The organism is Microbacterium sp. H1-D42, from assembly GCF_022637555.1.
Classification (GTDB): domain Bacteria; phylum Actinomycetota; class Actinomycetes; order Actinomycetales; family Microbacteriaceae; genus Microbacterium.
Genome location: NZ_CP093342.1, coordinates 3,010,088 through 3,067,758 on the forward strand (window position 1 = coordinate 3,010,088; position 57,671 = coordinate 3,067,758).

Here is a 57,671-nt window from a genome sequence, read left to right on the forward strand (position 1 = left end):
GACTCGAGCTTCTTGCTGCCCAGATCCGACTCGAAGGTCACCGAGACCGGGACGTCCCCGTCGTTGCGCAGCTGTGCCGCCACGGTGGCCTTGTCACGGACGCACTTCACCGTCGCCGTGAAGGTCACATCGATGGCCGGAGCCGGTGGCGTCACATCGTCTGCCGTCACGATCAGCCAGCTCAGCTGGACGTCGGTGCCTCGGGTGGGGCTGAGTGCGAAGTCGATGCGACCGTCTTCGCCGACCGCGACGTCCGCGTAGGTCGCGGTCTGGTTCTTCGCGTCGTAGTCGTGATCCGCCTCGACGACAGAGCCGTTCACCGTGACCTTCGCCCCGCGGTCGTCCCACTGCGCCCACGGGTCGTAGTAGCCGGCGTAGACCGTGTAGTCACCGGGCTCGAGTCCGTCGAAGCGGTAGGCGAGGTCAGCTCCCTCCTTGGCGTAGCGCAACGTGTGGAACATCGTGTTGCCCTCCGTCGCGACAGCATTCTTGTCTCCGAGGTAGCCCCAGGTCGCCTGCGTGTCAGCATCGGCACCGTACTTCTGATCGGGAATGCTGTTCAGCAGGGACGCCTGGTCCGATGCCACGTCGACGAGGGCCAGCCAGTCGGCGGTCTTCTGCCCGCCGGCGTTCACGGCGTAACGCACGTTCTCGGGAACGACGCTGATCGTGCGACTGAAGGTGCGCCCACCGAATTCCGGCATCGTCCCCGTCGCGACGACGGCACCAGGCACATCGAACGAGCCGCTGAACGTCCAGCTGACGGGTTGCGACATGCTCGTGCCGTTCTGCCGGACCGTGACGTTCGGCACGTCGAACTTCTCGCCGACCTTCACGCTGGCAGGTACGCCGGAGACGTCCCACGCCGACCACTTGTCGAGATCTCCGACAGTCCACTCGTCGTAGATCTCGATCGAGAGGCGGTCACCGCCCTCGCCGAGGTTGATCGGCAGCCAGACCAGCGGCGCATTGCGCAGCGCGTCATCCGATCCGCCGTTCCAGCGGTCACCCATGTAGATGTACTTGCCGGCTTCACGGTCGACGGGGATCACCGAACTGGGCTGCGTGTTCCACGAATTCGACTGCGCCCACCACGGGAACGGGTCGCCGTGCTCTGTCCAGTCGCCCAGAATGTCGGTGGCACTGGCGTACTTTGACGGGTTCGGCGACCAGCCCGTGGTCCCCGACGTGATGAGGAAGTACCGCTCGTCGTGCTTGAAGATCGCCGGCGACTCCCGCGACCAGCCCACGAAGATGCGGTTGTAGTCGACGCCCTCGACGGCCTCATCGGCCGGCGTGGCGAGGTCGGTGTACTCAGCATCCAACTTTGAGATGTACATCGTGGCGTTGTCTTCACTCGAGTAGATGATGTACCCGGTGCCGTCATCGTCGACGAAGAGGTTCATATCGCGAGCCATGCCAGGTACGCCCCATCCCTCGTCGGAATGATGCAGGTTGTAACTGTCGATGTAGCGGAACGGGCCGACCGGCGAGTCCGAGATCGCGACGCCGGCCTTCGCCTTGGCGTACTGGGCGCTCGAGCTCTCACTGGGTCCATCCATGTGGGCCCACATGACCCATTTGCCGGTCGCCTCGTTGTGGATCACCTTCGGCCGCTCGATGATGGGCGGAGTCACACCCGAGACGGGCACCGTTCCCAGATCGCGATACACGGCGTCCTTCTGCTGCTGCGTGTAGTCGCCGTACAGCGCATCGAAGTACGGTTCATCGAACTGCGCCTTCGAAGCGAGCGAGCGCAGTGCCAGCCCCTCGTCGGTCCAGTTGTACAGGTCGTACGAGCTGTACACGTGCACCCCCGGAGCGGAGTGGTAGCCGTTGGTGCGGTCCTCGCCGTAGAGGTAGTAGATCGTCTTGCCCTCATCGTCTGTTGAGGGCAAGACCTGCCCGCCGTGCGCCTGGATCACCTTGCCGTTGTCATCCAGCCAGGCGTCGCCCGGGTTGAAGCTCGTGTACGTCGGCCCGACCCTGGCGTCGGACGCCACGATCCGGAACTGCTGGTTCGCTCCGGCGTTCGAGGTCCACACGCCCACCTTCGCGCCGACCGACGTCGACTGGTCACTGACGTCGAGCACTCGGTCCCTGGCGGCGCTCAGCAGGCTGAACGTGCTCCCGTTCGTGGAGTTCATCATCCACTGCACGGACTCGTCATCGGCTGCCTCCTCCGGACTCACGGCGCGCAGAGTCGTCTTGTCGCCGTCCACGGCGAGCGCGCGGCCGTCTGCCAGCCGCAGCACGAACCGGTCGCGCGCGGTGCCGTCTCCCTCGGTGACTCTGGTGGCCGTCCACAGCTGCGTGGCATCGGCATCGGATGCCGCGGCATCTCCCAGCGCTGCGCCCGCGCTCGTTCCGGCGAGGGGCTTCGTACTCTGCGAACCGATGAGTCGGAACGTCTCTCCGTCACGGATGGCCGGTGCGTCCGCGGCTGCGCCACTGACGCCGGTGACGACGAACGTCGTGACCGAGCGCGCCGGGACGGTCAGCACGGCCGACTTGGTCACGGGGTCGACCTTCACGGAGGTGCCTGCGACCAGCGCGTCGGACGACGGGTCAGCAGCGGGGGACTCGGTCGTGACGACCGGCGTCACTGTGGCATCCGCTGCGATGTCTGCGAAGCGTGACAGGTCGACGCGCACAGTCCTGCCACTGTCGCCGTGGTTCGCGTGCACGAGCACCGCGCCGGTGCCGTCGGCCTTCACCGCGCTCGTCGTGCGGGAGTCGTTCGTCGGCACGATCCGATCGCCGGGCTCGATGTAGTGCGTGAAGTTGCGGATCGTGTCGAACTTCGTGTTGGTGAGCACCTTGCACGAGGGATCCGCGTCACCGTCGGCGATGCGGCGCTCCGAATCACCGTCGGCATTGCAGTCGAAGTCCACGAAGATCGATCCCCAGTTCTGGTTCTCCGTCTTCTGCATGTTGTAGAGGTCCTCGAGCGGCTGCCAGAGCACCCACGCCGACGGGTCGAGCTCGCGCAGGTCATCCGTGATGCGCTCGGCGACGCCGAGCCCGTTCGAGATCGATGCGGGGTTCCAGCCCCCACCCCAGTTGCCCTCGACCTCACTCATCCACAGCGGCTTGTCGGCGGACTTCGCCACGTCGCGTGCACGCAGACGGTCTCCGGTGCCGTAGGTGTGCACGTTCAGCTGGGCCACGGCCTGCTTGGCCTCAGCCGTCCAGCCCTCCCAGTCGGTGATGAACCGGCCGGGGTTGGTCTCGTCCGGCCCCGAGAGGGCCGCCTTCGTCGTCGTGCCGTCCTCGGCTAGCTCTGCGGCGAGTGCAGTCAGCACCTCGGCCTGACGCTGCGGTCCGACGTGCGCACCCTCTTGGCGACCGCCGGTCGGCTTGCCTGCACCGTCGAGCTCGGTGCCCCAGTAGTTCGTGTTGGGTTCGTTGAGCGGGTCGATCGTGTCGAACGAGATTCCGTGGTTGTCTTCCACACGCTCCACGACGGTCTTGAGGTAGGTGGCGAACTTGTCGATCGCCTCGGGCTTGATCTGCTCGGCGTTCGAGTCGAAGCCGCCCGAGGTGTAGCCGCTCTCGGTCATGAAGTAGGGCGGGGAGTTGCTGAACGCCTCCCACGTCGTGACCTGATCCTTGATCGCATCGACCCAGGCGAGCTGCGCGGCGTCGGCGGTGAAATCGTAGTCGGATGCTGTTTCGCCGGTCCATGATGCGAGGTAGCGATCGCGGTCGTCGTAGTTCGAGCTGATCGCGCCGGCATCATCGCTCAGCGGCGCCTCGGCATTCCACCAGCCGGGCACGGCGCCGCCGGGACGCAGGTAGTCGGCGACGCCGCTCGCGTTGCCGCCGCCGATGTTGTAGCGGGCGATGTTGAGGTTCAGGCCTTCATCGCCGAAGACCTTGTCGATCAGCGCGTTGCGCAGTTCATCGGGGTAGCCCCCGGTGGCATTCGCCATCCAGACCAGACTGGTGCCCCAGCCTTCGAAGGCCGGACCGGTGACGGCCGGATTGGGAGTGAGCACAGCGTCTGGCTCGGCGGCTGTGGCTGCCGTCGGTGCGACTTGCAGTGCGCCGGCGGCGATTATCGCGGCGGTGGCGCCCGTGATCCATCGGTTGGCACGCCATCGTGAAGAGATCATGATCTTTCCAATCGGGAGATGCGGATTCGGTTTGGGATGGGATGGTGAGGTCGACGTCACAGCGCCTCGATGCGCCACAGCTGGCTGGTGCTGGCGTCGTCGATGGTCTTCTGCACGAGCTTGGCGCCGTCGACGCTCGACCCGGCTTCGACGTCGAGGCAGAGACCGCTCGCGACGTTCACCAGACGGTGCGCTCCGTCGCCGCTGGGCTCCGCACGCCACCACTGGTTGGGGCTGAAGCCGTCGCTCCACTGATCGAGCCGCTTTCCGTCCACCATCGAGGTGGCGGGATTGTCGAGCACCTTCCCGCTGCCGACATTCGCCAGGCGGAAGGAGCCGTCATAGCCTGGCAGCAGGCGCCACTTCTGGTTTCCCGCGCCGGACCACGGCCACTGGATCACGGCGGCGCCGTCCCACCATGCGGCACCGTCGACGTCCATCACATCGCCGCTGTTGACGTTCACGAGGCGAGCGAGGGTGGGAAGCATCTCATAGGTGACGGTCACTCTGGTTCCGGCGCTCATGCTCAGCACGCTCGCGTGATCACCCAGTGGCGAGTCACTGACGGGTGCGCCGTCCACCGTCATGGTCACGATCCCGCGGCGGCAGATCACCGTGAGATCCTGCTCGATGTCAGATGCGAAGACCGCCGTGGCGCTGCGTGCGCGCAGATCCCACGAGAGCTTCTCGACGAGCACGCGGTTGCGTCCGCGCACCTTCTCGATGGATCCGTGCGTGAACTCGGTGGGCAGCGCCGGCAGCAGTTCGAGCAGTCCAGGGCGCGAGTAGACGAGCGCCTCAGCCAGGATGCCGGGGATCGCGTTGGCGGCATCGGCGTTGTAGAGGTGTCGGCCGGGGTTGTGCGACGTCATCATCGAGCGCCACACCATGTCGTTGCAGAGCACCTTGCGCAGATTCGCGCTGACTCCCACACCGTCTTTCAGACGGGCCGCGGCGAGCGCGCGATGCAGCGAACCGTGCGCCGACGTGTTCTCATCGCCGCGCTTGAGCAGCGCGTGACGCGAGGCGTGCACCAGGTCGGCGCGGTCCTCGGGGTTCACCTCGTGCAGCGGCCACGCACCGTACAGGTGCTGGACGTGTCGATGGTTGTACCGATCGTTCAGCCCTGGCCAGGACCACTCGGCGAGGTCGTGGCTGGAGTTCACGCGGTACTCGGGAAGCTCATCGAGCAGCGCAGACCAGCGTGCCACGCCCTCCCCGGCGCCCTGCTCCACTCCGAGGGTGTCTGCCGCTTCGATCGCCGACTGGAGAGCGTGCCTGCCTGCCATGATGTCGCCGGTGGCGTTGATCGAGAGCATCTGTCCGGTGTTCGATGGCGAGTTCTCCATCGAGAAGGACGGGACGAACACGCGCTTGCCGTCACTGTCGGTGCGCGTGAGGAAGTCCTCGTAGAACAGTGCGAGCTCCATCAGCACGGGGGCAAGACGCTCGCGGTAGAACGTCTGGTCGCCGGAGACCTGGACGTACTCGATCAGCGGATACAGCAGCCAGTCGGCGCCACCGGTCCAGCACTGGCCAGGGAAGCTGCCGCTGTTGAAATGCAGCATGTAACCGGACTCGCCGTCCGTCCGCGATGGCGCGAGGAAGCCGCGTGCACCGTAGATGTTGCGGGCGTTCACGCGCCAGTGCTCGAGCTGTCCGAAGATCAGGTTGAAGTAGCCCTCGATGGAGTCGCCATGATCGAGGATGTTGGCCCCCGCGATCTGAAGATTCACGTTCGCGTCGGTGGTGAAGTCGTCTGCCCACGCCGCATCCCAGCTGCCCGCCCACAGCGCCGTCAGACGCGGTGGGAGCACGCCGCTCGAGCTGGCGAAGAAGTACCGGCCGGAATCGAACATGCGCTCCAGCAGCGCCAGGTCGAGCGCACCTCGGTGGTCGTTCTGGCGGGCGATGAGCTGTCCCGCCGTCAGGGCGCGATCGGCCTCCGGCACCCCGAGTCGCACCCTCGACTGTCCGAAACGGGCCGCATGCTGCGGAGTGTGCTTGCGCAGCAGCGCGTCATAGTCGGGAAGAACCTCGCCGAGCGCCGAGTGCACAGGATTCGCATCCCAGCCGTTCGCGTCCTCATGGCGCGCGAGGCGCGTGAGAAGCGTGACCTTCGTCGCTTTCCGGATGACGAGCGCGTTGCCCTGAGCGCTGATCGAGGCGCCGGATCCGGCGATCACAGCGCGCGTGACGCCCTCGAAGCCGAACGCCCCCTTTCCTGCCTGGTACGTTCCCCGCAGACCGAGGTAGCCGTTGCGTCCGCTGGTCTTGGCTTCACGGACGTATCCGATGGTGTCCGGAGCGGCCTCCAGATCGGTGTCGATGTCGATCGTCGTGTCGATGCGCGCGCCGGCCGGAGCGCTCAGTTCGTGCACGATCACCTGGCTGGCTCGCGACACGAAAGCCCGGCGACGCCACACGCCTTCAGGCGTGCTCCACGTGTGCACCACCTCGCCGGTCTCGTAGTCCGTCGAACGGGCGTAGTCGCCCGCGCCGACCATCGCCGGAGTGTCGATCCGCAACTCGTACGCAGGGTGGAAACTCTGCGTCCAGTGCAATTCCCACCCGTCGGCGAAGGTCGAGGCAGCCCCCCAGTAGTCTCCGGACAGGGCACGGTCCTGCGCCGCACTGAGACGGTGGGATATGACAGGTGGTTGGAGCTCACGGGTGCCGTTGGGGCGCACGAAACGGTGGTGGTTCAGCACGACCCTCTCGAGTTCGGGCTTGCCGTGGAACACTGCACCCATTTCACCGTTCCCGGATACGAACCCGTCGGTCCAGTCGACAGCCGGAGTCGTGTCGACGACGCCGACTGCGGGCGCGCTGAGCCCCGAGACGGAAGCGCGCGCGGAGAATGCGGAGGCTGAGCCCGACGGCAGCATGACAGCACCGACTCCGACTGCTGTGGCGCCGAAGAATCCACGCCGACTCATCCTGAGGTTCTCGAAGAGGTTCACACTCACTCCATGTCTGTCCGTGGGACTCGCGGGATGATCACGTGCGCTTCGAGTCCCCATCGACCAGCGCATGCACGTCATGTGTTGACGTCAACTTCTGTGAACGTCAACATAACCCGCTCCGAGAGAGCGAGTCAAGGCCTGATCTGGGATATTTCTGAGCGCAGGGCACTCTCGGCCGGGCACGCCGAATCCACCGAGGCGACATGGTGCACCCCGGTGGATTCGGCTTTCAGGTGGCTCTGTTCAGCCTGGGATTCCGATCCGCCGCTCCCCCGAGCGCAGCTGCTGGATGACGACCGCCGCGACGAGCAGCACACCCTGTGCGACGTTCTGCCAGAACGAGTTCACGCCCAACAGGGTCATGCCGTTGGTCAGCACGCCGAGCAGGATGACCGCGAGGATGGCACCGGCGATCGTGCCCTTGCCGCCCTTGAGTGCGGCACCACCGAGCGCGGCAGCGGTGATGGCCTGCAGCTCAAGACCCTCAGAGCCCGAGATGGGCTGCCCTGACCCCGTGCGCGCGGTGATCAGGATGCCGGCGATCGCCGCCACGGCCCCCGTCACCATGTACACGCCGAGGATATAGCGGTTGATGTTGATGCCGGCCAGGCGCGAGGCGATGTTATTGCCGCCGACGGCGTAGATGTTGCGACCGATCGAGGTGTACCGCAACACGATGTGCGCCAGCAGCGCCACCACGATGAGCACCATGATCAGGGTCGGGATACCCCCGATGCCGCCGCGTGCGAGGAACACGAAGAATGGGTCGGCGCCGGTGTAACCCTGCGCACGCCCATCGGAGATCAGTTGGGCGATGCCCTTGAACGCGGCGAGGGTCGCGAGGGTGGCGATCACCGGGTTCACTCGGCCGAAGACGACGATCATGCCGTTGACGAGGCCGCACAGCACGCCGATCGCGATCGCCCCGATCACGCCGATCGCGGCGGAGCTGGTGGAGGTGAAGATCATCGCCGAGGTCACCGAGGTGAGCCCCGCGACGGAGCCGACCGAGATGTCCAGCGCACCCAGGATGATGACGAGGGTCTGCACCACGGCCAGCAGACCCATGATCGATATCGCCGTGCCGATGACCCGCAGGTTCGCCACCGTGAAGAACAGCGGGTTCTGCAACCCGATGATCAGCACCACCGCGATGATCGCGACGATGAGCGAGATGTTCTGTGCTCCGATGGCGGAGATGACTCGGCGCAGCGCCGACGGCCGCTTCTCGGCAGCCTGCGTCGGTTCGATCGACGGCGCCGCCTGTACGGTGCTGGTCACGTTGGTTTCCTTTCGCTGGATGATGCTCACGCGACGACCTCTTCGTCCATGGCGAGCGCCAGAATGTTCTCTTCGGTGGCTTCGGCGCGGGGCAGCTCGCCCGTGATCGTGCCGTGTGCCATCACATAGATGCGATCCGAGACGCCGAGCACTTCGGGCAGCTCGCTCGAGACCACGATGACCGCGACACCCTCGTGGGCGAGCTGGTCGATGATGCCGTAGATCTCGGACTTCGCACCGACGTCGATGCCTCGGGTCGGCTCGTCCAGCAGCAGCAGCTTCGGCTTCGCAGCCAGCCACCGGGCGAGCACGACCTTCTGCTGGTTGCCGCCCGAGAGGTTGCCGACCAGCTGCTCGCTGGACGGCGTGCGGATGCGCAGTCGATCGATGTACTCGTCGGCGAGCGCGCGTTCGGCACGGTCCCGGACGAAGATCCAGCGCGACAGCGACTTGAGCACCACCAGGGCGGTGTTGTCGCGGACGGAGCGCTGCAGCAGCAGCGCTTCGGCCTTGCGTTCCTCGGGTGCGAAGCCGACGCCGGCGCGGATGCTGTCACCTGGCTGCCTGATGCGGCGGACCTCGCCTGCGATGCGGATCTCACCTGCGGTGATGGCGTAGTCGCCGGCGATGGTCTTCATCAGCTCACTGCGCCCTGCACCGACCAGACCCGCGATGCCGACGACCTCTCCGGCGCGCACCTTCAGGTCGATGCCGTCGACGAACTGGTTCTTCACGCCACTCAGTTCGAGCACGACGTCTCCCAGCGGTGCCGGCACCCGGTGGAAGAACTGGCTCAGGTCGCGACCGACCATCATGCGCACCAGCTCGTCGTGATCGGTCTCGTCGACGCGCTTGGTGCCGACGTAACCGCCGTCACGCAGCACGGTGATGCGATCGGCGAGCTGGAAGATCTCGCCCATGCGGTGCGAGACGTACGCGATCGCGACGCCGTCGGCCTTCAGGCGCCGGATCATCGCGAACAGCAGATGCACTTCCTCGTCACCCAGCGACGAGGTCGGCTCGTCGAAGCAGATGATCTTCGGTCGCGCGATCACTGCGCGCATGATCTCGACGATCTGACGCTGTGCGGGTGAGAGGTCGTTGCCGATCGTCTCGGGACGGATGACGCGGTCGAAGCCCCAGCGGCGAAGCTCCTCCTCGGCGCGGGCGAGCAGTTCGCGTCTCTTGTAGGGCAGCGCCCCCAGAGCGCCGACGTAGATGTTCTCCGCGACCGACACCCAGGGCACGATCTCGGGTTCCTGTGCGATCACGCGCAGGCCGGCGCTGTGCGAATCGGCGGGGTCGGAGAAATGGACGGGTTCGCCGTCGATGGCGAGCTCGCCCTCGTCGGGGCGGTAGTCGCCGTTGAGGATCTTCAGGAGCGTGGACTTGCCCGCCCCGTTCTCGCCCATCAGGGCGGTGACCTCTCCAGCATGCAGTGTGAGCTCGACGCCACGCAGTGCGCGCACCGGGCCGAAGTTCTTGGTGATGCCGCTCGCGCTCAGCGCGACGGTTTCGTCGGACATGTCCGCTCTCCTCATCATCGGGAAGGATGGGAACGCTCGGGTGGGCACGCTGCGCATGCCCACCCGAGCGACGGGATCAGGTGCAGACGACGCCTGCGGTCTCCCAATTGGTGGAGTTGACGATCTCGGTGTTCGCGATCGACTTGGCGGGAAGGTCGACGCCGTTGCGGATCTTGTCGACCATCGAGTTCACGGCGGTCTTGCCGACCTCGACGCCCGAGATGAACAGGGCCGCCTTGTTGCCCGTCTCCTGTCCTGCTGCCCAGTCCTTGCAGGTCAGGTACGCGCCGAGGCCGACGCCGGCGATGTCTGCCGGGGCGACGCCGCTGTTCTGCAGGGCGGTGACGATGCCGGTCTCGTTCTCGTCGTTGCAGCCCCAGACGATCCAGTGCTTCACGCCGGCGTTCGCGGTGATGATCGCACCGGCCTTGTCCTGAGCGTCGGTCGCGGAGTTGTCGGTGCCCACGGTGATGACCTCGGGACCATCCGGCACCGCCTTCGAGAACGAGTCGACTGCGCCGTCGACGCGCTGCGTGCAGACCGAGAGGTCCTCCTTCAGACCGGAGAGGATGCGGGTGTCAGCGGCAGCCCAGCCCGCCTCCTTGTAGAGTCGCGCGGCCTCTTCACCCACCTTGTTGCCCATCGACGTCCCGTCGAAGCCCGCGAACGGCGCCTCGACGCCAGCACTGTCCTTGATCGTGTCATCGGCCGCCATGATCGGGATGCCGGCGTCCTTCGCCAGCTGCAGCACCTGCGGGCCGATCTGCTGGTCGGGCACCACGATGATGATGCCGTCAACGCCCTGGGCGATCGCAGATTCCACCTCGGAGATGGCCTTGTTCGAGTCGGTGCCGAGGTCGACCACATTGACGGTGACGTCACCGGCCTCGTCAGCGGCCTGCTTGCCTCCATCGGCCTCATCGATGAAGTACTGCTGGTCACCCTGCTTCTGCAGGAACGCGATCGTGATGGGGCCGTCCTTCGGACCGGCAGCAGGGCCGTCGTCCCCGGCCGGTTCCTCCATGCCGGACGAACAGGCGCTGAGTGCGACCAGTGCGATCGCGGCGACACCGGCAGTGGCGATGTGACGCCAGCGTCCTCGGGCTGTGTGCTGATGCTTCATTGCATTCCTTCTCTTCATCGAGGCCCTCCACGAGTGAGGGCATGCCGTGCGCAAAGCGCTGAACATATAATATGCATAATCAACTTCTATGCAAACCTCGGAAATGCCCATGTGTCAACGTCGACATATCCGATGTGTCTACGTTGACATACGTTGCGGAATAAGGAAAGAGGAACATCTCCATGAGTGCGCGGAATATCGGATCCACCGGCCGCCGGTCCAGCGAATGGCTGGGTGACGGCGGCAAGGCCGGCTTCATCGCGCGCCATCATCTGCGGCAGGAAGGGCTGGCTTCCCGCCAGCTCGACGGTCGGCCGGTGATCGGCATCGCCAACACCTGGTCAGAGCTGACCCCCTGCAACGCGCACCTGCGCACGCTGGCCGACTCGGTGCGACGGGGCATCCAGACCGCCGGCGGGCTCGCGCTCGAGTTCCCCGTGCTCTCGATCGGAGAGCCGTTCATGCGCCCGTCGTCGATGCTCTACCGCAACATGATGGCGATGGAGCTCGAAGAGCTCTGCCGCGCCAACCCGCTGGATGCCGTCGTCGTCCTCACCGGCTGCGACAAGACCACACCGGCCGCGCTGATGGCGCTCGCCAGCGTCGACATCCCCTCGATCATCCTCACCGGCGGCCCGATGCTGAACGGCCGATTCCGCGGCCGGGTGGTCGGCAGCGGCACTGACATCTGGCGCATGACAGAGGCGCTGCGCGCCGGCGAGATCGACGCGGCCGAGTTCACCGAATTCGAGAGCTGCCTGAACCGCTCGGCCGGTCACTGCATGACGATGGGCACGGCATCCACCATGGCGAGCCTGACCGAGGCACTCGGGATGCAGCTGCCTGGCGCCGCCGCGCTGCCCGCCGTCGACTCGCGCCGAGCAGTGCTCGCCGAGGACACCGGAGTGCGGGCCGTCGAGCTCGCCGAGGAGGGCCTGCGTCCGTCGGCGATCATGACGCGCGAGGCGGTCGAGAACGCCCTCGTGGTGTCGGCTGCGTGCGGCGGCTCGACCAACGCCGTGCTGCACATGCTGGCGATCGCCGGCAGACTCGGCGTTCCGCTCACCCTCGACGACATCGATGAGGTCAGCCGGCGCGTGCCGCTGCTGGTCGACCTGATGCCGAGCGGCCGCTTTCTGATGGAGGAGTTCGCATACGCCGGCGGCGTGCCCGCCCTGATGCGCGAGTTGGGCGACCTGCTGCACACCGAGGCGATCACCGTCACCGGCCGCCCTCTGGCAGAGAGCATCGCTGCGGCGCGCAACGATGGTCCCGAGGTCATCCGCCCCCTGCGCAACCCGGTGCAGCCAGCGGGCTCCGGCACCGCAGTACTGCGCGGCAACTTGGCCCCCGACGGCGCCGTCATCAAGGTGAGCGCCGCCGACCCCGCCCTGCTCTCGCACACCGGTCCGGCGCTGGTGTTCGACTCGGTCGCCGAGTATCACGCGGTGGCGGACGACCCCGACCTCGACGTCACCGCCGACACCGTGCTGATCGTGCGCAACTGCGGGCCGAAGGGGTACCCCGGCATGCCTGAGGTCGGCAACCTTCCGCTGCCGCGCAAGCTGCTCGAGCAGGGCGTGCGTGATCTGGTGCGGATCTCGGATGCCAGGATGAGCGGCACGGCGTACGGCGCCTGCGTTCTGCACGTCGCGCCCGAATCCGCCGCCGGCGGGCCGCTCGGCCTGGTGCGCACCGGCGACCTGGTGCGCCTGGACGTACCGGGGCGGCGCCTTGACATGCTCGTCCCCGACGATGAGCTCGCCACCCGCGAGGCCGAGACGACGCCGACCCTGCCGCCAGCCGAGCGCGGGTGGACGAGGCTGCACATCGAGCACGTGCTGCAGGCCGACCGTGGTGTCGACCTCGACTTCCTGGTCGGCTCCAGCGGCGATGCGCCCGCCGGAACCCCTTTCTGACAGCATCCGATCCGCCCTCCCCTCGAAGGAGAATCATGACCACTCCCGCTCCTCACAGCGCCATCCGCGTGCACAGCGCCGTCCGAGTGCGCGGCGTCTGCCCTGTCGTCGAGACGCCGTTCACCGCCGACGACGAGGTCGACTTCGATGCGTTCCGCTCCCTGGCCCGCCACTTGGCGGCCACCGGCGTGCGCAGCGTGATGTTCCCCGGTTTCGCGAGTGAGTTCTACAAGCTCACCGATGCCGAGCGCGATCAGCTGACGGTGATCCTCATCGACGAGATGCATGCCGCCGGAGACGTCATCGTCGTGGCATCCGTCCCCGACCACTCCACCCGCGTGGCCGTCGATCGCGCACGCCGCGCCGTGGAGCTCGGCGCGGACATGATCAACATCCTGCCGCCGCACGCGCACGGTCCGAGCGTCGCCGCAGTGCGTGCGCATGTCAGCGCGGTGCTCGAGGCCATCGCGCCGGTACCCGCGATCCTGCAGTACGCGCCGGCGCAGACCGGCACGGCGCTCGACGCCGACATCATCGCGCGCATGGCGGCCGAGAATTCGAACCTCGTGCAGGTGAAGGTCGAGTCCGCTCCCCCCGGCCGGCTGATCAGCGCGCTGCGCGAGGCCGCGCCGCAGCTGTCGTGCGTGGTCGGTCACGCCGGTGTGCAGTTCATCGACGCGCTGCGCCGCGGCGCGGTCGGCGTGCAGCCGGGCTGCTCCTTTCCCGAGCTGTACCTGCGCGTGTGGTCACTGTGGCAGGAGGGTGAGTCGGATGCTGCCGCGCGCCTGCACACGCGGATGATCCCGTACCTGTCGTACTGGATGCAATCGGTCGAGCTGATCATCGCGGCTGAGAAGGAGATCTCACGCCGGCGCGGTCTGATCCCGACAGCCGCCTGCCGCGCGCCGGCCAGGGCGCTGGATGCCGAAGAGCTGAGCATGATCGATCGCTTCTCCGAGGAGTTCGCGGCGGAGTTGAGCGGCGCTGCGCCGCCGACGACGCCGCTGTGAAATCATCGAGACTGTGCTGAACTCTCCCGCAGGCGCTGCCCGCCGTCGCTCCACACCGCGGGGCCTGCACGGCGAGGTTCTCACCGTGCTCGGGCGGCGGATCGTCAGGGGCGAGCTCGCAGAGGGCGCAGCCATCGACGTCGAGCAGGTCATGGCCGAGTTCGGCGTCAGCCGCACGGTCGTGCGGGAGGCGCTGCGCGTACTGGCTGCCAAGGGGCTGGTCGGCGCGCGTCCCCGGGTCGGCACCTACGTCGCCGAACGCAGCGGGTGGCTGCTGCTCGACACCGACATCATGCAGTGGCGCACCGACGGCGAACCCGATCCCCGCCTCGTTCGCGAGCTGGACCAGGTACGAGGAATGATCGAACCGGCGGCGGCCGCGGCAGCTGCTTCGCACTGTTCACCTGAGGATGCCGACAAGCTGCGTCAGGCGTTCGAGCGCCTCTTGGCAACCGATGCCGCCGATCATGAGGCGCACGTCACCGCCGACCTCGACTTCCACCTCGCCATCCTCGCGATCAGCGGCAACGAGCTGCTCACGCACTTCGAGGTCGTGCTCGAACCGGCGATGCGCGCCAGGCACACGCTGGCTTTCGAGTCCGGCGTCTCACCGCACTTCGTCGGACTGCATCGCGCCGTGTTCGACGCGATCATCGCCCGCGATCCTGAGGGCGCCCGCACCGCGATGGTCAGGCTGATCGCGCAGGCCACCGAGCAGATCGCCGAGATCCTCGACGGCGACGCCTGATGCGGCTGCGCGCATGACCGTCATCCTTCGGGCATCCGACGGCGCGTTGCAGGTCGTGATCGAGCCGGAGCAGGGCGGTCGGATCACGTCGATTCGCGGCACCGGCCGCGAATGGCTGGCTCCAGCATCTCCCCGCGATCCGGCGACCGGATTCAGCGACGCCGGCAGCGGCGGCTGGGACGAGGTCGCGCCGACCGTCGCCGCGTGCCGGCTGCCATCCGGGCGCGAACTGCCGGATCACGGGGACATCTGGCGGTTGCCGTGGTCGGTGCTCGACTCCGGCATCGAGCACTGCACGATGTCCGTCGCGCTCACGAGCCTGCCGCTCACGCTGACCCGGACGATCGTCGTCGCGCCCGACCGGGTGCGACTGAAGTACTCCACCGAATCCAGCGGCGCCGAGGCCAGCGGCGCCGAGTCCAGCGACAGTGGCGTGCCTCTGCTGTGGTCAGCGCACCCGCTGTTCGCAGCTCACCCTGGCACGCGCATCGAGACCGATGCCACCATGATCACCGAGGACTTCCCGCGCGCCGGGCTGTCTGTCGAGTGGGCGGGGGCACTCGCGATCGACGACGTGAGCGGCGCGCAGAAGTGGTTCGCGTCGGATGCCAGTGTCGCTCGCATCCGCCATGCCGACGGCAGCCTGTTGGAGATGACCTGGTCGTCGGCGACGCTCCCCCGGCTCGGGCTGTTCTGGGACACCGGCGTGTTCGAGCCGCATCCGGTCGTGGCCCTCGAGCCCACGACCGGCCGCCGCGACGATGCCTCGGCGATCATCGACGAGCTCCCCCGGGTGGGTCCGAGGCAAGCACTGCAGTGGTGGGTCGAGCTCAGAGTTCGACGGGCGGAGCAGGCTCCGCCTCTGCCACCTCGGGGTGACGGGCGAGGTTGATGATCGCGGCGATGAGGCCTCCCCAGACGGTGACCATCGCGATGATCATCATGATGACGGCGGCAGTGGTCATGCGCGTGCTCCGTTCTGCGTGGAGTCCGGCAGCCGCACGGCACCGGTCTCAGTGTCGGGTTGGTAGTTCTCCTCGACCAGGAACTCGTCGTATTCGGGGTCGTTCTTGGCGTGCGAGCGCCGGCTCCACGGCAACAGCGAGAGCAGCATCCCGACGATGATCAATCCGATCGCCATGCCCCACCCGAAGATCCCGAGGAACCAGACCGGGTAGTCGCCGCCGCCGTACGGCGTGTTGATCTTCGTGATGATCTCGCTGATCAGCAGGTACCCGAGCACGAGCGGCGCGAGGGCGCCGACGAGCAGCATCCAGATCCAGCCGATCTTGAAGCTGGAGCGGCGGTTGAGGTGCTCGCGCAGCACCGGCAGCTTGTGCAGGATCCACGCGACGACGATGACGGCGACGAACGCGACGGCCATGATCCCGAAGGCGTTGACGAAGGCATCCGTCGTATCGAGCACCGCCAGCGCCGTCGTCGTCGAGAACAGCGCGATGGAAATGGCCGCGATCGGGATGGCCACCATGAGCGTGGTGCGGACCCGACCCCAGCCGAGCTTGTCCTGCAGCGCGGCGACGATCACCTCGAGCACCGAGATCAGCGAGGTGATGCCGGCGAACACCAGCGCACCGAAGAAGAGCACGCCGATGATCGAGCCGCCGGTGGCCTGCGAGACGATGGTCGGGAAGGCGATGAACGCGAGGCCGATACCCGAAGTCGCCACACCGGACACATCGGTTCCCGCCGCCTGCGCCATGAAGCCGAGGGCTGCGAACACGCCGAGCCCTGCGAGGATCTCGAAGCCCGAGTTGGCGAACGCGACGACCAGCCCGGATCCGGTGAGGTCGGTCTTGCGCTTGAGGTACGACGAGTACGTCACCATGATGCCGAACGCCACCGACAGCGAGAAGAAGATGTGCCCGTACGCCGATGCCCATACGCCCGGATCGGCGAGCGCCGCCCAGTTCGGCGTGAAGAAGGCGTTCAGCCCGTCCATCGCACCGGGCAGGAACAGCGCCTGCACGACGAGGGCCGCGAACATCACCGTGAGCAGAGGCATGAGCACGACGTTCGCGCGGCCGATGCCGCGCTTGACGCCCAGGCCCATGATCACGATGACGACCACCCAGACCAGCACCAGAGGGATGCCCACCTGAGGCACGAACTGCGTCGAGACGCCGACCTCGGCGACGTTCCCCATCTGCAGGAACTCCTCGAAGAAGAAGGACTGCTCGTTGCCGGCGCCCCAACTCAGCTGCGCCGAGAACCAGGTGTACATGGCCGCCCACGCGATGATCACCGCGTAGTACGTGGCGATCACGACGCAGATCAGCACCTGCCACCAACCCAGCGGCTCGGCCGCGCGGTGCAGGCGGCGGAAGGCGAGCGGGGCCGATCCGCGGAAGCGGTGCCCGATCGCGTAGTCGAAGAACAGCAGCGGGATGCCGGCGGTCAGCAGCGCGCACAGGTACGGGATCAGGAACGCTCCACCACCGCCCTCGTACGCGACGTACGGAAAGCGCCAGATGTTGCCGAGGCCCACGGCAGAACCGATGGCCGAGAGGATGAAGACGTTGCGAGAGCCGAAAGCCTCGCGCCGTGGTGCTTGCGTCGTTGCGTTCGCCATGCGGCCGAGACTACCTGAGCCTTCCCGCGGATGTCAGTGCACCGCCGCGGCGTGCAGGAGCGTGGATGCCAGTCGCGAGCGCGCGCTCAGCGACTGGCTTCAGTGACCGACTTCAGTGGCCGGCGCAGCGCTGGTCGGCGGGAACGCCGGCGAGCGCCTGTTCGATGTGCTCGCCGCAGCCTTGCCACGTCGTCTTGCCGCAGGTCTCGCAGGTCACCGGTGCGCACATGGTTCAAAGGTCCTCTCGGATGGTTTCGTCCATCGTACTATACCCCCAGGGGTATCAAGCTGTGCGGTCACGCCTCCGGCGTGAACAGCTCGGGCATCCGCTCTCTGACCCGATCGATGTCCGAGAAGACCGCCCGCACATGCCGCCGCAGAGCGTCGAGCGCGTGCTCCCGGTCGCCCGACAGCACAGCATCCAGGATCTCGGCGTGCTCGGCGATGTACATCACCGGGGTGACCTCGGCAAGGCCGAGCCGGCGGGCGCGATCGAGGTGGGCGCGCTCCGAGGCGATCGCATCCCAGGCGCTCTCGCGGCCGCTGAGCGCCAGCAGTCCACGATGGAACTCCTCATCCAGCGCGACGAATGCCGCGACATCATCCTCGGTGCCCTGCTGGCTGGCGACATTGGCCTTCAACCGCTCGGCGACCTGCGCGTCGAGCGGGTAGTCCACCTGCTGCAGACTCGTGGTCTCGACGGCCTCGCGGATGAACTGGGCGTCGGCCACGCGGCGCGGATCCACCCGCGCCACGAAAGTGCCGACCTGCGGAAGGACCTCGACGAAGCCCTCCTGGCGCAGCATGATCAGGCACTCCCGGATCGGCGTGCGACTCACCCCGTGATCGGCAGTGAGCTCACTCTCGCGGAGCACGGCCCCAGGCGCGAGGTCGAGGTCGATGATGCGCTGCCGCAGCGCCGCATGCAGCGCGGCTCGACTCGCCGGACGGGATGGGTGGGGAAGCACGATATCCAATCTATGCCACCGCTCAACAAACCCCTGGACTTTCCGATCCAGTGCTTATATATTAGTACATCAATGACGAAAGGCGTAGAGATGTCATCGACGACAGCCCCCGCACAGCCGCACGACCCGTACATCCTGAACGTGGCCGACATCAAGGAGCCACCCCGCGGCTGGAAGGCGAGCCTGAAGTACTTCGGGCCGGGATTCCTCACCAGCGCCGCTGTCGTCGGCTCCGGCGAGCTGATCACCGCCACGGCGCTCGGCGCAACCGCCGGCTTCGTGCTGCTGTGGATCGTGCTGGTCTCCACGCTCGTGAAGGTCGCCATCCAGGTCGAGATCGCGCGCTGGTCGATCTCCACCGGACGCCCCTCGATGGAGGGGTACAACGACGTCCCGCCGAAGCTGTTCGGCCGTGGATGGATCTCGTACATCGGCCTGCTGATGTTCCTGCAGATCATCATCGGACAGGGTGGTGTCATCGGCGGTGCGGCTCTCGCGATGAGCATGCTCATCCCCGTGGGCGGCGACCCGTTCTCGCTGCTGTCGATCGGCATCTGGCTCGCCATCCTGATCGCCATCGCGATCGCCATCCAGATCACGAACAAGTACTCCCTGATCGAGGGTCTCGCCACCGTGATGGTGTCGATCGTCACCCTGCTGGTGATCATCATGGTGTTCGGCGTGCAGTTCACGCCGTTCGCCTGGACCGCGTCCGACCTGGGTTCGGGCCTGCTCTTCCAGATCCCGATCGGCACCATGGGCGTCGCCCTGGCGATGTTCGGCATGACCGGTGTCGGCGCCGGCGAGATCACTGCCTACTCGTACTGGTGCGTCGAGAAGGGCTACGCCCGCTTCACCGGCCCCAACGATGGCTCGGACGCGTGGGTCGCCCGCGCTCGCGGATGGATGTCGGTCATGAAGAAGGACGCGATGCTGTCGTGGTTCATCTACACGATCTCCACCATCGCGTTCTACATCCTCGGCGCCTCGGTGCTGCACCCGCAGGGCCTGATCCCGTCGGGCACCGACATGTTCGACGTGCTGGCGCGCATGTTCACCGACACGCTCGGCGAGTGGACAGGGTGGATCTTCCTGCTCGGCGTCGCGCTCACCCTGTTCAAGACCGCGATGGCCAACATCCCGGGCTTCGCCCGCCAGGTCGCCAACACCCTCGCGATCTTCGGAGCCTTCGACTGGCGCGACGTCGCCCGCCGGGGCATCTGGCTGAAGGTGCTGATGGTGGTGCTGCCGATCGTCTGGGGCATCTTCTTCCTGTTCATCAAGTCGCCGTTCACGATGATCGTGATCGCCGGCATCGGCAACGCGATCTTCCTGATGGCCATCGTCGTGGCCACCTGGTACCTGCGTGCGAAGCAGATCGACGAGCGCGTGGCAGACGGCAAGTGGTTCACCGTGTGGCTGGCCCTGTCGTCCGTGTCGGTGTTCGCCGTGGGCGCGCTGGCCCTGATCGACCTGTTCTGAAGACGCTGAGATCTGAAGACGCTGAAAGAGGAATGCACATGAGAGCCGTCGTCGTCCACGCCGCGAACGATCTGCGCGTCACCGAAGTGGCATCCCCGGATGCCGGGACCGATGGCATCCTCATTCAGATGGCCTACGGCGGCATCTGCGGCAGCGACCTGGCGTACTGGAAGCACGGCGCCTCTGGCACCGCGATCCTGCGCGACCCGCTCATCCTCGGCCACGAGGTGTCTGGCACGGTCGCCGGGATCGGCACCGATGTCGCGGCGGATGCTGAAGCCGCCGGCATCCGGATCGGCGCGCCTGTCACGGTGCACCCGGCCACGCGCGTGGGCGAGCCCGCCGCATGGCCGGGGGCCACCGAGCGGCCGAACCTGTGGCCGGTCGTGCGCTACTTCGGCTCCGCCGCGGTGAGTCCGCACGAGGACGGCGGCTTCTCGAACCTGCGGCGCGTGCGACTCGATCAGGTGCGGCTGCTGCCGGCCGGGGTCACGCTGCGCGACGGGGCCATCGTCGAACCGCTTTCGGTCGCCCTGCACGCCATCTCCCGCGCCGGAGATGTGCGCGGACGATCGGTGCTGGTCAACGGCTGCGGTCCGATCGGCTCGCTGGTGATCGCCGCCCTGCGACATGCAGGCGCGGGGCGGGTGATCGGCGCGGATGTCTCGGCCCACGCTCTCGCCGTCGCAACAGCCGGCGGCGCCGACGAAGTCGTGAACGTCGGCGCAGGCGAACCGCTGCCGCAGAACGTCGACGTCAGCATCGAGGCTTCCGGTGTCGGCGCCGCCCTCGGCGGCGTGATCGGCGCGACCAGGCCCGGCGGCGTGATCGTGCAGGCTGGCAACCTGCGCGCCGGCACGATCGAGGCCAGCATCGCCGGGATCGTCACGAAGGAGATCGACTACCGCGGCAGCTATCGCTTCGTCGACGAGATGGACACCGCGATCCGCATGCTGGCCGACGGTCTGGACGTGTCGCCGGTGATCTCGCACGAGTTCGCGATGGCGGATGCCGAAGAGGCATTCCGCACGGCGACCACGCCTCAGGCGTCCAAGGTGCTGCTGCGCCTGGACGCCTGAAGCGCGAGCGTCAGGCGATCCGGTTCGCGATCGCGAGGTTGGCGGTCAGCTCGTCGGCGTTCTGGCGCACGACGTAGGCCGGGCGGTCGCGCTCGACGCGCCATGATTCGCTCAGCGGTCCGATGTTGACCGTGTCGAAGCCGAGCACATCGTAGAAGCCGGTGACGAACTCGACCGCATCGGCGTGATCGCTCGACGTCGCCAGTGCGCGGCGGTTCGCGGAGCCTGCCGGAGTGCCGTCGGTGGTGATCTCCTCAGAGCGGATGTGGTTGAACGCCTTGGCCACGCGCGACATCGGCAGGTGGTCCTGCAGCAACTGCGACGAGGTGGTCTCACCCCTGTCGATCGCCTCGATGTGCCCGTCGCGCTCGAAGTAGTAGTTGTTCGTGTCGAGCACGATCTTGCCCGCGAGCGGTTCGACGGGGATCTGCGGCAGCGCCCCCATCGGCACGGTCACGACGACGATGTCGCCGGCAGCGCCGGCATCCGCTGCCGTCGCGGCGCGCGCCTTCGGCCCGAGCTCCGCGACCAGGTCGCCCAGCGTCTCGGGGCCGCGCGAGTTCGCGATCACCACGTCGTAGCCTGCGGTGATGGCTGCCCGCGCGACCTGGCTGCCGATGTGTCCTGCGCCGATGATTCCCAGAGTTGTCATTCTCGTGGCAACAGTGCGGCCGGGCGAGTATTCCCGTGACGGCATCGGATTGCGCGCGCCGGGCGGATCACCGCGTCATCTGCTCACCGCGTCATCTGCTCACCGCGTCGTCGCAAAGGGATCGAAGCCGTCCGCGAGCAGCGGCACCGGTGCGACGGTGCTCTCGATCTCCAGGTACTGACCCGTCGAGGCCGACGCCTGCGCCGAGAGCATGACGTCGAGCACGTGGTAGCCGAGCTCGCCGCTCGCGACGTGCGGCCTGTCCTCGGCGATCGCGCGGGCCATGTCGAGCACGCCGAGTCCGCGGCCGACGACCGTGCCCTGCGATTCGATCTCGATCCACTCCTGCTCGAACGACATGCCGTCGCGCAGCACGCCGAGGGGCTTCACATAGGCGATGCGCCCGTCGAACTGGTTCGGGTCCGGCAGCACGATCGATCCCTCGGTGCCGTGGATCTCGACGATCCCGTGCCGCTCGAGGGCGGAGTCGAAGCTCAGCAGGTGCGTGCCGTGCTGCCCCGCCTCGAAGGTCGTGAGCACCTGCACGGTCGAGGGCACCTCGACCGTGAACGTCTCCCCCGCGCGCGGACCGGTGCGGATCTCGCGCTCGGTGCGCGAACGCGAGCCGCGAGCGGCGACCCCGGCGATCGGACCGAGCAGGCTGACGAGCGCAGAGAAGTAGTACGGCCCCATGTCGAGCAGCGGTCCCGCGCCGTTCGCGAAGAGGAACGCGGGCTCGGGATGCCACATGTCGGGCCCCTGAGTCTGGAAGACCGTGTTCACGAACAGCGGCCGTCCGATGACGCCGTCCCGGATCGCACGCTTCGCGGTCTGGAACCCCGGGCCGAGGATCGTGTCCGGCGCCGAGCCGATGCGCACGCCGGCGACTTCGGCGGCGCGCAGCAGCTCCTTGGTGCCGGCCAGGTCGAGACCGAGCGGCTTCTCCGACCAGACGTGCTTGCCGGCGGCGACCGCTCTCGATGACACCTCGATGTGCGCCTGCGGGATGGTCAGATTGACGACGAGCTCCACCGCATCATCCGCCAGCACGTCATCGGTCGTGCCCCACGATGCGACGCCGTACTTCTCAGCCTGCGCCTGTGCGCGCTCCGGCAGCAGGTCGCCGACGGCGACGACCTTCACGTCGGGGAACGAGGTGAGGTTCTGCAGGTAGGTGTCGCTGATGACGCCCATGCCGACGATGCCGACTCCGAGTGGCGCGCTCATGCGACGAACCCGCCGTCGCGCAGGAAGGCGAGGCTCGCTGCGACGTCGTCGAACACATCGCCAGGTGCGTGGTCGTACTCGACGATGGCATAGCGGATGCTGTCGCCGGCGCGCAGCGCGGCGGCGAGGGGCACGTCGCCGGTGCCCGCGTGGCGCTGGTCGAGGCTGTCGGTGCCGAAGTCGGGTGCACCCTGCGCCCAGGGGTTGGATGCCGGAACCACACCGTCCTTGATGTGCACCGCGGTCAGTCGTTCGCCGAGCTGGGCGACCAGTGCAGGCACGTCCTGCCCGCCGGCCTGGGCCCAGAAGAGGTCGAGTTCGAGCTGCACGCGGTCGTCGGTGAGCAGGGCGAAGCGCTCGTACGCGGACTGCCCGCCGAACGAGGCCACGAACTCCTGGGCGTGGTTGTGATAGCCGACGCTCAGGCCGAACGATGCGGCCTGCTCTGCTGCCTGGTTGAGCCGCTCGGCGACGTCGGCGACGCCGCCTTCGGTGAGCCAGCGCTCGGGGGCGACGAACGGATCGATGACGGTGGTGATGCCGACCTCTGCCGCGGCTGCGAAGACGACCTCCGGCGCTGGGGTGGGGATCGCGCCGTCAGGTGTCCACAGCTCGTCCGAGAGCAGCGGGGCGTGGCCGGTCGGGGCGCTCAGCCCACTGGCATCCAATGCGGAACGCACCTCGGTCGGACGCGAGACGAAGTCGAAGGCCTCGACGTGAGCGAATCCGATCGCCGCGAGGCGGTCGAGCGAACCGCGCATGTCGGCCGAGAACTCCTTGGCGAGGGAGTAGAGCTGCACGGAAGCGATGGGCAGTGACATGTCGGTCCTTCGTACGTCGTCGTCGAGCACACCGGGCGGTGTGTGCGTCGAGAGTATCACCAAACCTCCATATGGAGGTTTATTTGTCCGAACGAGTACGATCGGGAGCGTGACTGCACGCGATGAGCCCGTGATCGGGCGGGAGGGCGCACGCCCCAAGGGCGTCGCACGCCGTCTGGAGATCCTCGATCGGGCGATCGAGGTGTTCCGCGAGCGCGGCGCCGACGGCACGTCGCTGCGCCGGATCGCCGAGGCCATCGGCGTCTCGCATGCAGCCCTGCTGCACTACTTCGACTCGCGCGAGCAGCTTCTCGTCGCCGTGTACGCGCACGCCGAGGCGCAGCGCGCCGCATCCGAGTGCACGACGCCGCCCACCGGCATCGACGTGATGGTCACGGCCGCCATCGCGAACGTCGAGGTGCCAGGACTCGTGCAGCTGTACACGACCCTGGTCGCCGCGTCGCTCGAGAGCCAGAGCGAGGTCGGCAAGGCGTTCTTCACGGCACGCTTCGAGCGCGTCCGCGGCCAGTTGACGGAAGACCTGAGGGCAGCGCAGCAGGCCGGCACCGTGCGCGACGACCTGCCGGCCGAGCATCTGGCTGCTCTCATCGTCGCCGCCTCCGACGGTCTGCAGGTGCAGTGGCTGCTCGAGCCGTCGGTGGGACTGGAGGAGACGCTGCGCACGCTGGGTGAGCTGCTCAAACCGCACTGAGGCGTCTGTTCCGGCCGGTTCACGCAACGCCCGTGTGCCAGACTCGCGCTATGCGCACCCCTGTGATCTGCTCCGCTGCCCGGCCCGACCTGCGAGGTGCGGCATGACCCGCATCGGAGCCGTGTTCAACCCGTACCACCACGCGCCAGAAGAGCTGCGTGCCGCGGTGCAGGTCGCCGAAGCGGCGGGGGTGCCCGAGCTCTGGCTGTGGGAGGACTGCTTCCGCGAATCGGGCTACGCCTCGGCGGCCGCCGCGCTCGCCTGGAGCGAGAACCTGCGCATCGGACTCGGCATCGCTCCGCTGCCGCTGCGCAATGTGGCTGTCACGGCGATGGAGATCGCGACGATCGAGCGGATGTTCCCCGGCCGGTTCCTGCCTGGCCTCGGGCACGGCGTGCAGTCGTGGATGGCCCAGGTGGGTGCGAAGGTCGCCTCGCCGCTGACCCTCATGCGCGAGCAGGTCACGGCGCTGCGCGCCCTGCTCGCGGGCGAAGAGGTGAGCATGTCTGGGCGGTACGTGACGCTCGACGCCGTCCGTCTGGACTGGCCGGTCGACTCGGCACCGCCGGTGTACGCCGCCGGTCAGGGCGCGAAGACACTCGCGCTGACCGGCGAGATCGCTGACGGCACGGTGCTGGTCTCGGGCCTGACGCCGGCCGAAGTCGGCGCGCAGGTCGCACAGGTGCGAGCGGGCCGGGCTGCGGGTCTCGGAGGCGACACGACGGTCGTCGCGTATGTCACCGCCGCGTTCGGAGACGGTGCCGCAGCGCGCGTCATCGCGCAGCACGGCGATGACGCCGTCGAGGTCAGCCGGGGGCTGTGCGGCACGCCGGCCGAGGTCGCCGCCGGCGTCGCCGGTTTCACGGAGGTGGGAGTGGATGCTGTCATCCTCGATCCCGCCGCGGACGAGCCCGACTTCCACGGGTTCCTTCGCGCAGCCGGAGAGGTCGCGCGGATCGTCGGCTGACGACTACTCCAGGATGCCTCCGCCGAGCATCGACAGCGCCGCGGCCTGCGCCTCGCGGCCGCGTTCGCCGCGATAGACGACGAACTGCTCGACGAGCAGCTCGATCAGCAGCATGAGCGCCGCACGCGACGTGTGGATGAGTTCGTCCTGGAAGCTCTCGTTGATCGGCGGCACCACGAGCGCCACGTCTGCAGCATCCGCCACTGCCGAACGAGCGAACGAGGTGATCGCGACGACTTTCGCGCCACCCTTCTTCGCCGCGCCGATGCCCTCGAGCGTGGAGCGGTTCGCGCCGGAGCCCGAGATCACCACGCACAGCGAGTCGGGTCCGAGTTGGCGTGCGGAGATCTGCTGGGACAGCGCGTCCATGAGGATCTCGGCGGGGCGCCCGGCAGAGTTCAGGCGCAGCACCAGGTCGATTCCGAGCGAGCCGGACAGGCCGTTCGCGAGCACGAGCACACGCTGCGATCGGTCCAGCAGCGACATGAACTGCTGCACGTCGTCCTCGGTGAGCGCGGCGGCCGTGTTGCTCAGGCGCGCCGCGAATCGGCTCACCCCTGCGCGGACGGCGCCGAGCATGGTGCCATCGGCTTCGCCGGTGTCGACCGACTCCAGCGCGAGCTCCTGTGCGAGCGCGACGCGCAGTTGAGGGTAGCCCTCGTATCCGAGCGACTGCGCCGCGCGGATCACCGTCGTGCGCCCGACCCCGACCGCGTCGGCGAGTTCCTGCGCTGTGCGCTCGACCGTGGCACCGCGGTCGGCCATGATCGCTTCGGTGACGCGCCGCTCCCCCGGCTGCAGCGATGGCGTCAGCGCCGCGATGCGGGCCAGCGGAGGCGCGTCAGACGACCCGTGCCAGTTCACCTGAACGGTCTCCTTCCATGATCCGGCGGCGCACAGCCCCCGAGATCGCGTCGATGATCATGGTCACGACAACCACCACGATCAGCAGCATGCCGACGGTGTCCCACTCGCGGAACTGCGTGTAGTTCGCGAGCATACTGCCGATGCCGCCGGCGCCGACCATGCCGAGGACGGCCGAGGTGCGGATGTTGATCTCGAAGCGGTAGAGCGCGAACGACATGAGTGCAGGGGCGACCGCCGGCCACAGCGCCCACCGGGTGACCTCTGAGGTCGTCCCTCCCGCCGCGCGGACGGCTTCGGAGGCGCCTTCCTCTGCGGATTCGATCGTCTCGTAGACCCACTTGGCCTGCGTGCCAATGCCGGCGATCCCGAGTGCGAGCATTCCCGTGAACGGGGTGAGGCCGGTGACGGTGAGCAGGATGAGCGCGATGATCACCTCGGGGATGGCGCGGATGAGCGCGAAGCCCCCGCGCAGCACGGTCCGCAGCCACGCCGGTCCGACGCCGCGCGCGGCGAGTATCCCGAGCGGGATGGAGACCACGACGCAGAGGATCGCACCGAGCCAGGCCATCGAGATGGAGCGCCACATCTCCACGAGCGCGCGCGGCAGCTTCTCCCAGTTCGGGGGCGCGAACATCAGGCCGAAGTACTTCGCCACGTTCTCGGGGATCTTCGGCACGTCTGACCACGGGATCTGCAGTCCGACGGTCGCGGCGATGATGATGATCCCGGCGAGGAGCGCGAAGACGGTCGGCCACAGCCGCGAGGGCCGACGGGGCACCGAAAGAGAGGTCATGCGAGCCTCCTTCGCAGCGCGTTCGAGATCAGTTCGATGAGGACGACGACGACGAGGATCTCGAGGATGATCACCGAGACGTCGCCGTAGGCATAGAAGTTGCGGCGCTCGTCGAGGAGCCTGCCGATGCCGCCGGCGCCGACGAATCCGAGGATGGCCGAGATGCGCACGTTGAGTTCGAGCGTGTAGAGCCACTGATTGGCGAACAGCGGCATGGTCTGCGGCAGAGCGGTGGTGCGGTTGATCTGGAACTGGGTGCCGCCTGCGGCCTTGCCCGCTTCCATGTAGCCGTGATCGGCCGAGTCGATCGCCTCAGAGACCAGCTTCACGATGATTCCGATGTCGAAGAGCACCAGGGTGATCAGCCCGGGCAGCACACCGACTCCGACCATCGCGACCAGCACGGCCGCGTAGACGAGGTCCGGCACTGAGCGCACGACGTTCACGACGGTGCGGACGATGACGCGGCTGAGGCGGTTGGGGTTCGTGGGCTTGGATGCCCACAGCGTCAGCGGCACCGAGATGATCGCCGCGACCACCGCGCCCACCAGAGCCATCTGCAGCGTCTCGAGCATCGGGTCGATGGTGCGGGGCAGGAAGGCCCAGTTCGGCTGCAGCATCTGCGCGAGCTTCTTGGCGCCGTTCGTCCAGTGCTTCGCGATCGATGCGAGATCGATCTCGACGCCGCCGATCGCCGGGAGGCAGGTGGCGATGGTGAACGCGACCAGCACCGCGACGATGAGGACCGTCCGCCGCAGGTTGCGCGGTTTCGGGGGCAGGTCGTGCCGGGGTGGTGTCTGCTGCGAGGGCGGAGCCCCGAGGGCGGATGCACTCATCCGGCGGTGCCCATCTGGTCGCGCACCTGGATCGGGCGCCCGTAGATCTGCTCGAAGTCGGCATCGGTGGCATCCTGGGCCGGGCCGTCGTAGACGATCTCGCCGGCACGAAGGCCGATCATGCGGGTCGTGTACTCGCGAGCGAGGTCCATCATGTGGATGTTGACCATCACCGTCAGCCCGCGCTCGGCGTTGATCCGGCGCAGATCGCTCATGACGGCGTGCGCCGTGGGCGGGTCGAGCGAGGCGACCGGCTCGTCGGCGAGCATGATGCTGGGCTCCTGCGAGAGCGCGCGGGCGATGGCGACGCGCTGCTTCTGTCCGCCGGAGAGGGCTCCGCCGCGTGCCCAGACCTTCTCGAGCATGCCGACCGAGTCGAGGGCCGTGAGGGCGATCTCGCGGTCGTCCGGTGAGGGGATGCCCAGCAGATTGCGCCAGGCGGGGGCGTGCGCGAAGCGGCCGACGAGCACGTTGTGGTAGACGTCGGTGCGCTCAGCCAGGTTGAAGCCCTGGAAGATCATGCCGATGTGTCCACGCAGTTCGCGCAGCGCCCGCCCGCGCAGGGCGGTGACCTCGTGCGGGCCCACGGCGACGGTGCCGCCGGTGGCCCGCACGAGCCCGTTGATGGTGCGGATGAGGGTGGACTTGCCCGAGCCGGACAAGCCGACGATCGAGACCATCTCACCCGCTTCGATCCGCAGGGAGGCCTCCTTCAGAGCGCGGGTGCCGTTCGGATAGGTGACCGAGACGCGGTCGAGCTCTACGTGCCAGGAGGTTTCCATGCGTTCTTCTCTACAGGGTGGGTCAGTTGGAGAACTTCTGCAGGATCTCGCCGTAGCGGTCGATCTCGTCCTGGTTGGTCTCTGCCGTCCAGTCGGTGAGGCTCACGAGGTCGGTCATGACCTGCTTGGCCTCATCGGACGAGTCGACGTAGCCGTCCATCAGCTTGGTGAGCTTGGCGACCAGGTCGTCGGGCAGGCTGCTGCTGACGGCGACGCCGCCGTTGGGGATCATGTCGGTGTAGGCGAAGGCCACGACCTTGTCGGCGACATCGGGGGCTTCGGTGAGCACGCTGGAGCGCGCGTCCCAGAATCCGAAGGCCACCTCGGCGTCGCCGTTGTACACGGCGAGCACGGCGTTGTTGTTGCCTTCGACGGGCACCTGGGTGATGTCCTTGTCGGTGTCGATTCCGGCGGCCTGCATCGCGACGACCGGGTACTGGTAGCCGGCGGGCGACGTTGCTGCCTGCAGCGCGACCTTGGTGCCCTTGTCGATCTTCTCGAGTGAGTCGATGGCGGCGGGGCCGGTGCCGGTCGAGGCTTCGCCCGCCTTCTCGATCCCGTTGCAGAAGCTGAGCTCGACGTCGTTGGCTGCGTACTTCGCCTTGACCGGCTCGTCGTCGCAGTACTTGTCGGGGTTGTTCGTGTAGGCGACCGATGCGTACGAGCTCGCGCCGAAGCGCACGTCGCGCAGGATCAGCTCGGCGTCGTACTGGTTGATCGCGTTGTAGAGCGACCCGGCGTCGGTGATGATGACCTGGGCCTGGTCGGCGCCGAGTGCTTCGACCGTGGCTGCGTAGTTGCTGGCCACGACACCGTTGACCTTGATGCCGAGTTCGTCACTGAGGTAGCTGGTCAGCGGAGTGAGCGCCTCTGCGAGGTCGGCGTTCTCGGTCGAGGGCACGAGCGAGATGGTGATCTCCTCGGGCCATGCAGAGTCGGATGCTCCGGAGTCGGCGCTGTCGGCTGCACTGCAACCGGTGAGGACGAGTGCTGCTGCGGCGAAGATGCTCGCGGCGACGATGGGCTTGCGCATGCGCGTATTACCTTTCGGTGCTGAGGTGAAGAGGGGTGATGCGGAAGAGCGGTGTTGCAGGGTCAAGCCGGAGTGCTGAGTGCCGAGGCGGCCCAGCGATGGATGTCGGGGGTGAGCTGCGCGAGCGTCGTGCCGCGCATGGTCGGGGTTGCGTCCGACGTCTCGGCGGTGGCTCCGACGAGCGCGGTGTCGGCACCGAGCGCCTGCGCCGGCGCGAGGTCGAACGCGAAGATGTCGCCGATCGAGAGTACGGGGCCGTCGGTGAGAGCGGCCTTCAGGATCGGCTCGAGGCCGGTCGGCTTGCCGACGGTGAAATGCGTGGCGGCGAAGCGGCCGGTGAGGCCCCAGGTGTCCAGCAGCGCCGGAATGCCCGCGCCGGGTGCGTTGGTCGCAAGGATGATGCGGATGCCGGGGTCGAGGCTCTGCAGCAGGTCGAGCAGACCAGGTGCGGGTGAGACGGGGGCGTCATCCGTGCCGAGGCGCGTGCGGCTGTGCTGGTAGGCGGCCTGGAGGGTGTCCTCGTCGACGCCGTCTTCGCGGGCGAGCGTGCCGACGACGTCGTAGCCGTCGCGGAATCGCGATTCACCGCGGTCGTAGCTCGCGAGTTCGACCTCGACGCGAGTGAGGTAGTCATCTGCGGCGGCTTCCGCTGCGTAGCGGGCGTAGGCCAGGACGGGGCCGTTGCCGACGGCGAGGGTGCCGTCGAAGTCGAAGATGATGCTGGGATTCACTCGCGCTCCTTCAGTGGACAATGCGTCCACTCTAGGCGCAGCGATTGGACGCTACGTCTACGAGGAGGTGAATATTCGGTTACAGATCCCTTTGAGGGGCCGCGTTCCACCGGAGCCTGCGGTCGGCGAGGAAGTCGGCGACGACGACGTCCGGATCCCCGGCAAGCGGAAAAGTCGTGATCAGCTGCCAATCCTCACCGCGTCGGATGCCATAGATGAGCGCACAGATGGAGGAGCCGTTCGCAGCCAAACGGTCCGCGGTGATGCCGTCTGCGGCGACCAGGACGACGCGGGTATCGAGTCCATCCACCTGGGCGCCGGCGACTTTGGCGTCCGTCGGGGGCTGGCGCAGCAGAGGCAACGTCGCCGCGGTGACCCGCTGCAGCGGAGTGGATGTTGGGTCTGAGAACAGGTGGAAGCGTGTCTCAGGCTGGCCGAGGGCCGCGGCGAGTTCGCCGTTCTGCCATCTGTCGCGCTTGTAGCCGTATGGCGTCAGCGCCGTCGAGAACCAGTAGCCGTAGACGTGGATCACGCCCGCATTGCCGATGGGGTACTGGGCGTCGAGACCCGCAGCCGCGTGCAGGGCATCGAAGAGCGGCCGATCGATGACCGGCTCACCGGTGTTCTCGTCGATCACCGTGGATGTGCCCCAACGAGAGAACCGGTTCTGTCGAGCGTCCTGCGCGATGAGGTCGAGTACCGGCGCGAGGTCGGGAGGCTGCGGGGCGGAGGTCTGCACCGGGTTGGCGTCCTTTCTGGCTGCCCACGTCGGGGCTGGGTCTAGCTCTTGGAACCGGTGAACGCGAGCGTTCCACCCAGCCCGATCATCATCACGCCGCCGGTGCCGGAGAGTGTGGAGATCCGCCGCGGCGACTTGGCGAACCACGCGCGCGCAGTGCCAGCAGCCAGTGCCCAGACGCTGTCGAAGACAAGGGCGATCGCTTGAAACGCCAGGCCGAGGATCAGCAGCTGGGCCCACACCGGACCAGCCTCGGGTGCGACGAACTGTGGGAGCACGGCGACGAAGAACGCGATGGTCTTCGGGTTCGTGACCCCCACGATGAAGCCCTGACGCAGCAGGGTCGTTGACGACAGCGAGGCGCGACCGTTGTCGGCGACCCGTTCGTGGCGGTGTCTGATGGCCTGGATGCCCAGCCAGATCAGGTACAGCGCACCGGCGATCTTGATGACGGTGAACGCAACTGCAGAGGCTGCCACGATCGCTCCGACGCCGAACGCCACGGCGATGACAGCGGGGATCGTCCCCAAGCCGTTCCCGAGGACGCTCAGAACCCCCGCTCGCCGGCCGAAGGCGATGGACCTTCCGATCACGAACAGCACGCTCGGTCCGGGAACCACGATGATGACCGCGGACGCGAGAGCGAACGCGAGGAGGTTCTCCATAGGGATCATGATTCTCAACCTACTGCGCGCGGTGATCCCTGAATCTGGACGGACTACGCGGACCCCGATTTCCATGCCGCAGGAATATCAGATCTGACCAGGGAAAATATGGCGGAGACGGAGGGATTTGAACCCTCGGTCCCCTTGCGAGGACTCCACCTTAGCAGGGTGGTGTGCGCCATCCGGCTCGCCAAACCGACTCAACTCCCTGGCGCCCTTAGAACGACTGGGAAGCGCGTGTTTCTGCGGATTCTGGGCCTGTTGCGCCCTGGCTCCCCAGACACGGGAGGCACCGGGAAACACGTCAGAATCGCTCCGATCGGGATGCTCCGGACACTTTTCGGACACCTGATCAGTAGTGCCCCTTAAGGTGGTGTAGCTCGCGGTGTCCGGCTCGTCGCTCACGACGTAGGCGCGGTCACCGTGTGATCCTTCGAGAAGTCTCTTACCTCCACTCGAAAGGCATCATCACGATGACCGCACTTCATATTGTCGGCCCTGCGCATGTTGGGTGAAGCCCTCGCCGATTCGTCGCCGGATCTGATGCGGCAGCTGCTGCAGACCATGATCAACACGCTCCTGTCCGCCGACGCGGACGCCGTGGCCGGCGCCGAGTGGGGCAAGCCCAGCCCGGACCGTGTCGCGCAGCGCAACGGTTACCGGCACCGCGACCTGGACACCCGCGTCGGCACAGTCGATGTTCAGATCCCGAAGCTCCGCCAGGGCACGTACTTCCCGGACTGGCTCCTCGAGCGCCGTAAGCGCGCCGAGACCGCGCTGATCACTGTCGTCGCGGACTGTTACCTCGCCGGCGTCTCGACGCGTCGGATGGACAAGCTCGTCAAGACGTTGGGGATCCACTCGCTGTCGAAGTCACAGGTCTCGCGGATGGCCGCGGACCTCGATGAACATGTCGACCAGTTCCGCCACCGGCCCTTGGGCGATGCGGGCCCGTTCACGTTCGTCGCCGCCGACGCTCTGACCATGAATGTCCGCGAAGGCGGCCGCGTGATCAACGCCGTCGTCCTCGTCGCGACCGGCGTGAATGCGGACGGGCGCCGTGAGGTCCTCGGCCTACGGGTCGCGACATCGGAGACTGGGGCGGCATGGAACAGCTTCTTCGCCGACCTCGTCGCCCGCGGCCTCAGCGGGGTCCGCCTCGTCACCAGCGATGCGCACGCAGGGCTGGTCGAGGCGATCGCGTCGAACCTGCCCGGCGCAGTCTGGCAGAGATGCAGAACCCATTACGCCGCGAACCTGATGAGCGTGACCCCGAAGAGCATGTGGCCGGCAGTGAAGGCGATGCTGCACTCGGTTTATGACCAGCCCCGCAACCGTTCAGTTTCCGAACGCCGCAAGCGTTCAAAGTTTTAACATCGCCGACACCAGTAGCGCTCCCCCACCAGGATTACCAACTGGGCGATAAACCTACTGCAACGGGAGAGTCGGCCCTCCGGCGCCATCTCCCCGTGATGATCTTCTGGGACCATTGCCCGCACCCACGTCAGCACCGATCCAACCGTTGAGTGCCTCGGCGATGTGACGTGCTGTTCGCCGATTGCAAACGTTGCCGTTCAGCACGCGCTCGCTACCATCCGCGAGCGTGATGAGCACCCGCCCACTCTCCAACCGTCCGCCGTATACAGTCCAGCCGAGCACGAAGAACATGCCCCTGTATGCGTCCGCACGAACTCGAATGATCTCACTCTTGCGATGGGCACGTCGGCTCCACCATGACGTGACGATGAGTTGGTCGTCGACGACGTGGATTCCCGTTGCCCAAACTCTGATCCAAAGCCACACGCAAAGAGCGACAGGGGCCAGCGATACCGCGGTGACAAGAACCGGCCCTGTGGACGCGGTTTTCATAGCCACAATCAATGGCATCAGACCGATGTACAACGACGCCCCGCCGAGCCGACGCGCTCGCTCGATGACCGACCTCCTACGCAAGGAATCACGCCGAATAGACAACGAATCGGCCGATCTTGTAGCTCGGAAGTGGTGCTGTCGGCTTGGAAGCCGGCGTAGGTCGCAGGATGCGTCCAAGCGCACCACCTGCCCCGGCCTCGGCCCCGTAGGCCATCCACTTAGTTCGGCGGTTGAACGGGCGAAGGTTCTTACGTGTGACAACACCCGGCGTCTTCCTGATCACCTTCGTCATCTTCACCAACTGTCTGGCAGCGACTACCGCTTTGCCCGCCAGCCCTCCGGTAGCCGCTGAAGCGACCTCGATCGCAGCGTCCGCCCATTTCCCTTGTACAGCATACGACGTGGCCATAAGGGCACCGCAAGCCGTGCCTAAGAGCCCGAAAGCGAAAGCGCAACCGGGTCTGCTGTAGGAACAGGTGACATCTGAGATGTCTGGTCGGAGTGACCGGGCTGGAAGGATGAGAGCATGCCTGCACCGTTTCCCAAGGAGTTCCGTGAGGATGTGATCCGGGTCGCGAAGAACCGCGAACCGGGTGTGACGATCGCGCAGATCGCGAAGGATTTCGGGATCCATGCCGGGACTCTCGACAACTGGCTTCGGGCTGACCGGGTCGATGCCGGCGAGCAGGCCGGCACGACGACCGCGGAAGCTGCAGAGGTGCGCGAGCTCCGCAAGCGCAACCGCCTGCTGGAGCAGGAGAACGAGGTGCTGCGGCGGGCTGCGGCGTATTTCGCGCAGGCGCATCTGCCGGGAAAATGAGTTACCCGCTCGTGAAAGAGCTCGCCGCTGACGGGGTCCCCGTGGTGGTGTCGTGCCGGGTCTTGAAGCTCTCCCCCCAGCCTTACTACCGGTGGCTGGTGAGCCCTGTCACCGGCCGGGAGCTCGATGAGGCGTATCGGGCGAACGCGTTGTTCGACGCGCACCGCGACGACCCTGAGTTCGGGCATCGGCTGCTCGCTGACGAGGCCCGTGAAGCCGGTGAGTCCATGTCGGATCGGACGGCGTGGCGGATCACGTCGACGAACGGGTGGTGGAGTGTGTTCGGCAAGAAGCGCGGCAAGAACGGCAAGAGGCCTGGTCCTGCTGTTCATGACGATCTCTGCGTCGTCACGGATGAGAAGGGGCGCAGCCGTCACGTGTTCGCCGCCGACACGACGAACGAACTGTGGCTGACCGACATCACCGAGCACCACACGGCTGAGGGCAAGCTCTACCTCTGCGCGATCAAGGACGCGTTCTCCGGGAAGATCGTGGGCTACTCGATCAGCGACAGGATGAAGTCATCTCTGGCCGTGAACGCCCTGAACAACGCCGTCGCGATGCGTGGTGATGTCGCAGGGTGCGTGGTGCACTCCGACCGCGGGTCTCAGTTCCGCAGCAGGAAATTCCGTCGCGCTCTGACCCGCCACGGTCTGGTCGGATCGATGGGCAGGGTCGCGTCGTGCGGCGACAACGCCGCGATGGAATCGTTCTTCAGCCTGCTGCAGAAGAACGTCCTGAACCGCCGCTCGTGAGCGACCCGAGAAGAGCTGCGGATCGCGATCGTGACCTGGATCGAGCGGACCTACCACCGCCGACGCCGCCAACCACGCCTGGGCCGTTTGACACCCGTCGAATTCGAGACCATCATGACCAACAACCTGGCCCTCGCGGCCTAAACCAAAACTGTCACCTGTTCCTACAGCAGACCCACGGGGTGACGGGCATGTTCATGTATCCGGTGCCGTCTGCCCAGTTCTGTGCCGTGCCCGTGAGGGGTGCGCCGAACGGGTCGCGGTAGGACTGCGCGGTTGCCCCGGTGGTGGCGTTGGTGGTCACATCCACTGTGCGTTCGATGTTGGTAAACAGCCAGGACAGGGTCTAACTGCGCCGCAGTATCCACTGCGGATCCGGCAGTCCATCTAGGTCGGCCTCTGGCTCAAAGAACCACAACTCAAGTTCGCCCTCATCCGTCTCTTCAGCAAAGCCAAGCCGTTGCACAGAGCAGGGCGCGTCCAAGTAGAGGTTGACGGTAGGGCTGCCATCTCCGCCGAGCCACTTCCCAGTGATCGACGGGATGGTCGCGTCCTGTGCGACTGAATTCGAGCAGAGGGCCACGGGCGGCCAATCATGACCGGAGATGGTGCCATCCTCATCGAGAGTGATTGACCCCGATAGGTCGTCATGCACCAGATCCCACTGTCCTACCAACTGCGTCGTCTCGAGATCAACCGATCTCGAGCTAGTTGACGCGCAACCGATACAGGCAACTACGATTCCAATCGCCAACCCCGTGCCGATTGTGTCACGAAGGAACTCCGAGCGTGTTTTCACCAGGTAACCTCCTCAGTCCAAGTGAACCTCTCCATGATCGGCGCGAGGCCAATGTCCGGGGCAATCGAGTTGAGCATGGTGTACCACTCGTCATTGATTCTGCCCATCGAACCAAGCGAGGTCGTGTTCGTCACGGTGATGGAGACGGTGGCAGAAGATGCAGACCCGCGAACTACTTCCGTGGAAGCAGCAAAGCTCCCCAAGGCTATGAATGTAAGATCCTCGCTGTCGGCGCCGGAAAGATTCAACCCTGTCATTAGGTCTCTAATTGCATTCGAGTTGCTAAGTTCAGGTTCTCCTGCTTTGTAGCCGCTTGTTGGGAGCGGCTCTCCCGACCGTAGTGCCGCACGAATCTTGTTTCGATATGCGTCAGCCCATGCGGAACCTTTTAGGTCTTGAGTCATCTGCGAGGACGGGCCATATGAAAGGCCCGTCGGACTCTTGCCGCTCATCCAGCCGGACAGAAGCATCGCTTGTTCGGTCGAGAAGAATCGTGCAGTGTTCAGTTCCCGTTGCCGCTGCGCGCGCGTTTTGAAGCTGAATGGGTTCTGGTCATCGGCTCTAACCTTCTTTCGGAGATCCTTGGCTGCGTTCCTATACTGAGCTTGCGCGGGTGGCAGTCCGGTCGACATATCCCACCATGCGCCTTGTACCGGTGCAGCGATGGCAAACCGCATCCCGCTCGGGTCGGTGTAGGTGGTGGGGTTGTTGCCGGAGTAGGTGTAGCCCGTGTTCTGCTGCGGGAGGTTGGTGTCGATGATCGGGTCGACGCTGGTGAACTTGCCGAGCACGGGGTCGTAGACGCGCGCGCCGACGGTGGTGAGTTTGATTGATGGCGTGACGGGCATGTTCATGTACCCGGTGCCATCGCCCCAGGTCTGCGCGGTACCGGTGAGGGGTGCCCCGAAGGGGTCGCGGTAGGACTGCACTGTTGCCCCCGAAGTGGCGTTGGTGGTCACGTCGACGGTGCCTTCGATGTTCGTGAACAGCCAGGACAGGGTGTTCCCGGAGGTTCCAGTCTTGGCGCTTCGCTGCGCGACGGGCTTCCCGCCGGCAGCAGCGTAGGTCCGGTGCCCGGCGACTACCGTCGAGCCCTTCGCCTGCGTCAACACCGTCTCCCCCAGCAGCAACGTCGCACCGCTGGTCGCGGAGACCCGCAGCAACAGCGTTCCTGATGCGTCATACACGTTCGACACCGACTCCGCTCCCGCGGTGATCGTGGCCGGCTTCCCTAGGTCGTTGAAGGTCAGGGTCTGGCCTGGACGGGTGGTCTGGTTGCCGGCAGCGTCATATCCGTACGATCCCGCACCGGCGCCGCCGGTGACCATGGAGACCGCGTGCGGGCGCACGTCACCTGCAGCGGGGTAGGCATACGTGCTGGTGGTCGAGGTCCCGGTCGTGGTGGTCGACGTCATCGACGTCCGGTTCCCTGTTTCAGTGTCGTAGGTGTAGGCGTGCCAGTACGGGGCTACGCCTCCCATCGTCGCCGCGGTCGGTGTCGCGGTGCACGCTGTCGATGCGTTCGGCGTCCACGCCCGTGTGAGTTGCCGCAGTCCGTCGTAGGTGAAGCACGCTTTCTGCGTCTTCGCAGACGGGTACGCCGCAGTATTGGACGAGCTCGTCACGTTGCCCGCCAGGTCCCGCGTGTACGCACGGCTCGCGACGTAGTGTCCCGTGTTCGCAAAGACTGCGTTATCGAGCACACTCGTCACATCCCCGGTCGCCGGATCGTAGCTATATGTTGAGTATCCCCCATTGCCCGATAGGTACCGGTTGAACTGCGAAATCTGCCCGGTCGGCGAGTAGATCGTCGCGTTCAGCACTGACGTGGCGCCACGCACGCTCGAGAGCCTGCCCCACGCGTCGTATCCGTTCCGAACGAGTTCCGCCGGCATGCGCTCCGCCACTACGCGGCCTCAACCTGGCTCCGGCTAGGCACTCCGGTGCATGAAGTCGCCGAGTACTTGGGTGATGACCCACGCACTGTTCTGGCTGTATACGCACACGTCCTCGGCGAGGGTCAGCGGCTCGATTTCGCCAGCAGATTGGCGTCCGCAGAGAAGCAATCTCGAAATCCCGGCAACTCCACGGCAACTTCGGCTTCAATACCCGTTGAATCCGGCCAGATCTCGAACCGCGGCGGACTTGAGATTTAGGATTTTGACCAGGGGAAAATATGGCGGAGACGGAGGGATTTGAACCCTCGGTCCCCTTGCGAGGACTCCACCTTAGCAGGGTGGTGCACTAGGCCTGACTATGCGACGTCTCCAGGCATCCGATGCGTGAAGCACGGATGACCTCTGCAATCATAACTGCTCAGCGGAGCAGTCACGAATCGGCCTCACCCACCGCTCGAGTCGCGCACGACGAGCTCTGGCTGGAACCGCACGCGGCGATCATGATCGCCGCCTTCGAGCTCTTTCAGCAGCAGATCGACGCCGGTCCAGCCCAGCTCGCGTGCGGGCTGCCGCACCGAGCTCAGCGACACGATGGTGGCGGCGGCGAAGTCGATGTCGTCGTAACCGACCATCGCGATATCGCCGGGAACGCGGATGCCCGAGCCGAAACTGAACGCCTGCAGCAGGCCGACCGCGAGCAGGTCGTTGGCAGCGAACACGGCATCCGGCCGACTGTCCGCGTCGCGTGCGACGAGCGCTTCGCCCGCTGCCCTCCCCTGCAGCACGGTGAGCGAAGGCCTTTCGATGACTTCGAGCGTCGCCCCGGCGACCGCGGCCACTGCCGCCTGCGCTCCCCGCAGACGATCCGCGACCTGGTGGATCGAACCCGGACCGCCAACGAACGCCAGCCTCCGTCGCCCCACATCCAACAGGTGCGACGCCGCCAGGCGACCACCCTCGACATCGTCTACCGACACCGACGGAAAGGCCTCTTCCTCCACTTCACGGTCGACGAGAACGACCGGCACGCCTCCCTCGGCGAACCTGCGGATCGAGGCGAGATCATCGGAGGCCGGCGTGAGCAGGATGCCGTTGACGCGCTGCTCCTGGAACAGCTCGAGGTGCGCGCTCTGACGACCATCGCTCTCGTCGCTGTTGCCCAGAAGCACTGTCATCCCAGCATCCGCCGCGCGATCCTCCGCGCCGCGGACGACGTCCGCGAAGAACGGGTTGCCGATGTCGGGCACGACGAGGCCGATGCTGCGGCTGCGGCCGGCGCGCAACTGCCGCGCGGCGTCGTTGCGCACGAACCCGAGCGCCTGGATGGCGTCCTGCACTCGCTCGACGGTGCCCGCCGACACGAGATCGGGCCGGTTGAGCACGTTCGACACGGTGCCGACCGACACACCGGCGGCCGCGGCGACGTCCTTGACCCCGACCGCCATGTCGCTCCCCTTTCGCGCCCCACCTTCGCAGTGCAGGCTCTCCACCTTCTCATTCCGCGCGGCCGGTCACGTGCGCCACCTCGTTTGACACCGTCCCACCGTCGACCTATCGTGGCATGAAACGATTCAAAAGCCAGTACTCAATGAGGAGCAGCATCCACATGACCCGCGTCGCCTTCCAGCTTCAGGTGCGCCCCGAACTCTTGGACGAGTATCTCGAACGGCACGCTCCGGTGTGGCCCGAGATGCTCGCCGAGATCGCCGCTTCCGGTCGCCGGAACTATTCGCTCTTCCTCGCCAAGGGCGGCACTCTGATCGGCTACTACGAAACCGATGACGACGAGGCTGCCACGGCATACCTCGCGGCCTCTGAGGTCGCCACCCGCTGGGAATCCGAGATGGGCCGCTTCTTCGTCGACCTTGATGGCCGCCCCGATCAGGCCGCAACCCCGCTACTTGAAGTCTTCAACCTCGACGCGCAGCTCGCTGCAGCAGAAAGCACCGGATCATGAGCATCTTCACCCCCGCCCATCTCACTGCCCTTGAGCAGCAGTCGATCGAGCTCCCCTCGTGGGCGTTCGGCAACTCGGGCACCCGATTCAAGGTCTTCGGCACACCGGGCACCCCGCGTGACCCGTTCGAGAAGATCGCCGACGCGGCACAGGTGCACAAGCACACCGCGCTCGCCCCGACGGTGGCGCTGCACATCCCGTGGGACATGAGCGACTTCGGCGACCTGCGCAAGCACGCCGAAGACCACGGCGTCATCCTCGGCACCATCAACTCGAACACCTTCCAGGACGACGACTACAAGTTCGGCGCGCTCACGCACGAAGATGCAGCCATCCGGCAGAAGGCGATCGACCATCACCTCGAGTGCATCGACGCGATGGATGCCACGGGCAGCCGCGACCTCAAGATCTGGCTCGCCGAGGGCTCGAACTACCCGGGTCAGGCCGACATGCGCGGCCGCCAGGACCGACTGAACGACTCCCTGCGGAAGATCTACGCGCGCCTTGGCGACGATCAGCGCCTCGTGCTCGAGTACAAATTCTTCGAGCCGTCGTTCTACCACACAGACGTCCCCGACTGGGGTACGTCCTACGCCCAGGTCGCCTCCCTCGGCGACAAGGCGATGGTCTGCCTCGACACCGGCCACCACGCTCCAGGCACGAACATCGAGTTCATCGTCATGCAGCTGCTGCGCCTCGGCAAGCTCGGCTCGTTCGACTTCAACTCGCGCTTCTACGCCGATGACGACCTGATCGTCGGCGCAGCAGACCCGTTCCAGCTGTTCCGCATCCTCTTCGAGGTCATCCGCGGCGACGGCCTGAACAACGCCGACGTCACCTTCATGCTCGACCAGTGCCACAACGTCGAGGACAAGATCCCCGGCCAGATCCGCTCGGTGCTGAACGTGCAGGAGATGACCGCCCGCGCGCTCCTCGTCGACCGCGAGGCACTCACCGCAGCGCAGAAGTCCGGCGACGTGCTGGCAGCCAACGCAGTCTTCATGGACGCGTTCTACACCGACGTGCGCCCCGCACTGGCCGAATGGCGCGAGAGCCGCGGCCTGCCCGCCGACCCGATGGCCGCCTTCGCAGCATCCGGGTACCAGGAGCGGATCGCGGCCGACCGCGTGGGCGGCGTCCAGGCAGGATGGGGCGCGTGAGCATGACCACCACAACCCGCACCCGCCGCCCGCTCACCGCGTGGAAGGCCACCATCGCCGTCGCGATGTCGAACTACATCGAGGCCGGCGCGATCATCGCGCTCGCGACCAGCCTGTCGCTGTGGCAGGCGGAGTTCGGCTTCGACAACGCCGCCGTGGGACTGGTCGCAGCCCTCAGTGCCAACGCGTTCGGCGCGGCCATCGGCGCCGCGATCGGCGGCCCGCTGTGCGACCGCCTCGGCCGCAAGTTCATCTACACCTATGACCTGATCCTCTTCATGGTCGGCGCTCTGATGGTCACGTTCTCGCCGAACTTCACCGTGCTCCTCATCGGCGTGATCCTGATGGGCATCGCCGTGGGCGCCGGCGTCCCGGCATCCTGGACCTACATCGCCGAAGAGGCACCCAGCGATCAGCGCGCTGCCCACGTCGGCACCGCTCAACTCGCCTGGTCCATCGGGCCGGCCGTCGGCTTCCTCCTCGCCGTCATCGTCGGCCCGCTCGGCATCCTCGGAGCACGGCTGATCTTCTTCCATCTCTTCGTGATCGCCGCCGTCACCTGGTGGGTGCGCCGTGGCCTTCCGGAGTCACGCCGCTGGAAGGAGCAGCGCGAAGCCGAACGCGCCAGTGGGCAGAAGGTCTCGATCTTCTCCGGCTTGGGCGGCCTGCTGTCGAACAAGAAGAACCTCGGCGCCCTGGCATTCCTGCTCGGCGTCTACGGCCTGTGGAACACCGTCGCCGGCCAGGCCGGGATCTTCCAGCCGCGCGTGTACGACGCCGCAGGGCTCCACGATGCCACCCAGCAGAACCTGCTGCAGGTGCTCGTCTGGACGCTCACCGCAGCGGCCACCTACTTCGGCTTCATGCGCTACGGCGACAAGGTGAGCCGCCGCTGGCTGTACTTCGGTGGCGCACTGCTGGGAGTGATCGCCTGGGTCGTGCTGATCTACGCCCCTCCCGGACTGTTCTCGCTGCTGTTCTTCGCCGTCGCCTGGGGTATCTCGGCCGGTGTCGGAGCGCAGGCGTTCTACGGACTGTGGACCGCCGAGCTGTTCGCGACGAAGTACCGTGCGAGCGCACAGGGGATGCTGTTCATGCTCGCCCGCGTGATGGTCGGCCTGCTGAGCCTGGTCTTCCCCGTGCTGCTCGATTCGATCGGTCTCGGCAAGCTTGGGCTGCTCATCATCGGACTGCTGGTCGCTGCCCTGCTGATCGGCACCATCTGGGCGCCGAAGACCGAGGGCAAGACGCTCGACGAGATCGAGCGTGAGCGCTACGGTGAGCCCGAGCCCGTCAAGGGATGAACTAGAAACACCTGAAATGAGCCCCAGCCGGCCTCCGCCGGCTGGGGCTTTTCACGCCTGGGTGCCCGCGAGATTCGCGCGGCGCTCGCGGAAGTCCGCCCGATCGAAGTAGTCGGCCGTGGTCGCTGCATCCAGCGCCGCGACTCCGCCGGCCAGACGGGCTCCCAGCCGCACGCGCGCGCTCTTGACGGCCATCAGCGAGATGGCTTCGGCGCCCGCTGCCGAGTCGGACATCGCGACGATTCCGTGGTTGCCCAGCAGCACGAGCGACGGCGTCGCCTCGTGCTGCTCGACGTATCGGTCGAGGCGCTCGAGGAAGACCCGCCCCAGCTTCAAGCCCGGCTCCGCGTAGGGCACGAACAGGCTGCGACCGAGGATCATGTACTCCTCCGAGTACACCGGTTCGGCGAACGCCTGCTTAGCCTCCGCGCTCGCCAGCAGGGCGACCACGTCGGTCGGATGCGTGTGCGCGACGTACCGGACAGGTCCGTACGCCCGCGCCGCGGCGTGCACCAGCGACTCGATCGAGGCGCGGATCGTGGTGCCGTTCTCGTTCGTGGCCGTCAGCGCGGCGGTCAGATCGTCCTGCGTCGCAGAATCGTCGCGGATGATCGCGAGTAGCGGATCCACATCGGCCACGACGAAGGTCTCCGTCGAAGCCTGCTCCATCGAGGAGCCCGAGGCCTTCACGACGAAGGTCCCGTCTTCGATGAGCTCGCTCGTATTGCCCTCTGCGAGGATCACGAGATCACGTTCGGGGCGTCCGAGCCGTCGGGTCAGAGCGATCAGCTCATCGCTGACGAGTTGAGGCTGAATGCGTGCAGTCATCGGTCTTCTCTCTCGTGAAGTGGTCATCTGGGGTCGTAGCGGCGTGGCACGTGAGTACGACGCACCAGTTCGCGCAGATCGTCGAGGGTGCCGTCGACGAGGCCCACCGCTCGCCCCTGGACGAGGATGTTGCCCAGCGCAGTCGCCTCCACCGGGCCCGCGAACACGGTCAGGCCGGATCGGTCTGCGATTCCCTGGCACAGCAGCTCGTTCTGCGAGCCGCCGCCCACGATGTTGATCTGGCTCAGCGGCATCCCGGCCAGTCGGGCCGCGTCCCTGGCGGCGTCAGCGAACGCGACTGCCAGGGAGTCGACGATGCATCGGACGATGTCCGCCGGGCGCTGCGGTACCGGCAGGCCCCGCTCACGGCACCATTCCGCGATGCGCTCTGGCATGTCGCCCGGGGCGGCGAAGCGCGGATCGTCCACATCGATCACCGGCATCTGCGCGGTCGTCTCGGTGGCTGCGGCGAGCAGTTCCGAAAGTTCGGTTCGGACTCCGGCGGCCTCCCAGGACCGGATGCTCTCGCTCAGCATCCACAGTCCCATCGCATTGCGCATGAACAGGTACCGCCCGTCGACACCCGACTCATTGGTGAACCCGGTCGCACGTGCGCTTTCCGTCAGCACCGGGGCGTCCCGCTCGATCCCCACCAGCCCCCACGTTCCGCAGGAGATGTAGGCGGCCCCCTGTGCCGGCATCGGCGTCGCCACGACGGCGGATGCCGTGTCGTGCGCGCCCACCGTGAGCACCTGAACTGTCCGCGAATCGACACCGATCGCTTCGGCGACGTCCCGGCGCAGCGGGCCGATCGAGGTTCCCGGCGGCACGATCTGCGGCAGGATGCCGAACGGCGCCGCAGAAGCCGCGACAAGCGCGCGATCCCAGTCTCCCGTGCGTGCATTCATCAGCCCGGTTGTCGAGGCCATCGTGCGCTCGGCGACCTGCTCGCCACTGAGCCAGTAGGAGAAGAGATCAGGCATCAGCAGCACCGCATCGGCGCCGTCGAACCCGCCCTCGGCTGCGTCGGCGGCGAACTGGTAGATCGTGTTGATGGGCAGGATCTGCGTTCCGGCTCGTGCGTACTGCTCCGCAGCAGCCATCCGTCGATGCACCTGCTCGACCGCTGCCGCGGTGCGCTCGTCGCGGTAGTGCACGGGTGTCGACAGCATCCGCCCGCCGCGGAGGATGCTGTAGTCGACCCCCCAGGTGTCCGCGGCCACCGACAGCAGCCTGCCCGAGGACCTGCCGGCCGCCGCCAGCCCGGTCAGCGCCCCCTGCCACAGCGAGAGGACGTTCCAGTGCAGCCGACCCGCGACGCGGACCGGCTCGTTGGCGAAGCGGGCGAACTGCTGCATCCGCAACTGGTTCGCGCCCACCTCGCCGACGATCACCCGCCCACTGGTGGCACCGAAGTCAAGAGCCGCGACGTGACCGGTGTTTCTCGGCACCGCCTCACTCGATCTCTCTGCTAAGCCAGCCGATGAGCTGCTGCCACAGCGGACCGAATCCATCCCAGGCGAGGAACTCCGGAGGCAGCCAGTGCGGCCCCATGTCGCTGGCGAAGGCGGCCACCCGTCCGGCGTCCTGGTCCCCGACGACCAGCAGCGGATGGCCGCCCGCCTCGACGAGCACCTCCGCGTCACTCCTCGGCGTCAACCGATGATGGCCGAGAATCGCCGGCCATTCGGCAGAGAGCCCACGGGTGATCGCATGGTCCGCCGTGACGGCAGGCACGACTCCCTGGGGAGTCTCGTGACGATCGTCGCCGATCTCCATCACGACGGGGAGCACCTCGGCGAGTGGCGTGTTGCGGTAGTTCGCCTTGCCCTCGATCCCCTGGAACGTCAGGTACCCGCCGACCATCAGCAGCGCGCCGCCGGCACGGGTCCAGTCCGCGAGCACTTGCAGACGGTTCGGCATCCGCTCGCCGCGAGTGAACACGCTGTCCGGAAGCAGCAGCGTATTCGCACCGATATCGCTCAGCACGACTACGTCATACGCGGCCAGCGCGTCGGCGTCGGTCGGGAACTTCTCCGCAGCGACGTGGTTGGGCATGAAGTCCACGGTGTGGCCACCCGCCTCAGCGGCGGCGATGAAGTCAGCAGCTCCCTCGCCGTAGGACGAGGTCGTGAAGGTGTCGAACCCCTTGGTGTGGATGGTGGTCGTCGCCCAGGACTCCCCCGCCAGCAGAATATTCGCCATGTCAGCTCCGTTCTCAGAAGGCCAGGCCGCGGGGCTCGTCGCCGAGCACTGCCTCGCTCGGATTCACGACCTGGAACCCGTTGTCGCGATACGCGTCGTAGTCGAAGCTCTCGCACTCGTCGAAGCCGATCCGGTGGTATTCGGCGAATCCGTCCCAGCCCTCGTAACCATCGCCGAACTCGTGATCGAGGAACGCGTCGGCCATGGCCTTGCCCAGGCGGGGTGCGATGTAGAACGCCCCCATGGCGAGCAGATTGCAGTTGTTCGCGGTCGTCGCCCGAAGCGCCGAGGGCACCGACTCGCAGACTGCGGCATGAACGTGCGGCACCTTGCTCGCGGCAACATGTATGCCCATACCCGAGCCGCAGAACGCGAGAGCCTTCTCGTACCGGCGCTCTGCGATCTGCGCGCCGAGCAGGAATCCGACGCGGTGGTACATCGGGGCATCATTCTGGGTGGGAGTCAGGTCGTGGACCGTCCAGCCGCGCTCCTGCAGGTGCTCCTTGACTGCCTCCTTCAGCGGGTAACCCGCGAAGTCGGCGCCGACGACCACGGTGCGATCCTTGGTCAGCTTCATGTTGCTCTCCCTTTCCAACGGAGTAGTCGAGTGAGGTGGCCGCGTTTGTCCCACTGATTCACGACGATGACCAGCAGCAGCACCCCACCCCAGATGAGTGGGCGGTAGAAGTTGCTGATGTTCGGGAAGGTGTTCAGCAGCGACGACAGCACCTGCAGCACCACCACCGCGAGCACCACCCCTGACAGTCGACCCGAACCGCCAGAGGGGTTCACCCCGCCGAGCACCACGATCAGCACGGCCAGCAGCGTGTACGTCGAGCCGTAGTCGGCCTTCGCGGAGTTGTAGTTGGCGAGCATCACCAGGCCGGCGAGCGACGCGTAGATGCCCGAGATCATGTAGGTGCGGATGATGAGGCTGGTGGTCTTCAGACCACTGAACTGCGCGGCCGTCTCGTTCGAGCCGAGCATGTAGAGCTTCGTCCCGAATGCGGTCTTGTACATGATCAGACCGATCACGACGGTCGCCACGACGAAGATGATCAACGGCATCGGGATGCCGACGATCCGGCTCGCCATCACCTGTGCGTACTCCGGTGGAAGGCCGCTGGTCGGCCTGCCACCGCTGACGATGACGGCGATGCCGGTGAACAGCTCGAACGTTCCCAGCGTGACCAGGATCGCGGGAATGCGCACCTTGGCCACCAGGACGCCGTTCAGGATGCCAGCGGCTGCACCGACCACGAGGGAGAACAGGATCGCTGCGATCATGGCCAGCTGACCGCTGCCCTGGTCGGACCCGGTCGGCGCGATCTGCAGCATGAGCAGTGCGCTTCCGATCGCCGTCATGTTCGCGATGCCGACTACCGAAAGGTCGATGCCGCCGATGATCATCGTCAGCATCACCCCCAGAGCCATGAGGCCGAACTCGGGGAACTGGATCGCCATCGACTGCCAGGTGGCCGCGCCGAAGAAGTTCTTGGGCTTCATGATCGCGAAGAACATGAGCAGCAGCACGAGGATCGCTGCCAGTCTGACCACGTGCTGATCCTGCAGGATGCGCAGCCGAGGACGTCGTGTCTGTGTTGTGTCGAACATCGTCCGGTCCCTTCTAGACCAGCGCCGCGCTGCGTCGGCGGGCACGTCTGGTGAGTTGGATGGCCGAGATGCCGGTTCCGATGATGATGAGCACGCCGAGCGCGAACCCCTGCCAGAACGTGGGCACACCGACGAGGATCATGCTGTTCTGCACGATGACGATCAGCACGGTGCCGAGCATCGCGCCCGTCAGAGTGCCGGTGCCACCGGTGATCGCCGTTCCGCCGAGGACGACGGCCGCGATGACCATCAGCTCCATCCCCAGCAGGTTGGTGGGATGCATCTGCCCCATTCCGCTGGTGCGGATCAATCCAGCGATGGCCGCGATGACGCCAACGGCGACGTACAGCCAGAACTTCGTGCGGCGCACGTTGAATCCGGCCCGTGACGCAGCGCTCTCATCGCCGCCGATCGCATAGATCCCGCGACCGAAGGTGGTGTACTTCAGCACCACGAAGGCGACCGCGACCACCACCACCAGGAACAGGAACGACACCGGCATGCTGGAGGTGAGCCCCGACTTCGGATTGGTCGCGACGAACAGCGTGCTTCGCCCGAACTCCGCCATCGCCGGCGGGATGTTCGGGATCTGCACCGAACCGAGGGCGCCCTGCATGATCCCGGAGAACACGCTGGCAGTGCCGAGAGTGATGATCAGCACCGGCACGGCGTAGCGCGCGGCGAAGAACCCGTTGAAGGCGCCGAGGAGGGCGCCGAAGGCCATTGCGAGCAGGAAGGGAAGCCACATCCCGCCTTCCCATCCGGCATCCACGAGGAGCCGCGTCGTCGCATACACCGCGAGGGATGCCAGCGCGGGGAAGGATACGTCGATGCCACCGGAGACGAGCACCATGAACGCGCCGACTGCGAAGATGCCTGGCACGACCATGGCGTTGGCGAGATCGACGAGGTTGTTCGCGGTGAAGAACTGACCGCTGCGCGCCTGGATGATCAGGCTGAGCGCGACGATGACGAGCAGAACGTAGAACTCGTTGGCTCTGACGACTTTGTGCAGGTACGACCGCATCTCAGTTCTCCTCCATTGCAGTGGTCGCGTCCTGGGACATCAGCGCCGCCAGTTCTGCTTCGCCGGTCGTCGCGGGGTCGACCTCGCAGATGATGCGCCCGGCATTCATGACAAGCACACGGTTGCAGTTCTGCAGCACCTCGGGGATGTCGTCCGAGATGATGATCACAGCGAGTCCCTCCGCAGCCAGTTCTCGGAGAACTCGATGGATGTCGTGTTTCGACCCGATGTCGACGCCAACGGTCGGGCCGTTGAGGATCAGCAGGCGGGGGTTGGTCGCGAGCCACTTCGCCAGCACGATGCGCTGCTGGTTTCCACCCGACAGCGTGCTGACGGCGTTCTCGGGGTCGGGCGTCGCGATGCGCAGCCTGTCGACCCATCGCTGCGCCTCTGCATCCGCCTTCTTCTGGTCCAGCACTCCCAGCGACGACACGAACGAATCGATCTCCGAGATGACGATGTTCGAGCTGATCGAGCGCTCCAGGAACAGCCCCTCGGTGAGGCGATCCTCGGGCACGTAGCCGATGCGGTGCGCAATGGCATCGCGCACCGTCTTCAGCTTCACCGGCGTGCCTTCTATGCGCATCTCGCCCGAGTCGGCCTGCAGCGCGCCGAACAGCGAGAGCGCCAGCTCGGTGCGGCCCGAACCCAGCAGGCCCGTGATGCCGAGGATCTCGCCCGCGCGCAACGACAGATCCACGTCGGCGAACACGCCGTGCGCCGAGAGTCCGCTGACTTCGAGCACCGGCCGCGCCGATTCCAGTTCTGGTGTGAAGCGGGCGTCGTCGAATTCGCGACCGGTCATGTAGAAGGAGAACGTCTTGTGGTCCAGTTCCTCAGGCAGGCAGGTGATGACGTGCTTGCCGTTGCGGATGATGGTGAACTTCTCGCTGATCTCGAACACCTCCTCCAACTTGTGGCTGACGAAGAGCGTGGCGATGCCGCGGGACTTCAGATCGAGGATGATCGCGAACAGGGCGTTGACCTCGCGCTTGGTCAGCGCTGTGGTCGGCTCGTCCATGATGATCAGACGCGCGTCGCTCATGAGAGCGCGGGCGATGGCGATCAGCTGCTTCTGTGCCACCGAAAGGGTACCGACGATCGCGTCGAGATCGATGTCGACGTTGATCTTCGCGAGCGCCTCTGCAGCGACCTTGCGCATGCGACGCCAGCTCACGAACGCACGCCCCTCGGAGAGCTCGGCGGGCAGCGCAAGATTCTCCATGACGGTGAGGTTCGGGAAGACCGAGAAGTCCTGGTAGATCACCTGCACGCCGTGGGCGATGGCGATGCGCGGATTGAGCTTGGTGAACGGCTCTCCACCGAGTTCGACGACGCCGGAGTCCTGCGGATGCACGCCGGAGATGATCTTGATCAGCGTCGACTTGCCGCTGCCGTTCTCGCCGGCCAGGCAGTGGATCTCGCCGGGTGCGATCTCCAGCGAGACATCGTCGAGCGCCTGCACTCCGGCGAAGGCCTTGCTGATGCCGCGTACCGCGATGACGTTCTTCGACATCACTGCGTCCTTTCGTACTGGGTTCTGCTGGTGGGCGCGCCAGGGTGAGGATGCCGGGGCGGAGCATGTCCGCCCCGGCGAGCGCCTCTGTCCTCAGAAGCGCCCTGTTCTCAGAAGCGCCCTGTTCTCAGAAGCGCCCTGTTCTCAGAAGCGCCCTGTTCTCAGAAGCGCCCTGTTCTCAGAAGCCGAAGCTGTCGACGTTGTCCTTGTTGATGACGATCCAGCCATCGCCTTCGAGGACCTTGTCGCTGCCCTCGGCGAACTTCATGTCCTGGTAGCCCTTGATGCCGAGGTCGACCCCGTCGGAGATGTCCTCCCCGTCGAGGATCTTGGTGGCCAGCGCGGCCATCGCGTATCCGGCATCCGCGGGATCCCAAAGCGTCAGGCTCTGCACGAGGCCCTGGTCGAGGATGCCCTTGTTCGCAGCCGGCATGCCGGTTCCGGTGACGAAGACCTTGCCGGTCAGGCCGAGCTCCTCGATCGCGCGTGCGACGCCGGGCGCGTCGAACGACGAGGTGCCGACGATGCCCTTGATCTCGGGGTACTTCTTCAGCACCTCCTTGGCGACCTGGTAGGCCACCTCGCCGTCATCCTGAGATTCGACCCGCGGCTCTGCGGCGAGCAGGGTCATGTCCGGGTAGTCCGCGTCAGCCTTCGCGACGGCACCGTCGGCCCATTCGTTGTGCGAGGCGTTGGTGACGTGGCCGACCATGGTCGTGTACACGCCCTCTTCGCCCATCGCCTCGGCGAGGTTGTCCATGATGAACCCGCCGTAGTCGCTGTTGTTGAACGCCTCGATGTCGTACATCGTGTTCTGCTGGCTGGCGCCCTCGTGCGTGACGACGACGATTCCGGCATCCATCGCCTGCTTGAGGACGGTCTCGAGGGCGCCCGGGTCGACGGGCACGACGCCGATGGCGTCGACGCCCTGCGCGATCAGGTCCTGGATGACCTGCGCCTGCATGGTGGCGTCGGTCTCTGCCGGGCCCTTCTGGTACACCTCCATGCCGCTGTCGGCGGCGTACTTCTTGACGCCTTCCTCCATGCGCACGAACCACGGGTTCGTGGAGTCCTTGGGAACGATGGCGATGGTGTAGTCGCCGTCACCTTTGGCTCCATCAGAGCCCGGATCGGCGGCTTCACCTCCAGGCGTGCATGCTGCGAGGCCCAGCGTGAGCACTGCGGCCAGACCGACGGCGAGGCCGGTAAAGCGTCGTTGCTTCATGTTCTTCTCCTTGATGCGACTTCGGATCGGGGTGGGCGACGCCGGGCAGGGAGTCCCGCGTCGCTGCGTGGTATAAACGTGTTTTGAAGCGCTTCATTTTCTGAAGCGCTTCAAAAGTATCCGGTCGCGGCCGTTCTCGCAAGGCAGCTCCCTCAGCGGCCGTAAAGTGAGCACGCAGCATTGTCATCGAGAAGGGGCGAGCCATGCCGAGCAATACGCCAGCCCAGCGCGGTCCGGTGCGACTGCGCGAGGTGGCCGAACTCGCCGGCGTCGCCACCGGAACGGTCTCGAACACCATCAATCACCCTGAGCGCGTGCACCCCCGCACTCGCAAGGTCGTCGAAGACGCCATCCGCACGCTGGGATTCGTTCCCAACCAGCAGGCACGCGTGCTGACCGGCGCCGTGAGCAGCGTCATCGGACTCGTCGTGCTCGATGTCGAGAGCCCCTTCTACATGGAGGCGGCGCACGCGCTCGAACGGGCAGTCCGCGAGTCAGGGCACGTGGTGATGCTCTGCAACTCCGAGGGCGACCTCGATCGGGAGTCCGCGCTGCTCACCATGCTCGCCGCGCAGCGGGTGCGTGGCGCGCTCCTTGCACCGGCGACGCCTGACCCGAACTCCGACCGGTATCTTCACCTGCCTGGGGAGCTCCCTGTCGTCCTGCTCGACTTCGACGGCGGAGACCAGCACTGCTCGGTCACGGTCGACAACTTCGGCGGCGGTGCTCTCGCGGTTCGGCATCTGCTCACGCTCGGTCATCGCAAGATCGCCTTCCTCGGCGGATCCCCGGATCTGCGGCAGTTCGCGCAGCGCGCCGCGGGAGCACGCCACGCGCTGACCGAAGCCGGGCTCTCGCCAGAGGAGCATCTCACCGAGATCAGCGTGTCGGGCATCGGCATCCGTGATGGTCAACGCGCGGCGGAGCTGCTGCTCGAGGCCGGGATCCCTGATGCCATCTTCTGCGGCAATGACATGCTCGCCTTCGGCGCGTATCGCGCCCTGGCGGGCGCTGGGCTGTCGGTACCGGATGACGTCGCACTCGTCGGCTACGACGACATCGAGTTCGCAAGGGACTGGGTGGTCCCGCTGACCTCGATTCGACAGCCGATCGATGAGCTCGGCCACATCGCTGCGGAGCTGCTGCTCGAGCACTCCGCCGGCGACCCCGCGCACACCCATCGCCGCGTCGTGCTCGAACCCGAGCTGGTCGTGCGCCGCTCCAGCGACAGGCGGATCGACCTGCATCGCTGATGCCCGAGATATCCTGTGCAAAGTCACACGATCGATCAACGGAAGGCACGCGATGGCGACGAACAGCACCATCCGCGGTGAAGAGCGCCGCACCTCCATCCTCGCCGCCGTGAACCGCGAGGGTGCGGCGCAGATCGACGCGCTGGCCGCAGAGCTGGGCGTATCCGAGATGACCGTGAGGCGCGACCTCGACGACCTGGAAGCCGAAGGCCTTCTGCGCAGGGTGCGCGGCGGCGCACTGTCGGTCGACGGCCCGCGCCCCTTCCGCGAGCGACGCACGGTGCGCACCAGGGCGAAGCAGGCGATCGCCGCGAAGGCCGCAGCTCTGCTGCCCGCCAGCGGTGCGATCGCGATGGACGCGTCGAGCACAGTAGCAGCGCTCGCCCCCAGCCTCAACGCGCACTCGAACCTCATGATCGCCACCAACTCCTGGGACAACTTCAGCGTGCTCCGCGCGGGCCAGGGGCTGACGCCAGTGCTTGTCGGCGGAGAACTCGAGGCCGAGACCGGGAGCTTCGTCGGGAAGGTCGCGTGCGAGGCCGCCGAATCGATGCTGTACCAGCGCTTCTTCACTTCGGCGAGTGCTGTCGATGCGATGCACGGGAGCTCTGAGATCTCACTGGCAGAGAGTCAGGTCAAGCGCTGCTTCGCCCGCAACAGCCGACAGATCATCCTCTGCATCGATTCCTCGAAACTCGACGCCATGTCGGCGTCGGTGACCTTCACCCTGCCGGAGGTTCATGTGCTGATCACCGAACTCGATCCCTCCGACCGCCGTCTCGATCGCTACCGTGAGTCCGTCGAGATCCGCTGACACTTGCGCGAACCGTTACTTCTTGTCACTATTAACATGAAGTAACAACATCTTTGAGCGGAGCTCACATGGCAAACCCCACCACCGCCGCCTTGATCGCGCGGTCCAACCGCCTCGGCGCGGACGCGAAGAACACCAACTACGCCGGCGGCAACACCTCCGCCAAGGGCACCGAGACCGACCCGGTCACGGGCAAGCCGGTCGAGCTCATGTGGGTGAAGGGCTCGGGCGGCGACCTCGGCACGCTCACGGAGCAGGGCCTCGCCGTGCTGCGACTTGACCGCATGCGAGCACTCGTGGACGTCTACCCCGGCCTCGACCGCGAAGACGAGATGGTCGCCGCATTCGACTACTGCCTGCACGGCAAGGGCGGAGCCGCCCCGTCGATCGACACCGCCATGCACGGCCTCGTGGACGCCGCGCACGTCGACCACCTGCATCCCGACAGCGGCATCGCCATCGCGACCTCGGCCGACGGCAAGGAGCTCACGACGAAGATCTTCGGCGAGAAGGTCGTATGGGTGCCGTGGCGCCGGCCCGGCTTCCAGCTCGGCCTCGACATCGCCGAGATCAAGAAGCAGAACCCGCAGGCGATCGGCTGCATCCTCGGCGGTCACGGCATCAGCGCCTGGGGCGACACGTCCGAGGAGTCCGAGGCGAACTCGCTGTGGATCATCGACACCGCAGCCGCCTACATCGAGGCGAACGGCAAGAGCGACCCGTTCGGCGCCGTCCGCCCCGGCTTCGAGGCGCTCCCCGACTCGGAGCGTCGCGCCCGCGCCGCCGCCCTCGCGCCGACGATCCGCGGCCTCGCCAGCCACGACAAGCCGATGGTCGGTCACTTCACCGACTCCGAGCTGGTGACGGACTTCCTGGCATCCGAGACGGCCCCCACCCTCGCCGCCCTCGGCACGAGCTGCCCCGACCACTTCCTGCGCACCAAGGTCAAGCCGCTCATCCTCGACCTGCCGGCCACCGCATCCCTCGACGAGCAGATCGCGCGCCTGCATGAGCTGCACGCCGAGTACCGCGCCGACTATCAGTCCTACTACGACGCCCACGCGACCGCCGACAGCCCCGCCATCCGGGGTGCTGACCCGCTGATCGTGCTGATCCCCGGCGTCGGCATGTTCTCGTACGGCGCGAACAAGCAGACCGCCCGCGTGGCCGGCGAGTTCTACGTCAACGCGATCAATGTGATGCGCGGCGCTGAGGCGCTCTCGACCTACTCCCCCATCTCGGATGCCGAGAAGTTCCGCATCGAGTACTGGGCGCTCGAAGAGGCCAAGCTGCAGCGGATGCCGAAGCCGAAGAGCCACCAGGGCCGCATCGCGTTCGTGACGGGCGCCGCGTCCGGCATCGGCAAGGCCATCGCCACCCGCCTCGCCGCCGAAGGCGCCTGCGTCGTCATCGCCGATCTCGACCTCGCCAAGGCGCAGGCCGCCGCGGCTGAGCTCGGAAGCACCGATGTCGCGATCGGGGTCGCCGCGAACGTGGCGGATGCTGACGCCGTGCAGGCCGCGCTGGATGAGGCCGTCCTCGCCTTCGGCGGTGTCGACCTGGTCGTGAACAACGCCGGCCTGTCGCTGTCGAAGTCGCTGCTCGAGACCACCGAGAAGGACTGGGACCTGCAGCACGACGTGATGGCCAAGGGCTCCTTCCTCGTGTCGAAGGCCGCTGCCAAGGCGCTCATCGCGCAGAAACTCGGCGGGGACATCATCTACATCTCCTCGAAGAACTCGGTCTTCGCCGGCCCCAACAACATCGCCTACTCCGCGACGAAGGCCGATCAGGCACACCAGGTGCGCCTGTTGGCCGTCGAGCTCGGCGAGTACGGCATCCGGGTCAACGGCATCAACCCCGACGGCGTCGTGCGCGGCTCCGGCATCTTCGCCAGCGGCTGGGGCGCGAACCGCGCCGCGACGTACGGCGTCGCCGAAGAGGACCTCGGCCAGTTCTACGCCAACCGCACGATCCTCAAGCGCGAGGTCGTGCCCGAGAACGTCGCCGACGCGGTGTACGTCCTCACCGGCCCCGAACTCAGCCGCACCACCGGCCTGCACATCCCGGTCGACTCCGGCGTCGCCGCGGCATTCCTGCGATGAGCACGACAGCGCCCACACGCGCGTTCGCGGCCGTCGACCTCGGCGCCACGAGCGGACGGGTCATGATCGGGCGAGTGGGCGCTGACCGTCTCGAACTGGAGCAGGTCGCACGCTTCCCGAACGGCCCTGTCCGCCGCGCGGACGGGCTGCACTGGGACTTCGCCGCGCTGCACGACCACGTGCTCGAGGGTCTTGCCGAGGCGCTGCGTCGCGAGCCGGCGATCGAGAGCATCGGCATCGATTCGTGGGCGGTCGACTACGGCCTGCTGCGCGACGGCGATCTGCTTGCAGAGCCGTTCCACTACCGCGACGAGCGCACGGCGCGCGGCGTCGCCGAGGTGCACGCGATCATCCCGTTCGCCGAGCTGTACGAGCGCAACGGCCTGCAGTTCCTGCCGTTCAACACGCTCTACCAGTACCGCGCCGACTCCCTGGTCGCCGAGGCGGATGCTGCCCTGCTGATCCCCGACCTGCTGGCGTTCCTGCTCACCGGACGCCAGGTCGCCGAGCGCACGAACGCCTCGACGACAGGGCTGCTGGACGTGCACACCGGCGAATGGGACCTCAGGACGGCAGCATCTCTCGGGATCCCCGCTCGCATCCTGCCCACGCTGGTCGACCCCGGCGAGACGATCGGTCGCCTGCGTCCCGAGGTGGCGCAGCTCATCGGCGCCGACCTGCCGGTCATCGCCGTCGGATCGCACGATACGGCGTCCGCGGTTCTCGCCGCACCGCTCGCGTCGCCGCACGCGGCGTACATCTCGTGCGGCACGTGGGGGCTCGTCGGGCTCGAGCTGGCTTCGCCCGTCGTGTCGGATGCTGCCCGCGCCGCCAACTTCACCAACGAGCTCGGTGTCGACGGCCGCATCCGCTTCCTGCACAACGTGACAGGGCTCTGGCTGCTCAGTGAGACGGTTCGAGAGTGGGAGGCTGAGGACGGCTCGCCGATCGACCTGCCCGCTCTGCTCGACGCAGCCACCACGGTGACCGCGAACGTACCGCTGTTCGCCGCGAACGATCCGTCGCTGAGCGCACCAGGCGACATGGCGGCGCGCATCGCCGCACTGCTTGGCGACGCAGCGCCCACCTCGCGCCCGGCGTTCGCCCGCAGCATCGTCGAGTCGATCGCCGCTGCCTTCGCGGATGCTGTGCACGATGCCGCCACTCTCGCGGAGCGCCCGGTGGACAGCATCCACCTCGTCGGGGGCGGTTCGCTGAACCGGCTGCTGTGCCAGGCCACCGCCGATCGCGCTGGCGTTCCCGTGCTGGCCGGCCCTGTGGAGGCGACGGCGCTCGGCAACGTCCTCGTCCAGGCCCGCGCCGCCGGCACCGCCCCGGACTCATTGGAACAGTTGCGGGCGCTCATCACCGCGACGCACGCGCCCGTCAGGTACGAGCCGCGGGACTGAGACTTCCCCACGCACACGAGAGACCCCTGACGGCCGAACGGCTGCCAGGGGTCTCTCGTCGTATGCCGGCGCCTCAGCCGCGCACGTTGCCGTTCGAGCAGGTCTGCACCGCGGCGGAGTTGCCCTTGATCGAATCGGGCAGCTCGGCGACCTCGGTGGGGGCCTGCGACGGCGCGGGAGACGCGGTGTCCGTCGGAGCCGTCGGCTCCTCCGCGACCGGATCCTTCACCACGACACCGTCGTTGGTGTTGTTCTTGTGCGTGATCTGCAGCTGCTTGTTGGCCTTGATCGCGTCCCACAGCACCGTCGCCGCCTCTTGATTCGGCACGACCTTGTTGCGGTTGTCCGGATCCTCTGCGGTGGGGTACTGGATGAAGACGATGTCCTTGAATGGCACGCTCTTGACCGCGAGGGCGATCTGCACGATCTTCATCGGGTCGGCAAGCGACGTGGATGCCTCGACGTTGCTCAGCGCCGTATCAGCGAGCTTCAGCATGACCGGCACGTTGCCGAGCACCTCGCCGCTGATCATCTTTCGGGCAAGGCTCGACATGTACTGCTGCTGGTTGCCGATGCGACCGAGGTCAGATCCGTCACCGACGCCATGACGCGTCCGCAGGAACTGCAGCGCCTGGTAGCCCTTGACCGTGTGGTTGCCCGCCTCCATGTCGAGGTTGGTGTACTTGTCCTTGATCGGGCTGGCGAGGCAGACGTCGACGCCGCCGATGGCGTCCGTGATCTCGATCACGCCGCCGAAGGTGACCTTGGCGGCGAACTCGATGTCCTCACCGGTGAGGTCGCCGATCGTCTTGGCGACGCAGTTGAGGCCGCCCTTCTCACCGCCGTGCTCGTAGGCGACGTTCAGCGGCTGCTTGCTCATCGCCGAGGTCGTGTTGCCGTTGACGTCGGTGCACTCCGGAATCGGCACCATCAGGTCGCGGGGAAAGCTCACCGCGGTGATTCGGCGGGGCTCGGATGACACGTGCAGCAGCAGATTCACGTCGTTCAGGGTGCCACGCGAATCGTCACCCTCGCAGCGCTCGCCGAACAGGTGGGCGTACTTCGGCTCGCAGGTGTCGACGCCGGTGAGCAGGATGTCGAATCCGCCTTCATAGGCGGCGATGTCGGGCGGAAGCTCCTTCTGCCCCTCCAGCTCGACCGCGTTCGCACTCGCGGTGCTGACCAGCCCGCCCAGGACGTAGCTGGTGACGCCGAGGCCGCTCACCAGCACGACGGCGAGCGCGATGCCGATCAGCTTCATGAGCTGACCGACCGCACTCGGAGATCGCAACTGACCGTGACGCGCGACAGGGCGGCGACGCTTGCTGGACTCGCTCACTCAAAGCCTCTCGGGGGAAAATGCGGAGGGTGTGGGATTCGAACCCACGGGACATCTCTGCCCACTGGTTTTCAAGACCAGGTCCATCGGCCGCTCGGACAACCCTCCCTGGTCCGGTTCGCACCGGACGGTCAGG

46 protein-coding genes, 2 tRNA genes and 2 pseudogenes (1 of these 50 cut by a window edge) are annotated in these 57,671 nt (G+C 66.6%); 17 read left to right on the top strand and 33 right to left on the bottom strand.

Annotated elements, in window-relative coordinates; genetic code table 11:
* The 5 genes from MNR00_RS14360 to MNR00_RS14380 all read right to left on the bottom strand — a co-directional run.
* Window positions 1-4,118 carry the 5' portion of a family 43 glycosylhydrolase gene (locus MNR00_RS14360; protein WP_241926593.1) on the bottom strand. 154 nt of this gene lie to the left of the window's left edge, so 4,118 of the gene's 4,272 nt are visible here — the first part of the coding sequence; it begins with the start codon at window positions 4,116-4,118; its stop codon lies beyond the left edge, outside the window.
* A gap of 56 nt (window positions 4,119-4,174) precedes the next feature.
* On the bottom strand, window positions 4,175-7,057 hold the full coding sequence (locus MNR00_RS14365) for a glycoside hydrolase N-terminal domain-containing protein (protein WP_241926594.1): 2,883 nt from the start codon (window positions 7,055-7,057) through the stop codon (window positions 4,175-4,177).
* A gap of 270 nt (window positions 7,058-7,327) precedes the next feature.
* Window positions 7,328-8,365 (bottom strand): ABC transporter permease, encoded by a 1,038-nt coding sequence (locus tag MNR00_RS14370; protein WP_241926595.1) that lies wholly within the window; start codon window positions 8,363-8,365, stop codon window positions 7,328-7,330.
* A gap of 26 nt (window positions 8,366-8,391) precedes the next feature.
* Window positions 8,392-9,891: a sugar ABC transporter ATP-binding protein gene (locus MNR00_RS14375; protein WP_241926596.1), complete on the bottom strand. Its 1,500-nt coding sequence runs from the start codon at window positions 9,889-9,891 to the stop codon at window positions 8,392-8,394.
* A 76-nt stretch (window positions 9,892-9,967) separates the two neighbouring features.
* The gene (locus MNR00_RS14380) at window positions 9,968-11,014 is read right to left on the bottom strand and encodes a substrate-binding domain-containing protein (protein WP_241926597.1); all 1,047 of its coding nucleotides are present in this window, start codon (window positions 11,012-11,014) and stop codon (window positions 9,968-9,970) included.
* 182 nt (window positions 11,015-11,196) lie between these two features.
* On the opposite strand from MNR00_RS14380, the gene MNR00_RS14385 reads away from it, so the two are divergent.
* From MNR00_RS14385 to MNR00_RS14400, 4 genes are read left to right on the top strand one after another with little or no spacing between them, the layout of a single operon-like run.
* Complete coding sequence (locus MNR00_RS14385; protein ID WP_241926598.1) at window positions 11,197-12,933, top strand: IlvD/Edd family dehydratase; 1,737 nt, start codon at window positions 11,197-11,199, stop codon at window positions 12,931-12,933.
* A 35-nt stretch (window positions 12,934-12,968) separates the two neighbouring features.
* The gene (locus MNR00_RS14390) at window positions 12,969-13,943 is read left to right on the top strand and encodes a dihydrodipicolinate synthase family protein (RefSeq protein WP_241926599.1); all 975 of its coding nucleotides are present in this window, start codon (window positions 12,969-12,971) and stop codon (window positions 13,941-13,943) included.
* 13 nt (window positions 13,944-13,956) lie between these two features.
* Entirely contained in the window at window positions 13,957-14,691 is a 735-nt protein-coding gene (locus MNR00_RS14395) for a FadR/GntR family transcriptional regulator (RefSeq protein ID WP_241926600.1), read from the top strand.
* A gap of 13 nt (window positions 14,692-14,704) precedes the next feature.
* Window positions 14,705-15,583: a hypothetical protein gene (locus MNR00_RS14400; RefSeq protein ID WP_241926601.1), complete on the top strand. Its 879-nt coding sequence runs from the start codon at window positions 14,705-14,707 to the stop codon at window positions 15,581-15,583.
* Here the strand turns inward: MNR00_RS14400 and MNR00_RS14405 are convergent.
* The 3 genes from MNR00_RS14405 to MNR00_RS14415 form a co-directional block, all read right to left on the bottom strand.
* Window positions 15,522-15,656: a methionine/alanine import family NSS transporter small subunit gene (locus MNR00_RS14405; RefSeq protein ID WP_241926602.1), complete on the bottom strand. Its 135-nt coding sequence runs from the start codon at window positions 15,654-15,656 to the stop codon at window positions 15,522-15,524. The two genes, MNR00_RS14400 and MNR00_RS14405, sit on opposite strands and share 62 nt — an antisense overlap.
* Window positions 15,653-17,281: a sodium-dependent transporter gene (locus tag MNR00_RS14410; protein ID WP_241926603.1), complete on the bottom strand. Its 1,629-nt coding sequence runs from the start codon at window positions 17,279-17,281 to the stop codon at window positions 15,653-15,655. The genes MNR00_RS14405 and MNR00_RS14410 overlap by 4 nt, the downstream gene beginning before the upstream one ends.
* A 296-nt stretch (window positions 17,282-17,577) precedes the next feature.
* Window positions 17,578-18,249, bottom strand: a complete 672-nt coding sequence (locus MNR00_RS14415; RefSeq protein ID WP_241926604.1) for a GntR family transcriptional regulator — start codon at window positions 18,247-18,249, stop codon at window positions 17,578-17,580.
* Between the two features lie 90 nt (window positions 18,250-18,339).
* On the opposite strand from MNR00_RS14415, the gene MNR00_RS14420 reads away from it, so the two are divergent.
* Entirely contained in the window at window positions 18,340-19,731 is a 1,392-nt protein-coding gene (locus MNR00_RS14420) for an Nramp family divalent metal transporter (protein ID WP_241926605.1), read from the top strand.
* Between the two features lie 38 nt (window positions 19,732-19,769).
* Window positions 19,770-20,810 (top strand): L-idonate 5-dehydrogenase, encoded by a 1,041-nt coding sequence (locus MNR00_RS14425; RefSeq protein WP_241926606.1) that lies wholly within the window; start codon window positions 19,770-19,772, stop codon window positions 20,808-20,810.
* Window positions 20,811-20,820: 10 nt separating this feature from the next.
* Here the strand turns inward: MNR00_RS14425 and MNR00_RS14430 are convergent, their stop codons facing one another.
* From MNR00_RS14430 to MNR00_RS14440, 3 genes are all read right to left on the bottom strand, one after another.
* A complete protein-coding gene (locus tag MNR00_RS14430; RefSeq protein ID WP_241926607.1) occupies window positions 20,821-21,462 on the bottom strand; it encodes an NAD(P)-binding domain-containing protein in 642 nt (213 codons plus the stop codon).
* A 99-nt stretch (window positions 21,463-21,561) separates the two neighbouring features.
* Window positions 21,562-22,689, bottom strand: coding sequence for a Gfo/Idh/MocA family oxidoreductase (locus tag MNR00_RS14435; protein ID WP_241926608.1), 1,128 nt, complete (start codon window positions 22,687-22,689; stop codon window positions 21,562-21,564).
* Entirely contained in the window at window positions 22,686-23,510 is an 825-nt protein-coding gene (locus MNR00_RS14440) for a TIM barrel protein (protein ID WP_241926609.1), read from the bottom strand. Before MNR00_RS14440 ends, MNR00_RS14435 begins: the two co-directional genes overlap by 4 nt.
* A 109-nt stretch (window positions 23,511-23,619) precedes the next feature.
* On the opposite strand from MNR00_RS14440, the gene MNR00_RS14445 reads away from it, so the two are divergent.
* Window positions 23,620-24,222, top strand: a complete 603-nt coding sequence (locus MNR00_RS14445; protein ID WP_241926610.1) for a TetR/AcrR family transcriptional regulator — start codon at window positions 23,620-23,622, stop codon at window positions 24,220-24,222.
* A 103-nt stretch (window positions 24,223-24,325) separates the two neighbouring features.
* Window positions 24,326-25,189 (top strand): LLM class flavin-dependent oxidoreductase, encoded by an 864-nt coding sequence (locus MNR00_RS14450; protein WP_241926611.1) that lies wholly within the window; start codon window positions 24,326-24,328, stop codon window positions 25,187-25,189.
* A 3-nt stretch (window positions 25,190-25,192) separates the two neighbouring features.
* On the opposite strand, the gene MNR00_RS14455 is transcribed toward MNR00_RS14450, so the two are convergent.
* From MNR00_RS14455 to MNR00_RS14490, 8 genes are all read right to left on the bottom strand, one after another.
* Entirely contained in the window at window positions 25,193-26,053 is an 861-nt protein-coding gene (locus MNR00_RS14455) for a MurR/RpiR family transcriptional regulator (protein WP_241926612.1), read from the bottom strand.
* The gene (gene phnE, locus MNR00_RS14460) at window positions 26,031-26,849 is read right to left on the bottom strand and encodes a phosphonate ABC transporter, permease protein PhnE (protein ID WP_241926613.1); all 819 of its coding nucleotides are present in this window, start codon (window positions 26,847-26,849) and stop codon (window positions 26,031-26,033) included. The genes MNR00_RS14455 and phnE (MNR00_RS14460) overlap by 23 nt, the downstream gene beginning before the upstream one ends.
* Window positions 26,846-27,685, bottom strand: coding sequence for a phosphonate ABC transporter, permease protein PhnE (gene phnE / locus MNR00_RS14465; protein ID WP_241926614.1), 840 nt, complete (start codon window positions 27,683-27,685; stop codon window positions 26,846-26,848). The genes phnE (MNR00_RS14460) and phnE (MNR00_RS14465) overlap by 4 nt, the downstream gene beginning before the upstream one ends.
* A complete protein-coding gene (gene phnC, locus MNR00_RS14470) occupies window positions 27,682-28,467 on the bottom strand; it encodes a phosphonate ABC transporter ATP-binding protein (RefSeq protein ID WP_241926615.1) in 786 nt (261 codons plus the stop codon). Before phnC ends, phnE (MNR00_RS14465) begins: the two co-directional genes overlap by 4 nt.
* Window positions 28,468-28,489: 22 nt before the next feature.
* Window positions 28,490-29,500 carry a phosphate/phosphite/phosphonate ABC transporter substrate-binding protein gene (gene phnD / locus MNR00_RS14475; RefSeq protein WP_241926616.1) on the bottom strand — a complete coding sequence of 337 codons (1,011 nt, stop codon included), beginning with the start codon at window positions 29,498-29,500 and terminating at the stop codon, window positions 28,490-28,492.
* Window positions 29,501-29,562: 62 nt separating this feature from the next.
* Window positions 29,563-30,231, bottom strand: coding sequence for an HAD family hydrolase (locus MNR00_RS14480; protein WP_241926617.1), 669 nt, complete (start codon window positions 30,229-30,231; stop codon window positions 29,563-29,565).
* Between the two features lie 79 nt (window positions 30,232-30,310).
* A complete protein-coding gene (locus tag MNR00_RS14485) occupies window positions 30,311-30,970 on the bottom strand; it encodes an amino acid deaminase (RefSeq protein ID WP_241926618.1) in 660 nt (219 codons plus the stop codon).
* Window positions 30,971-31,011: 41 nt separating this feature from the next.
* Window positions 31,012-31,644 (bottom strand): LysE family translocator, encoded by a 633-nt coding sequence (locus MNR00_RS14490; protein ID WP_241926619.1) that lies wholly within the window; start codon window positions 31,642-31,644, stop codon window positions 31,012-31,014.
* A gap of 464 nt (window positions 31,645-32,108) precedes the next feature.
* Between MNR00_RS14490 and MNR00_RS14495 the strand changes: the two are divergent.
* Both MNR00_RS14495 and MNR00_RS14500 read left to right on the top strand, forming a co-directional pair.
* Window positions 32,109-32,964, top strand: a pseudogene (locus tag MNR00_RS14495) (IS256 family transposase); the annotation flags it as partial.
* 1,069 nt (window positions 32,965-34,033) lie between these two features.
* Window positions 34,034-35,226, top strand: a pseudogene (locus MNR00_RS14500) (IS3 family transposase).
* 10 nt (window positions 35,227-35,236) lie between these two features.
* Here MNR00_RS14500 and MNR00_RS14505 read toward each other — a convergent pair.
* The 4 genes from MNR00_RS14505 to MNR00_RS14520 form a co-directional block, all read right to left on the bottom strand.
* The gene (locus MNR00_RS14505) at window positions 35,237-35,392 is read right to left on the bottom strand and encodes a hypothetical protein (protein WP_241926620.1); all 156 of its coding nucleotides are present in this window, start codon (window positions 35,390-35,392) and stop codon (window positions 35,237-35,239) included.
* 485 nt (window positions 35,393-35,877) lie between these two features.
* On the bottom strand, window positions 35,878-37,776 hold the full coding sequence (locus tag MNR00_RS14510) for an RHS repeat-associated core domain-containing protein (RefSeq protein ID WP_241926621.1): 1,899 nt from the start codon (window positions 37,774-37,776) through the stop codon (window positions 35,878-35,880).
* A gap of 282 nt (window positions 37,777-38,058) precedes the next feature.
* Window positions 38,059-38,150, bottom strand: a tRNA-Ser gene (locus MNR00_RS14515).
* Window positions 38,151-38,222: 72 nt separating this feature from the next.
* Window positions 38,223-39,224: a LacI family DNA-binding transcriptional regulator gene (locus tag MNR00_RS14520; RefSeq protein WP_241926622.1), complete on the bottom strand. Its 1,002-nt coding sequence runs from the start codon at window positions 39,222-39,224 to the stop codon at window positions 38,223-38,225.
* A 161-nt stretch (window positions 39,225-39,385) separates the two neighbouring features.
* On the opposite strand from MNR00_RS14520, the gene MNR00_RS14525 reads away from it, so the two are divergent.
* Genes MNR00_RS14525 through MNR00_RS14535 form a run of 3 tightly spaced genes read left to right on the top strand, consistent with a single transcriptional unit; the run spans window position 39,386 to window position 42,200 of the window.
* A complete protein-coding gene (locus MNR00_RS14525; RefSeq protein ID WP_241926623.1) occupies window positions 39,386-39,736 on the top strand; it encodes an L-rhamnose mutarotase in 351 nt (116 codons plus the stop codon).
* Window positions 39,733-40,896: an L-rhamnose isomerase gene (gene rhaI / locus MNR00_RS14530; RefSeq protein ID WP_241926624.1), complete on the top strand. Its 1,164-nt coding sequence runs from the start codon at window positions 39,733-39,735 to the stop codon at window positions 40,894-40,896. Before MNR00_RS14525 ends, rhaI begins: the two co-directional genes overlap by 4 nt.
* Window positions 40,897-40,898: 2 nt before the next feature.
* Window positions 40,899-42,200 (top strand): MFS transporter, encoded by a 1,302-nt coding sequence (locus MNR00_RS14535; protein WP_241926625.1) that lies wholly within the window; start codon window positions 40,899-40,901, stop codon window positions 42,198-42,200.
* A gap of 51 nt (window positions 42,201-42,251) precedes the next feature.
* Here the strand turns inward: MNR00_RS14535 and MNR00_RS14540 are convergent, their stop codons facing one another.
* The 8 genes from MNR00_RS14540 to MNR00_RS14575 all read right to left on the bottom strand — a co-directional run bounded on the left by MNR00_RS14540 (window position 42,252) and on the right by MNR00_RS14575 (window position 50,615).
* Window positions 42,252-43,028, bottom strand: coding sequence for a class II aldolase/adducin family protein (locus tag MNR00_RS14540; protein WP_241926626.1), 777 nt, complete (start codon window positions 43,026-43,028; stop codon window positions 42,252-42,254).
* 23 nt (window positions 43,029-43,051) lie between these two features.
* Window positions 43,052-44,479, bottom strand: a complete 1,428-nt coding sequence (locus MNR00_RS14545; protein ID WP_241926627.1) for a rhamnulokinase family protein — start codon at window positions 44,477-44,479, stop codon at window positions 43,052-43,054.
* A 4-nt stretch (window positions 44,480-44,483) separates the two neighbouring features.
* Window positions 44,484-45,233: a glutamine amidotransferase gene (locus MNR00_RS14550; RefSeq protein WP_241926628.1), complete on the bottom strand. Its 750-nt coding sequence runs from the start codon at window positions 45,231-45,233 to the stop codon at window positions 44,484-44,486.
* A gap of 13 nt (window positions 45,234-45,246) precedes the next feature.
* Window positions 45,247-45,810 (bottom strand): RpiB/LacA/LacB family sugar-phosphate isomerase, encoded by a 564-nt coding sequence (locus tag MNR00_RS14555; protein WP_241926629.1) that lies wholly within the window; start codon window positions 45,808-45,810, stop codon window positions 45,247-45,249.
* Window positions 45,807-46,847, bottom strand: coding sequence for an ABC transporter permease (locus tag MNR00_RS14560; RefSeq protein ID WP_241926630.1), 1,041 nt, complete (start codon window positions 46,845-46,847; stop codon window positions 45,807-45,809). Before MNR00_RS14560 ends, MNR00_RS14555 begins: the two co-directional genes overlap by 4 nt.
* Before the next feature lie 13 nt (window positions 46,848-46,860).
* Window positions 46,861-47,874 carry an ABC transporter permease gene (locus MNR00_RS14565; RefSeq protein ID WP_241926631.1) on the bottom strand — a complete coding sequence of 338 codons (1,014 nt, stop codon included), beginning with the start codon at window positions 47,872-47,874 and terminating at the stop codon, window positions 46,861-46,863.
* A 1-nt stretch (window position 47,875) separates the two neighbouring features.
* A complete protein-coding gene (locus tag MNR00_RS14570; protein WP_241926632.1) occupies window positions 47,876-49,390 on the bottom strand; it encodes a sugar ABC transporter ATP-binding protein in 1,515 nt (504 codons plus the stop codon).
* Between the two features lie 178 nt (window positions 49,391-49,568).
* Window positions 49,569-50,615: an autoinducer 2 ABC transporter substrate-binding protein gene (locus MNR00_RS14575; protein WP_241926633.1), complete on the bottom strand. Its 1,047-nt coding sequence runs from the start codon at window positions 50,613-50,615 to the stop codon at window positions 49,569-49,571.
* Between the two features lie 203 nt (window positions 50,616-50,818).
* Between MNR00_RS14575 and MNR00_RS14580 the strand changes: the two genes are divergently transcribed.
* The 4 genes from MNR00_RS14580 to MNR00_RS14595 all read left to right on the top strand — a co-directional run bounded on the left by MNR00_RS14580 (window position 50,819) and on the right by MNR00_RS14595 (window position 56,196).
* Entirely contained in the window at window positions 50,819-51,868 is a 1,050-nt protein-coding gene (locus tag MNR00_RS14580) for a LacI family DNA-binding transcriptional regulator (RefSeq protein WP_241926634.1), read from the top strand.
* A 52-nt stretch (window positions 51,869-51,920) separates the two neighbouring features.
* Window positions 51,921-52,682, top strand: a complete 762-nt coding sequence (locus MNR00_RS14585; protein WP_241926635.1) for a DeoR/GlpR family DNA-binding transcription regulator — start codon at window positions 51,921-51,923, stop codon at window positions 52,680-52,682.
* Window positions 52,683-52,750: 68 nt separating this feature from the next.
* A complete protein-coding gene (locus MNR00_RS14590) occupies window positions 52,751-54,787 on the top strand; it encodes a bifunctional aldolase/short-chain dehydrogenase (protein ID WP_241926636.1) in 2,037 nt (678 codons plus the stop codon).
* On the top strand, window positions 54,784-56,196 hold the full coding sequence (locus tag MNR00_RS14595) for a rhamnulokinase family protein (RefSeq protein WP_241926637.1): 1,413 nt from the start codon (window positions 54,784-54,786) through the stop codon (window positions 56,194-56,196). The genes MNR00_RS14590 and MNR00_RS14595 overlap by 4 nt, the downstream gene beginning before the upstream one ends.
* Window positions 56,197-56,269: 73 nt before the next feature.
* On the opposite strand, the gene MNR00_RS14600 is transcribed toward MNR00_RS14595, so the two are convergent.
* Together MNR00_RS14600 and MNR00_RS14605 are read right to left on the bottom strand one after the other, a co-directional pair.
* Complete coding sequence (locus MNR00_RS14600; protein ID WP_241926638.1) at window positions 56,270-57,535, bottom strand: LCP family protein; 1,266 nt, start codon at window positions 57,533-57,535, stop codon at window positions 56,270-56,272.
* 23 nt (window positions 57,536-57,558) lie between these two features.
* A tRNA-Ser gene (locus tag MNR00_RS14605) sits at window positions 57,559-57,643 on the bottom strand.
* Window positions 57,644-57,671: the final 28 nt, after the last annotated feature.

Coding starts and splice junctions, on each gene's coding strand:
- MNR00_RS14575 (WP_241926633.1), bottom strand. CDS start 50,615: ATGAAGCAACGACGCTTTACCGGCCTCGCCGTCGGTCTGGCCGCAGTG.
- MNR00_RS14555 (WP_241926629.1), bottom strand. CDS start 45,810: ATGAAGCTGACCAAGGATCGCACCGTGGTCGTCGGCGCCGACTTCGCG.
- MNR00_RS14410 (WP_241926603.1), bottom strand. CDS start 17,281: ATGGCGAACGCAACGACGCAAGCACCACGGCGCGAGGCTTTCGGCTCT.
- phnE (WP_241926614.1), bottom strand. CDS start 27,685: ATGAGTGCATCCGCCCTCGGGGCTCCGCCCTCGCAGCAGACACCACCC.
- MNR00_RS14510 (WP_241926621.1), bottom strand. CDS start 37,776: ATGCCGGCGGAACTCGTTCGGAACGGATACGACGCGTGGGGCAGGCTC.
- MNR00_RS14400 (WP_241926601.1), top strand. CDS start 14,705: ATGACCGTCATCCTTCGGGCATCCGACGGCGCGTTGCAGGTCGTGATC.
- phnE (WP_241926613.1), bottom strand. CDS start 26,849: ATGACCTCTCTTTCGGTGCCCCGTCGGCCCTCGCGGCTGTGGCCGACC.
- phnC (WP_241926615.1), bottom strand. CDS start 28,467: ATGGAAACCTCCTGGCACGTAGAGCTCGACCGCGTCTCGGTCACCTAT.
- MNR00_RS14560 (WP_241926630.1), bottom strand. CDS start 46,847: ATGTTCGACACAACACAGACACGACGTCCTCGGCTGCGCATCCTGCAG.
- MNR00_RS14450 (WP_241926611.1), top strand. CDS start 24,326: ATGACCCGCATCGGAGCCGTGTTCAACCCGTACCACCACGCGCCAGAA.
- MNR00_RS14520 (WP_241926622.1), bottom strand. CDS start 39,224: ATGGCGGTCGGGGTCAAGGACGTCGCCGCGGCCGCCGGTGTGTCGGTC.
- MNR00_RS14380 (WP_241926597.1), bottom strand. CDS start 11,014: ATGAAGCATCAGCACACAGCCCGAGGACGCTGGCGTCACATCGCCACT.
- MNR00_RS14595 (WP_241926637.1), top strand. CDS start 54,784: ATGAGCACGACAGCGCCCACACGCGCGTTCGCGGCCGTCGACCTCGGC.
- MNR00_RS14425 (WP_241926606.1), top strand. CDS start 19,770: ATGAGAGCCGTCGTCGTCCACGCCGCGAACGATCTGCGCGTCACCGAA.
- MNR00_RS14535 (WP_241926625.1), top strand. CDS start 40,899: ATGACCACCACAACCCGCACCCGCCGCCCGCTCACCGCGTGGAAGGCC.
- MNR00_RS14490 (WP_241926619.1), bottom strand. CDS start 31,644: ATGATCCCTATGGAGAACCTCCTCGCGTTCGCTCTCGCGTCCGCGGTC.
- MNR00_RS14375 (WP_241926596.1), bottom strand. CDS start 9,891: ATGTCCGACGAAACCGTCGCGCTGAGCGCGAGCGGCATCACCAAGAAC.
- MNR00_RS14420 (WP_241926605.1), top strand. CDS start 18,340: ATGTCATCGACGACAGCCCCCGCACAGCCGCACGACCCGTACATCCTG.
- MNR00_RS14590 (WP_241926636.1), top strand. CDS start 52,751: ATGGCAAACCCCACCACCGCCGCCTTGATCGCGCGGTCCAACCGCCTC.
- MNR00_RS14540 (WP_241926626.1), bottom strand. CDS start 43,028: ATGACTGCACGCATTCAGCCTCAACTCGTCAGCGATGAGCTGATCGCT.
- MNR00_RS14580 (WP_241926634.1), top strand. CDS start 50,819: ATGCCGAGCAATACGCCAGCCCAGCGCGGTCCGGTGCGACTGCGCGAG.
- MNR00_RS14365 (WP_241926594.1), bottom strand. CDS start 7,057: ATGAGTCGGCGTGGATTCTTCGGCGCCACAGCAGTCGGAGTCGGTGCT.
- MNR00_RS14570 (WP_241926632.1), bottom strand. CDS start 49,390: ATGTCGAAGAACGTCATCGCGGTACGCGGCATCAGCAAGGCCTTCGCC.
- MNR00_RS14525 (WP_241926623.1), top strand. CDS start 39,386: ATGACCCGCGTCGCCTTCCAGCTTCAGGTGCGCCCCGAACTCTTGGAC.
- MNR00_RS14585 (WP_241926635.1), top strand. CDS start 51,921: ATGGCGACGAACAGCACCATCCGCGGTGAAGAGCGCCGCACCTCCATC.
- MNR00_RS14440 (WP_241926609.1), bottom strand. CDS start 23,510: ATGTCACTGCCCATCGCTTCCGTGCAGCTCTACTCCCTCGCCAAGGAG.
- MNR00_RS14390 (WP_241926599.1), top strand. CDS start 12,969: ATGACCACTCCCGCTCCTCACAGCGCCATCCGCGTGCACAGCGCCGTC.
- phnD (WP_241926616.1), bottom strand. CDS start 29,500: ATGCGCAAGCCCATCGTCGCCGCGAGCATCTTCGCCGCAGCAGCACTC.
- MNR00_RS14565 (WP_241926631.1), bottom strand. CDS start 47,874: ATGCGGTCGTACCTGCACAAAGTCGTCAGAGCCAACGAGTTCTACGTT.
- MNR00_RS14435 (WP_241926608.1), bottom strand. CDS start 22,689: ATGAGCGCGCCACTCGGAGTCGGCATCGTCGGCATGGGCGTCATCAGC.
- MNR00_RS14550 (WP_241926628.1), bottom strand. CDS start 45,233: ATGGCGAATATTCTGCTGGCGGGGGAGTCCTGGGCGACGACCACCATC.
- MNR00_RS14385 (WP_241926598.1), top strand. CDS start 11,197: ATGAGTGCGCGGAATATCGGATCCACCGGCCGCCGGTCCAGCGAATGG.
- MNR00_RS14430 (WP_241926607.1), bottom strand. CDS start 21,462: ATGACAACTCTGGGAATCATCGGCGCAGGACACATCGGCAGCCAGGTC.
- MNR00_RS14405 (WP_241926602.1), bottom strand. CDS start 15,656: ATGACCACTGCCGCCGTCATCATGATGATCATCGCGATGGTCACCGTC.
- rhaI (WP_241926624.1), top strand. CDS start 39,733: ATGAGCATCTTCACCCCCGCCCATCTCACTGCCCTTGAGCAGCAGTCG.